Here is a 57,671-nt window from a genome sequence, read left to right as displayed (position 1 = left end):
TACATATGGACAGACCAAGTCCGGTACCACCGAAGTGCGATGCGGTGGTACCGGAAGCTTGTTCATAAGACTCGAAAATTCGCGACAGCGCCTCGGATGCAATTCCAATCCCAGTGTCATGGACTTCGCAACGCAGTGTGAGGCCATCCTCAGTGTGGTCGGACGCTATCAGCCGCACGGTTACGCTCCCGCTCGGCGTGAATTTGACAGCATTGCTCACCAGGTTTGAAAGTACTTGCCGCAAGCGAAGTTCATCAGCAATCAGCCGATCCGGCACAAAAATGGAACGGTCGTAATGGAGGCTAATGCCTTTAGATACAGCATTTCGTTTAGAAAGAGCTAGCACTTCACCAAGGAGGCGATCAACGTCGAATTCAATCTCATTGAGCACCAGTCTTCCAGCTTCAATCTTGGAAAAGTCCAGAATGTCGCTGGTCAATTCAATCAAGGCGTGCGACGACTTCCATGCGATATCAACATATTCCCTTTGTTTTGTTGCCAGAGGCGTCTGCCTAAGCATTTCCAACATGCCGACGACGCCATTGAGCGGCGTACGTACCTCATGGCTCACAGTAGCAGCAAACTGCGACTTAGCGATTGCAGTCTTTGTTGCCTCATCTCGCGAAGACTTCAAGGCAGCCTCGCGCTCCTCCAAGACCTCCATCATTTTGTTGAATGCCGTGCTCATCTCGATAAGGTCCCGCGGTCCGTCTATGTAGGCTCTTATGCCTGAGCGGCCTCTCTGTGCCTCCCTCATGAGTGACGACATCTGAGCGAGAGGCTGAACGATGTACCTCGCAAGTATGGCAATTACCCATAAGAGCACCGCGGCAAACATCAGCGAGATCAGTACATTGAAAATGATGGACTGACGTTTCAATTCATATAATGACTGCTTGCTTACCGCTACCCGGACATGGCCAAGAACTTCCTTCTTTGGTGCCGTCATTTCAAAGGGGCTATCCTCTGCGCCATGCACCACTGGCGCTGTTATATGCCATGCCGCCTGCGTTTCGTACTCAAGCGCAGCTTCGGCGTTTGTAATGCCTATTATCGACGGAGTCTCCGGATCAGAGGGCTGCCCTGCCTTTTTGTATGTCAGCACGGGTTTCCCCGTTAGGTCGACAATGGACACTTCAATAACGCTTGGATGCGAGAGGGTCGCGTTCGCTGCCGCCTTCCCATTATCGGGGGACCTATAAAGAAGAGCTAAGTTACTTTGAGCAGCAAAGCCTTCAGCAATCGACAGGCCCTGCTTGATCACAAATTCCTCATGCCGGCGACCGGCCTCCCATGAATTCGCAACGGCAGATAGAAGTGCCAAGCCGACAATCGATAAAGAGATTATCCAGAATAGCAACTGCCTGACGCGAGTCAGGTGAAGAATCCTTTTAGCCTTTGTGCGTAGTAATTTCTTCATGGATGAATGATTTATCTCGATAATGGCGCCAGGGCGGGGAAAACCGCATCAAACTGACGGCGTAGATCGTCTGAAAGTTTCAGTCCCAGATGCCGTGCGGTTCGTTCATTGACCGCAGCTTGCACCTGTCTGGAGAACACGGCGCCATTTCGGGCACCACCGCCTACTGCATCGATGGCAATTGAACCCAAAGCATTACCTATTTTGCTGTAGTCCGGGTAAAGTGCCAACAGAACTCCACGCTCCATGTGGGAGGGAGTACTTGAAATGACCGGAAAGCTTCTCTTCCAGGACTGCTCCAATATCAGGGGCAGGATTACTGTATCGTCTACAGTTGTTGTATCAGTCGGAAGCCATACGACATCCTTGCTGCCATCGATAGACGAGAAGACAGCCTCGTACATCCATGCCGCGGACCTTCTATCTCTTACTTTGATAACAGTCAGATCAAGCCCTAGCTGACCTGCAGCATCGTTAGCCGCACGGATCACGCCCTCCGACTTATTTGGATCATGGATCACGATGATCCGCTTCGTCGCGGGCGCTACCGATTTCAACCTTCCAAACAATAGCAGTGGATCGGTATTGAGTGTTACCGTAGTATGGAACCTTGCTGTACTAGGCGACGGATGAAGAATAGCCCCTGCGATCACCGGAACGTCTGGATTGCCTGCCGCGACCATTTCAATGCCTTCCCTACCAAGAGGGATGACGACTTTAGGATTATGGCGGCCAAGCTCATGTCTTGCATTATCTGGCTTCACTCCGCGATCAACAACGACCTTCCGTGCTGGCCCCCCTATACGCCCCTCAATTCCTGCAATGATCTGTTCAAACATCTCGCTGTAAGGGCGTTCCATTCTCGGGTAAACGATTAGAACGTCGCCTGCCGCAATTGCGCGCGAGGCAGGCACGGACCTACTGAACTGATTGAGAGGGTTGAATGGTTGCGCGGAAGCCAGAAAGGGCGTGACACTTCCAGCGCTTAGTAACAGCGAAGTGGCTAACAGACTGATGCTAGGAGCGCGCATCATCAGATCGATGCGCGTGAGTGTCGGGCAGCATCAACACTAAACCAATGCAGAGCGTGACTGCGCATCAACACCGCTGGCATCGTCAATCGCGTTAGCACCATGGCTTGATCTCACCCTTCGTCTAGTCGCTTACAGCGATCTTACGAAGCCACGCTTGATAACGCCAAGGACTGGTTTAGCGCAGCGGCGACCAGCATCGGCCGGAATGGCTTCTCATGGGGTATGACTGCGTAATTGCTCACGACACTAGCTAGCTCGGCTTCGTCAGCCATGCCTGTCTCAAGTTGTCCAGTCAGCAAGAGTATGGGCACGGCTTTGCCTCTATTTGCCCTTACCGAACGTATCACCGATTCCGATGTACGCTGGCCAAGGAGCCAATCTACGACGAATGCATCAAACTGTTTCTGCGCCAGCGCTGCTTCAAGTTCCTCAACATCGTAGAATGCTTCAGAGTCAAACCCCATTGCATTCAATACATCAACCATACTGTCGGCTGCGCCTCGATCGTCTTCAAGTACAGCTACGCTGTGCTTCTTCTGCTCTTTGATAAGCAGCTCGATGCCTTTCACCGGCCGCAAGCGAGCATCCGATGGCGCGGCGCTGCATTCGACCAATATCCAGCGGCCGTCATCTAACATCGCGGCAAAGTCAGCCTGTGCCAGCGGCATATGAGCCGGGCCTGGTGTGAATAAACAATCGAACTCCCGGCTCTCGATCTGCAATGTAGCCGGCAGTTTTTCGTTGTCTTCTGCCTCCGTGCTTTCAGGAACCGAATTCTCGGGCGTAGACGCGGCATCGAAGGCAGATACACTCAAAGTGAAAGTCTCACTGAAAAATGCAAACACTTGGTCAAGCTGACCGATGATCCATTCGCTATTTTCCCTCTCCATAATGCGACGCGCTTGGGAGAGACTCAGACCAAGTATCTCGGCAACTTTCCCTGTCTGCTGGCGCGGCCCCACTCCATGGCGAACCATCATTTCACACAATGCTTCGCTGATTGACAAAGGGTTACTGAGGTTAATGGACTTCTGCATACCGGGAGTTACTTGATTGTGCATTTTATGGATGCGCAGATTATATATTCCTGCACAGCAAAAATTTCATATAGTCATTATACGAATATATGTTCATCTTACGAACACATCTGCATAAAAATCTCTTGCCTTCTGGAAACTATTCATAATATGATTCGTTCCATGCTGCTTTTGGCAATCTGAAATGACAAGTGCCTTAAGCCGTCGACAAAACACGCGTCATAAGAAAAAAACTTCATTTGGACAATGCGTGTCAAATTATTATTACTTTTGAATTGCTAAAAAATAGGGGTTTTTATGAAGGCGGTTTTGGGAGCAGAAAACAACAAACAGACGCCAGGCGCGATTGCAATGGGTCTCGACTTTTTGCAATGTGTTGCAGTCGGTGGCTGCGTTACTACTCGGACTGGTGCTCCCCGCCATCAGAAGGTCAAAGCGGCCCTGACGGACTTCGAATCTGAACGCCTTGAAATCCTTCTCTGTGCAATTCACCAGAGCGCCGAAAAGGCGAAGTCGATCGAAGAATTCCGCGCGATGCTTCCGGACTATGAAAAAATCGTCGATCAAGTACTGCATGACTGACAAAGATGCACAGACCCGCCGAGGCGGGTTTTTTTTCGACAGTGATCTAACACGCAATTAGATACAAGCTGTATGCACCAATCTCGATATAGTTTATAGACACTTGTGATCGAGCTAATTTATAATTGGCCATGGATTTGATCCTTATAGCTAATATAAATGAACCTATCTGAAATCGAGGTGCTGGAACGGATCGATACCGACGTCGATCTCACTTCAGGGTCTCAGCCATCCAAATTGGAACTCCTTTGCAAGGAGTATCTGACCTATTCTGATCCATCCAAAGCATTCATCGATCGTTTTGCGAAGACTTTCTATTACGAAGAGCGTGTTCGAAAAATCTGCCGCGTCCTTGCGCTCAAAAACAAGGTAGCGCTGGATGAATTTGATGAGGTTATGCAGAGGGTCTCCTTTGTGTTCTTTGACCGCATGCTGCCGAAATTACGTGAGGCTGACGCGATCTATGCCGTTGTATATGCCATTGCGAATAACATCTGCCGTGAGATCGTGCGGGAAACAATGGAATCCACCATCAATCACGAACCACTTGATGATCTGCTTGCAAGGGGTGAAGATCTGATTGACACCGGGAACTCGGCCCAACTTGATATAGACCGCGATGACGAGATCGATCGGCGGAATGCGAACAAGCGCATGGCGGATGCACTCAACAAACTTATGACGACAGGAGAACTGAAATTGACTAAAGCAGGCGTTTTCAACTTTGACTCGGTGCCTTTCGTGACACTGGTTCCCGTATCACAAAGGGAACTCGACGAGGCTGAGAAAATTGCGTCAGAGCCGCCTGTAAAGAAGGAGCCTGCCGCTCCGAAAGGCCGACGCAAAAAGGGCGAGACGGTTGCACCCGCAGCGGAACTTTCTCGCGATCAGCAAGAGCTCGTCGATATCAAGGCGAAGCTCGGTCTCCGCCATCAAGACTTTGCCGTCATGTTGGGTATTGGCCTGCCCCGTCTCTCGTCCTATACCTACGGACGCACCGCTACGGTCCCCGAAGACGTAATGGTCCGCGCACGCGCGCTCCTCGAGGAAAACGGCAAGTCGACAGCGATGGCTGCCGCCAAATTTGATAAGCCGATGTCAGAAATCCTGTCCGACTGGTGCAGTTTGCTTGGGACCAGTTCGAACGAAGAGATCGCTAACTATGTTGGTGTGACCGGCATGACGATCCATCGTTGGAAAAATAACGAAACAAAGCCGGATCTGACAGCCTTGGGGCGCTACGATCGTATCGTCACAAAGACAGCCAGCCACATCAATCCAACTGGAAATCGCGCAAAGACGAAATAGTCGATCCAAGATACGCAATCTCGGCCTCGCTTAGCGAGGCTTTCTTTTTTTCAGGCGAAGAAAAACCCCAAGAGAAGGACTCTTGGGGTGTGGCTGCAATGCAGCGGGATTAGTAAGCGAAAAGACGCGAGTCTTTGTATTGCCGGTAATTGCGGAGCGCCTTCACGACGGGTACGGAAATGAGCGAGCCTGTAACGATGCAAGCGAAGAGGACTGGTGCCATGGAAAACTCCGAGTTAGAGAGAGGGACGCAAAGACCTTGCGGTTGTCTTTACGTATTGGAGATGGCTCACAGGCATTTATAAGAAGCGTGGAATTACCTGCTCCAAACAGATGGACCCTACTCTCTATATCGGTCTTTGCAGTAATCCCTCCCGGTCGTAAATGAAAAGGAGGCTATGGGTTAGAAGATGGCGGTCTGCCGCAGCTTTGCCAGCAGATCCGGATACCGATCATGAGTGGCGCCGGAGAGAATTTCGTTTGCTTGATCCTTGAAGGCCTTGAACATCTTCTGAACCTCATTCAATGCTCGGCTCTCGCTGCTTTCAATGCACCAGCGCTGAATGAGCGGCACGAATGCCTTGTCTTGAATAAGGTATATTGTCCCGTCGGCTACGCTTCGCAGTTCATTCTCGCGCTCATCGATGGTTGATATAACGAGGTCGAACATCAGAGTGCAGCCATTCTTCATGCCGATATCCCATACGCACATGGAGTCGCCGTTTGCGTTCAAGGCGAACCCAACACGCTGTCGGTACACCTCCATCGTGACCGACACATCGGGGCTGGACATGAATAGTGACGCCTCAATATTCGGTTGCTGCGCGTGGACATAAAAACAGGGAATCCCTGGAAGGGATTTGCGTGATGCAATCGAATGGACAGCCACCTTGCCACCGGTTGCAGCCTCAACGACTGCCTTTATAGCTTGTGCATCCATTTAGAACTCCAATACAGAGAGGTGGTTGGATAAAACGGCCTGTTTGATTTCCAATTCCTTGGGTGGCGTGACTAGCTCAATCCAGACGTTCTCATCGAGGCCAAACTGACTTGTCTTGACGACTTCGGCGAAGCGCTGCTTTTTGCGCATATCGATAAAGACGCTCGATGGGGCTGCCTCATCAGCAATTGCCATAGCCAGTACCACCGGCGTATCTTCGCACTCAAGGGTGATTTGCAGATTCTCCGTCCGTGTCTTGGCAAAGAGATGGGAATTTCCGAGGTGAATACCGAGGTATTCCAGCTCGGCGCCGCGGCCGAAACGCCATACTGTTGTCTGGCCGTTCGACCCAACGATGAGGTCATTACTTTGTAACATGGTGGTTTCTCCTGAGTTTGCTATTGCAGAACAGGTATGACCCACACGCGAGTAGAAGCAAAAAAGGACGGCCTGGTGAACTACCCAGAACCGTCCTTTTTCACTCCCACTAGTACTCCCCATATGCATCGTGGACTGCGACATCGAAATTCGATCCCGCCGCTTGTACCAGCGACTTCAACTGCACTGCTGCTGTGGTGGACCGCCGCTGCAACGCGAGGTCCGCCAATCGTCCTAAAGCCTCGGAAGGAACGAAGTCATGCTCCGCGCCCTTCCTATCCACAAACGTGATCTCCATGTCTTCATCCGTAATCAGCTTGCTGCGTCCGGCCAAATCGAAGAAGACGTCTGGCTGGTCCGCGAGTAAGTGATCGAAGAACTGGATGAATGCACCAACCTTCTGCAGGCAGGTACCCTCGGGGAGGATGATCTGTTTGGGGTCTTGCAAAATTGACTTCATCTGCTGCAGTAGATCCTCTACTGCATCGACTTCGGTCAGGAGTAGTGTCTCAGAAGCGCTGGTAGCTTCATCAACAACATGTCCTGTCGCCTCATCGATGACGCAGGAGACATAAAAGTCTCCCCCGTCTTCAGAATACCGTCGGTCAGCTAACACAGAGATCTTCGCCTCGTGAGGAGAGGCGGCATTTACGGTACCGGAAAATGGAGTTCCGGATGCGTAAAAACCTACAACTGTCAGATCGCGTGCGCTGGATGTGGTTGAAAGTGTTGTCATGTTTATCTCCTGATGTGTAAAGCGGGTGTCGCTTACGACGCCCTTGCCTTACGTGATGGATCACACCGATTTATAAGAACCGGCATTCCGCCATCATGATGCAACAATGACAACTATTACCACATAGGCCGCGAACTGCCGCGCGGACCTTCCCTTCCCAAACGATCAGGCTTGTTCTGCCTCCCCCGACTCTCGCAATGAGGCTTTCTGACGGACGCTCAGTAAAAAAGCTTGCCAGTCGCTCTGCCGGATATAGAGCACGCCATCGACCTCAAGACAGGCACCAGCAGGCACTTGACGGAACATAGCGTCATCATCCGGCACCGGCCGGCAGTACTCAACTTCAGCGACCACGACAGAATTCCTTTTTGTCCAAAAGCGTAGCATTGTGGAACATCTTGGTATTCCATGCAGGGAGAAATGGAATCGGGTGGCGTGGTTGCCACGGGGAGAAAGGAAAACCCCCTGCTTCGAAGCAGGGGGTAAATGGTTGTGGGATTTTAGGGAAAGTACCCTTTTACAGCTTGGGAATCGTCTGGCCCGTACAAACCTACCCAACTATCGCCAATTGCATCTGGAAGCGCCTGTCCACTATTGTCCGTCACATAGATATGCTCTCCATCCGGATTGAAAATGGCATAGGCCAAGGATCCGCCTCCTGTGTCGTAAACGCCTAACCCAAGAGCGTCCAGGAAGTCGGCTGCCGGCAACTGGGGGCTTTCCTTGACCGTTTGCAAAATTTGGTCGTACAACTCAGCCAGGTTCGTCGTCGCCTTGAAAACGGCGGTAACAAATTCCCTGTTATGACGCTCCATCAGGTTAGCATCCTCCTCGGCTAGCCACCATATCTACGGTGGGTCAGCGGCGGTCTGCTTTTCAGCAGATACAACTCGCGGTGGCGTCCATACCGTTCGTATTGAAGCCGCGGCCAAAGCTGGCGGGTCCTTCGACTGGGGCAAGAAGGTCGCCATTCAGCTGTCAAAACGCGAGCTGCCGCTCGTCCTGGCTACCCTACTACTTTGGCTCCCCAAATTTGAAGGCAAGGGGCACGGCGAGAACAACGAAAAATGGTTCACGCTTGAGAAGCAAGCTGGAAAACATTACCTATCAGTGCGGAGCAAGGACAAGCCGTCTTTGAATGTACCAATCCTTCCCGGCGATGGCTATGCACTGACCACTTTGCTGATCCGACAGATGCTCGCCAATGATCCTTTCCTTTCCTCGGACGTCATTCTTGCGATCGTGCGCAAACAGGCCGAACTTGCTGGGACAGTGGAAGGCGGCGCCCATGCCGCTCAACACGGATAACCACAAATGCAAAACCCCCTTATCCGTCATGGATAAGGGGGCGAGTCGATTTATACGAAGTCGAAGTTAGGTGCGGGCATTCCTGCCGTCTGCCTTTGGGATTGGCTTGTATCGGTCTGCTGAGCCGACGTTGTCGATGACGCTGTCTTTGGTTCAATCGATATAGACAGGTACGGCTGAGAGTTGGGGCCTTTGCTCATTTTCTTCCAGGCCGCGAGACGAAGCTCCCGGTTATTGCCAAAGGTACCGGTGTAGTCCGGATGTTCGTCGGATTTCTTGTTTGTCTCCGGGAAGAGCGATGCCGATATACCGCCGGCAGATAAACTGTAGAACTTCTTCCCGTTGTCCTTGACCCACGCTGCCACTTCCAGGCGCAGCTTCTTCTGTCCATCGAGTTCAAATTCAACGAAGCCTGTCAACGTTGGCTTGTTGTCCTCTGCTGGCGCCGGATATAGCGCGCCGGTCGCTTTGGAAAGCACTAATGCGAGTGTCATTGTTTGGTCCTGAATGAGTTATCAAATAGCCAAGCGCTTGCGAAACACTTGACATGGTTGATATGAGGAACATCTTTCTGTAATATTCGCTACCTCAAGCGTACCTATATATTTACTGTATCGATGTGATGTCTTATGGTATCGGCAAAGCGAGACTCGCACAACATGAGCACCCTTACCGATCTTTGCATGTTTGGCTCCAGTCGATAGGCCGCGATTGAAAGCAGGTTGTTGGATGTGCCAAGGCGATGAACCGGAGGACAGGTGGTCGTGGCATGTAACTCAACCGGACGTGCACTTGTACAAAAAAGGGAAACTCAATCAGCGAACGTAATTGATATTAGCCTCAGTCGGACCTGGATCCATCAATGGTGAGTGTTTAGGGGAACGTTCCAGCTTGCTATGGTGAGCTTTTAGGGGAACGCTTCAGCTTCGTCATCTATGGTGAGACTTTAGGGGAACGCTCAAGCAGATTCTCGCCTGAAACGCCCAAATTTGCCCCTTCCTAGGGCCTATGGTGAGTGTTTAGGGGAACGCCTAGACCTGAGTTGGGTGCCTATGGTGAGTATTTGAGGGAACGCTAGGGGCTGCTGATCACCCTATGGTGAGGTTTTAGGGGAACGGTCAGGCCTATTCAGCCACCTATGGTGAGAGTTTAGGGGAACTCTAATAGCTCTAAACCCGTCATGGTGAGACTTTAGGGGAACGTTACGCCTGGAACACCAGCTATGGTGAGACTTTAGGGGAACGCTCTTGGTTGCTACCCCCCTGAATTAGCTACGTAGACGGACGATCCACGTCTGTATCCCCTCCTATGGTGAGTATTTAGGGGAACGCTACCTCCAGAAAAGCGCCTATGGTGAGACTTTAGGGGAACGCTCTTGGTTGCTGCCCCCTGAATTAGCTATGTAGACGGACGATCCACGTCTGTATCCCCTCCTATGGTGAGTATTTAGGGGAACGCTACCTCCAGAAAAGCGCCTATGGTGAGACTTTAGGGGAACGCTCTTGGTTGCTGCCCCCTGAATTAGCTATGTAGACGGACGATCCACGTCTGTATCCCCTCCTATGGTGAGTATTTAGGGGAACGCTACCTCCAGAAAAGCGCCTATGGTGAGACTTTAGGGGAACGCTCTTGGTTGCTGCCCCCTGAATTAGCTATGTAGACGGACGATCCACGTCTGTATCCCCTCCTATGGTGAGTATTTAGGGGAACGCTACCTCCAGAAAAGCGCCTATGGTGAGACTTTAGGGGAACGTTCCCAGTGCTGTCCGTGTTCGCTGAGCAAAAATCACCTTACTCGTTTGGTTATGGTGAGTATTTAGGGGAACTCGCGAGCTCCTTAGGGCTTCTATGGTGAGACTTTAGGGGAACGCTCAACGCATCCTCCCTCTAGCTAGACCAAAATATGCGCACTCTGACGCCTATGGTGAGACTTTAGGGGAACGTGTGATGCTTTTCACTCGTCACGTTGTCATCCATAACAAATTTCATTCAGATCGACGCCTTGTCGAAAACCTCACTTGACCAGATGCTAGCAATTGGCTGGCCGTTGGATTGCCCTTTCGTATAAGGCCCGTTTTGGTTTTCCGATTCTGCCCGGCGTCTATGGTGAGTGTTTGAGGGAACTCGAAATCTTCCGGCCGCCTTCTATGGTGAGACTCTAGGGGAACGCTCCAGTTTGGACGTTACGAACTGTCTGTGATGCTGCATTCTCTCCTTATCACCAAGGTTTTCGTACGGAAAATGAGCTAGGTATGTGTTTATGGTGAGACTTTAGGGGAACGCTCTCGTCAATTTCGATGTGCGCGTATGAAAACCTGCTTTTGAAAGCTATGGTGAGTGTTTGGGGGAACATGCGAACGACATTCATCTGTGGCGGGTGGTTATCCATGTTGAGGCCTACAGCGTTTTGCCGCCCTGTCTTTGCTATTTGCCCCCTAGGACGGTTAGCGCGCTAACTTCTACGGCGCTTCTGAGCAAGTTGGAATGCGTTTTGGTCTTCGGATGAGGCCTGTATGCCCTTCTGCAGATGCACCTAAGGAGCGTAATCTACTTTGCGCACTGCGCATCGAATGTCATCGCATGTATCACTGGATACTACATGTGCCCTTTATGGCCCACCATATACCAGGTAGAGCTGTAGGATTTCGAGTCTTACTCTGGAAGCCTCGGCTTTTTGACTTCGATCCTACTCATTGACGGTGGAAAGTGATATCTCACTCTTTCACAGTTCCTTGAGTGTTTTAGATGTAAACACTTTGTAAACCTTAAACCTGTTAACGAACCCCGGAAGCCTCTGTTTACAAGGGTTTGCTCCGGGTGAGGTGAGTGGATGAGGGAACTCCTGTGAGCATTTGAGGGAACACTGGTGAGTATCTAGGGGAACGTTATGTGTTTATGGTGAGCAATTGGAGGAACACTGGTGAGTGGATAGGGGAATGGTTACCCATTAAGGTGAGTGTTTAGGGGAACGTTCAATTTTTCGTGTTTACCGCCAACAACAATATTGCTTTACGGTGAAGACGATTCAAGTTATTCTCACCATCAGAAATTGCATGGTGAAAATAAAACGTTGCCAAAATCACCTTAGCCTCGAATGCGAGAACCAATTATGGCTGAAAAGAAGTCGACGGAGGGGAAGTCAGCGAAGCGCGCCACTGCGGCTAACATCGTCGATTCTAAGGCCGATGTATCAACGCCCTCCTCTGCTTCAGTCCCGAACAAAAAACAGAAGAGAGTTAGCGGAAAGGGAGCCTCCGAGATACAGGAGTTCCGGAAAGCCAATGACTCAATCGGACTCAGGGTGCAAGAAGGCAAATTCACCCTTTTGTCCAGAAAGATCTATAACGTTTTCATAACGTCCGCTCAGCAGCAGGGGCAGCTGGGCAGCGTAGCTCCGCCAGGAATGGAGGGAGATCGCGACTATTTTTGGATTCGTTTGCGGGAGCTGGTAAAAAGCGCAGATTTCGATAGCAATAACTATGATCTGCTCAAAGAGACCACACAGGAGCTGCAAGACATCAAGGTCGTTAAGGAAACCGATAATACGTGGACTAGCGAACGCCTCCTTGCTGGCGCAAAGATTCACAACACGAAGGGACTCAGAAGCCAAGGCGGCGAAGTTTGGATCGGTTTCGCGTTTCCACCGGAAGTGCGTAATGTAGTTCTCAACCCTGCCACATACACCAAGTTCAGTCTCAAATTCCAAACCGCACTACGGGGAAATGGCAGCCTTGGATTGTATGAGATCACAAGAAGGTTTGCGACTAATCCTTCCCATCTCACTCATCGTGCACCATGGGCGCTGTGGTACCAGTCCATCACCGGAACACCGATCAGCGAAACTATCCCTCAATACAAATACTTCAAGCGGGATATCCTCAAGAAGGCGATCGCGGAAATCAATGCAGTTACCGATATCAAGATCGAACTGATTGAGCACATGGAAGGCCGCAAGATCGTTGATTTGCAATTTCGGGTCGATTTCGCTGAGCAAGCGCCGTTGGATCTTGCTGCGGCGCCGCCGATCAATTTTGGCATCATTGAACGAATCATGCGGTTTGGGCTTTCCAAGGAAGAAGCGCGCGACATCTATCTTCAGTACGATGAGAAGACCGTTATCGACCATGTGACGCTGACTGAAGAACGGATCAGTAACACAAAGCTGCTGGCAATTGACTCCCCCGCGGCATATTTCAAGACTGCTATCAAAGCCGGCTATGCGAAAAATGCCCCTGTAGCCAAACCTTCGAAGACAAAGAGCGTGAAAAAGGAAACGGTCAAGCCTGGGACCCCTTCCGTGCGCGAACGGTACGAGGCCGCGCGTAATGAGGCTGCAATGTCTTTGTTTGCCGAGCTACCTGGTGGAGAGCAGAAGGATGTCTTCGATCGCTATGCCAAGGACGCCGACAAGTCTCTGAAGCCACATATCAAGAAACAGGGGATAGAGTCAGCTTTGGTGAAGGCTAACTTCTCGCAGTGGTTTGCACATTTGACTTGGGGACCCATTACGGACGCACAAATTATTCAATTCTTGGATAGCGGTGAAGTCGCCTAGCCTGTAGTGAATTAGCCTAGTTAAAAGATAATCTCTCGGAGTGGAGGGCGCGGCTTACTTGACCTTGCAAAGAAGGGACGAACGCTAGAAGTACGGCAAGCCTGCGACGCCCTATCCTACCTAATCTTGCTCGGACAGAAACCTAGAGACCAATTTGTTCAATTCATCTTGCAACTGGTCGATATGCTTTTCGTCGGTTACGTCCTTTATCTCAAGGATAAGCCTCCCCTGCCCTGCAAATCGCTTGACGGTCGAAGTGCCGCGGTCAAAGTTCAACGTCTGGGTGTTTCCTCTGACACGTGTAGACGGACCTTTTTGGAAAGCGACGCGCCTTGCATCAACATCGCGTGAACTCAGATCTTTACTTGCGACCTCAACGATGAGTGTTTCAGTATCTGCTTCACCGGCCACGTCAAAGAACCGTTTAATTGCATCGAGCATTCGTAGGTTCATCAACGCCGGCCGCTCCGTAAGCATTGCCATCAACGGTTTGGGCAGATTCGCCAGTCCGAGAATACGGTTCACAACAGTCGGGTCAACGTTCAAACGACGCGACAGTTCTGCTTGGCTTGGGAAGATTTGCCGATCGAGTAGCATCTTCCAGGCTAATGCATCATCAATCGGTGTTTGCGCCTCTCGGTCTATGTTCGCCGCACGTGAGGAGAGATAAAGAGCCTGTTCGTTTTCCGGTTTAGGACGGATCTCGACCCTGAGAGTGGGTATTTCGGCGATACGGCATGCCTCAAGTCGCCGATGGCCATCGATTAAACACACGGTGCCCTGATCATCTAGATAGCCGAGGGCAGCAACCTCCTGCCCTCTCTCTTTCATTCCCTGCGCAAGCTCATCCAATCCCGCAGGTGAGACAACACGTCGTGCGTTGAGTGGATTAATTTTCAGTTCGTGAACCGGGACCTGTGCGACCTGGCCAATACTGTACGTCGTGCGAGAAGCCGTGATGTCTTGAGCCGGCTCAAGGGGACTTCCTGACGGCCGTATAGCCTCCGGTTGCTTGGTGACTTCTGCGATTCTTGCAATCTCAGCCGCGTCCGGGCGTCTGGCAAACTTTCTCATTCAAAACCTCGTATTAAGCGCGTTGTTCAGTTTCAGCGAAGATTGCACGCATTTCTGCGGCTGCTTTCGGATCGGCCTCTCGACCTTTCAGCTCGTGGACGGCTAACCCGGCGCGACGGGAATTTCTCCAGACTGAGCGATAGCGTAGCGCCGCGTCGAACACTGGCAACTCCGATTCCGCAAGGTATTCCCGAAGAGCGCTCTCCTCTTTCGACTTCGCGTTGGTTGGTAATTGGTTCAGGACGACGAATGCTGGCACCCTTCCATTTTTGTGCTTGGCATCCATTTGCCGAAGTTCTTCGAAAGTATTGAATGTAGACTCAACTTCCATTTGATCGGGGCCGGTAGGAACCAGGACCATGTCAGCAACCTTTGCCGAGTTGAGCATCGTGCTGTAACTATTGGCACCGACGTCGACAATAATCAGGTCGTACTTGGAGGCAAGCTGCTTAAGCTCGTTCTGTGGATTCTCGGACACTGTCAGAAGCGGAATATTCGGCTCAACTTTTCCCTCGTTTCGAATTCGCACCCAAGCGCTCGACGAACCGTTTGTGTCCGTGTCCAACAAAAGGACTTCTAGGTTGTCTGCTACCGCCAACGCCGCCAAGTTTGTCGCCAGCGCGGTTTTCCCTACCCCACCCTTTTCTGCTCCGACAACGATTATCATAACGATCCTGTTAATAAGAAATAGTTGCTCAATAATAAAACATAACACGAGAAAATAAAAGCTTTTTAGCTCCTAGAGTAGATAATAGTTTCGGTGTCGTAGCATGCAAGGCACGACACTCTCGTAACCGCAAATTTATGATTGCTAATGATTTATATAGCAGAGTCATGCTACCTAGCCTTCCCTATCCACCCCGGTCTTCCTCTGCCTGTTTAGCTACTGGTCGGTAATCGCAATGGATATTTGCCGCGAAGATGTCGCCAAATTAGCCTTCCTGATGTGAAGATTCGATCGGCTTGAGCCGGCTCAAGATCTGAATGGCACTGGTTGCAGGAGGGCTAGCGTAACCGGTAATGATCTTAGAGCAATTGGCGATACCGTAAACGGGTCGTCACGACCTACGAATTATTGCCAGTTCTGATCCGGCTAGGGATAGTTAGTAAACTTTTAAGCAGGCGAGCATGACCTTGTACATATTCGCTACGATGTCGGAGTGTCAAATTATGAATTCGGTATATTGGATAGCGACTTTCCGTTTGCAAAGGTCTAAGCTATTCCGACGACCTTCTGCGCACCATGAAAAATTATTCGACCGCTCGAACTCAAATGGAATTCGGCTTCATGCAATCTTGAGCCGGCTCAAGATCATAACCTCCACATCTGAGGAGTAAATTGTTAAGTGTAAGGTCTGTACCGGGTTGATTGCGACCACTACGCCTTGAGCCGAAGCAAGAGCACCAAACCTGACCTTAAGAATCGGAATACGCAGAAAATGGGCGCGCGATAGGGCGATGAATCTTGAGCCGGCTCAAGGTAGCCCAACATGACATTGAGAGTTGATAGGCGCTGAAAATGGGTCGAACAAGCGTATAAATGGATCTTGAGCCGGCTCAAGATTGCGTCGGCGAATATGACGGCCCAGCCGACTGACCGGAAGCCGTTTGGCGAAGATAGGAAAGGATAAATGTAAAGGAGTGGTGCCGCTGCACAGGGCAAGACGCTGCGTCTTGAGGCGGCTCAAGACCATAAAGTGCACCCTCCAAAGCGTACAAACGAATATTTACCGATGGAAATAAACTCGATCCCAGTCTTGAACCGGCTCAAGATCGCGCGCATGAACGCAGGTGAAGTAAGGGCCGAATGAAATTCGTGGAGCGAAATAGTGTGCTTGGATTGGGACGGAAGGACCCTTCAGGCACCGCGAGAAACCTTTGCACGGACCTTATTTGGTTTTTTCTCGTGCCACAGAATATCCCCAATCTCTAATAGCACGAGAAGTAGTGTCAGCGACCCTTGCCTGATGGCATAGTTCACATTCGCTCCATGCAGAATAGGGTTGCGATTGAATGAATCTTGTGGCTGCCTACCTTTGAACAGGCTGTTCAGAAACGCATTGAAGTATCTCATGCTGTCACTTACGGATGGCATGAGCCTAGCGTTCCAAATGTTTTTCGGCAGGGTTGGAGAGAGGTTGTCCTTCAAAGGCAAGCTGCCATATTCCCGATTGGGCCCTTTAATCTGCACGAATAGTGACGGGACGGAAAGCGTGAATTTACCCTAGAAGTGAGCCTGAGCCGCATCTTTGAAAATTGTAGCTCTACATCCACGTGCCTGATGCAGCGCCGCAGCCTCATCAATGAGGCCCATTGTCATTTCTTCGGTCAAATATTCTCTCTAGGAATTCAGCCGTTCCTCGATGGTGAGGATGCGTTTCCGAAGCATTTCTGGAAAGCTTAAGAAGTCGGCGAGGCGTAATTTAGAAGCGAACAGACACGAACCATGGTCCTTACAGAAATTCCTTAGAGGCAACATTAAGTTCGCTGCAAAGGCATGGATCGTTGCCTCTATCTGATTTCTATGGGATACCCACATCCCACGCAAACCTCATCTAAATGGGCAAGATGGGGACGTTTCTACTTCGATATGCAGCAGTGTTTATATGGATTGCCGAAGCCACAAGGACAGGGCGTGTTCCCGCCCGGCTTATCTTCCGTCTTTGCCTGTTCATTCATTGTTTTGGCTTCATGTGGCTATGAACCATATGTTCGTGGTTAGCTGCCAAACCAATGCATCGTCACATCGATGCGATCGGTTGTAATTGTAAATATATGGCGAGTCGCATCCAAGGGAGAAGGGTGGCGCCATGCTCGGTAATGCAACTGAGGCTTTCCATTGTAATTACCGTTTCTCGTTCAGCGCGAGACGGACGTCCAGGCGGTAAATTCTGGCACCACCACTGATGCGTCAAACTTTACATATTAGCTAAAGTGGCGGTAGGTTAGCCAAGGTCAGTATTGGAGGCGCATGACCGTCTTCAACCATCGCAACTTGACGAATGATCGCCCATGCCAAACATACTCCTCTGCAGTCGGCGGCCGTATGCCTGCTTTGCGCGCCTCTAGCGGACTGCCACGCTCAGAACTCGATTCACCAATCCGCTCGAGAATAGCCACGTCCACCCTGAACCTTACTGCCGCCGGCGACCTTGCGCCACGTTTGATGCTGCTGGCCGCGGCATGCGTCAATTCAGTAAGGCAGAAGTACGCAGTTGGATACAAAGCTTCTTAACCAGAGTGATGCTGTTTGAAGCGTGCGCAAGGTCGATCGACCAATGGAGTATGGGCAAAAGGTACTGGCGGAGTAGGGTAAGCAGTCCTACGCACCGTGAGCGTTCTAGATGCGGAGCAGGTCATCGAGGCAAGCCCAGTGGAAGTTTGCATAACCTTACTACCCGCTGAATAGGTTCTGCGGTCAATGATTTCGGCATTCCCGAATTCGAATGCGATCGCATGGCCACCGTTCAACAAGGCATCCATAACTCAAGCATTCAAAAATCGGTCGACTCGCTGGTGAGCCTTCGCTTGGGTCGCATAATGCTTTTGCAGTGAGGAAAAATAGCGTCCTTGGTCAAGTACGCCGATGAAGTCAGGATTCGAGATCCTCACAGCTGGTGGTGCATCATAGATCTGGAAGGGACTATTCTTCATTTCGTAGGTCAACGAGACGACATGAAGATTACGCATCATCTGCCTCCAGCACCGGAAGTGAACGCTGATGAAATGAATTGACAGGCCTCAGGCCTGTCGATCGCGGGCAGGGCGCCGAAGGATGAATGTCGCTAACGGTGTAGCCGCTATCGAGGATCATTTGTGCGAACGGAAAAGACAGGGTTGCGCCCCAATCTGAATGCCGTGATATCGTCAAAAGGGCCTCGGTGGGAATCCTTTACTTAATCTAGGATGCTGTCGTTGCCGACGAACTTTGTTTTAACTCCTGCACCGGACCTAAAAGGCGTCTCAGAATATTGCTATAAGTCATTGATTTTGCAGGACTTATAAATGCCACGGTCGCAAAGATGCCTCAGGTGCAAGCTTTTTTGCGATGAATGATAATGACGATGTGTCGGGCCTAGCGTTCGAACACCGAAGTACCTATTGGATCATGGGGAGGGGGTTTTCCTCCACCATGCGGATGCCATACCCTAAAGAGTGACCTAGGGTGCCATTTTGACGGAGGCGTTGGGCAGTAAGGTGAGCTTTTATGGTAACTCTTTCTCTCCCGAGCAGTATGGTGAGGCTCTAGGGGAACTCTCCGCTATTCCACGTCACCTATCGCAATAGGCCCGTAAGAAGTGAAAATCCGCGAAGGCCATTGTCATGTAAGGCCCAAATTCGTCGAGGAAAGTAATTTTGACTACGCTTTTTTCACCGCTTCCCTCTGAGATCCGGAAATTGTAGTCAAATTTACTATCGTAAATTGGAAAGTAATTTTGACGGTTGGCAGCAGAGGGAAGTAATTTTAGCTATTCGTAGCTTTGGTTTTCCCGAACAAGGCGTACGTTGTCGGAATGACGAGACTGACAACAAGCTTCCATGCCCCAGTTTCAATGGTTCGCCCGCGTGGCTCCCGGCGCATTGAGATCTATGGGCTCAAACTCGATCGGCGAGTCCAATGCTTTGGCGAGGCGGCCTATGGTCAGTGGGTCTGCCTGGAAGCTGACCCCTCGATACAGACTTATTGCGAACGCCCAGCTTTCCTTGAGATAGGCAACGAAAAACTGCTCGTTGATTTCTGGATCAAGCAAGATGACCAGGAAACGCTGTTGATTATTGGCGAGGAGTGTTCATTACAGCGCACTATGCTTGGGAATACCGATTACACGGTCAAGACGATTTCGCAGAACGGGCTCGCTTCTGCACAGGTATGGATAGAGAATTGGGAACGCATCCTGCCAGTTATTACTTCCTGTCGGGGACTCGTACCAGATACGCTGTTGAAGACGATACAGAGGTTGGTCGCTGAACCCATGCAGCTCTCGCACATTGAGAGAGAACTGGTCACTTCGGAGCCCACTATCGTACGTGGAGCGATACTCATGTTGCTTCATCGCGGCCAATTGCGAGCGCCGCAACTCCGCACAGAGCCGCTGTCGTTTCTAACCCAGTTCGCACCGGTGGAGGACGAGTCATGAATCGAAGGCGCAACTGTTTCCTCCAAATAGACACAAGCATCTGGCCCGCAGTCGATCACAATGCCATACCGGCGGAGAAACGAAGAGCGTTCATTGCGCGCTCTACGGCGATAGATCTCTATATCGCCGGAACACCGTTACGTGAGATTGGAAAGCGAACCGGAGTGCATAGCCGGCAATTGTATTGGTTGCTGGACCGATGTTTGACGGAAGCGGACGATGGGCAAATTTATGGGTACCGCGCTCTGCAAAAGAGTCGACGTATCGATCCATATACTCGCACCGCGGAGTTCTCGTCGGTGCATACGGGAACCACGGGCGGTTATGCCGGTGCCTTCAAGGTTCTGCTTGAACGCTACCCAGCCTTGGCAACGTGGCTGCATGGGAAACTTGAGCAGCGCGCGGTCGTACTCGATCAAATTAGCACCGACGGGAAACTGAAGTCGCGGCTACGAAATCTTGGCCATTTGCATGCAGGTTTCATTACGCAGTGTCGAAAGCTGGGCATCACGGGAAACGACTATCCGCTCAATACAGATCGGATGGGAATGCGCACCTTGTCGGCATATGTCAAAGGGGAATTGCTGAGCAAGTTCGGTGCCGCAGCACGTGCGGCCGGTGCCATACGGGTGAAAAGGTTGCCTCATCCCGGAATCGCCGTGCGACGAGGAGCAGTGCGTCCCTATCAGGTGGTTGAATTCGATGGGCACCGTGTCGACGTACGATTGAAGATCGTAATACGTGACCCATTGGGATTTGAAGAAGAAGTCGAAATTGAGCGTATCTGGTTACTGGTCATTATTGACGTTTGCACTCGAGCAGTTCTCGGCTATAACCTGGTTCTCTCACGGGAATATAGCCGGTACGATGTCATCCGAACGATCGAAAAAGCGCTGGCTCCTCACATGCCGCGTTCCTTCGCATTGCCCAATGTCGGATATGGTGCCTCCGGAGGCTTTCCATCCAGTCGCCTGCCTGAACTTGGTTATGCGATATGGGAGCGTATGCGCCTTGATAATGCAAAAGCCAACCTTGCTGACGACACCGTACGTGCTCTTTGTGAGTTCATCGGCTGTGCCGTGGATGCCGGGCCCCCCCATCATCCCAATGATCGGCCTTATATCGAGCGCTTCTTTGGAACGATTGGAAGTACGTTGTCGTCCCGCTTGCCGGGCTATACCGGATCGAATCCGCAGGATGTACGTCGGGCGCTCTCCGACCCTAAAGGAAATCTGCGGCTACTCATTGCACTGAGTGAGATGGAAGAACTGATGGAGGCGTCGATTGCCATCTACAACGCTACGCCACATGACGGGCTCAATGGCCGTACCCCAATAGAGGCGATGGAGTACCTCGTAAGAGGGAAGGGCCAGCTGATCTCCTGGTTACCTGAGCCAAAGCGACGCATGCTATGCCTGATGCAGAAGGCTCGCCGATGTCGTGTACGAGGCTATCTGGCAGAAGGTACACGTGCGCATATCAACCTGTTCCAAGTCCGCTATACAAACAGCGTTCTCGCATCCAGTACTGATCTCTTCGGAAGAGATTTGCGGATCTATTACAACAGCGAAGACCTCCGTACTGTACGGGCATTTCTACCAGACGGATCCGAACTTGGAATCCTGAAGGCGCAAGGAATGTGGGGAGAAATGGCTCATGACCTGAAACTGAGGCAAGAAATTCTGAGGAAACGGGCTGGAAACAAGCTCAAGGCTCGAATCGATTATGAGTTCATGGATGACTTCATGCAGGAAAAACGGGCAAAGGCCAGAACAAGCCGGCGAGCAGCAAGTGATCTCGAACGGACCACTAGAATTCTGGCGAGTGCCCCTGTCGCTATTGTCGAGCCGGAATCAAGTATTGGCCTAAGTTCGACCTCCTTGTTGCCAGAGAAGGGCGGTCAACAGCAATACAAAGACGCACAAAAACAAAAGAGAACAGAAAGCGAAAAGATAAAGCCGCAGCCGCTCACTATTCCATCCGGATTCGTTGGCGGTATCTGAATCGTATTGCTAATTAGGGAGGTCAAGGGGTATGAGACACGTTCGTCCAATCGATCCGGACATGCATCCTATCGTAACAGGCAATTATCGAATCGCGACACCCGCGATACAAGCCTTCCTGGAACTGATCAATCGCTGCTTGCGATACAGGACGACAGGCGCCTTGATTTATGGGCCATCACGCATTGGGAAGACTCGCTCAATCGAGTACTTGCGACTCCTGATGGCTGAGACTCATCCCAAAATTACGACTTACCATGTGCAGGCTGAACATAAACCCCGGCATGCGGAAGGGCCCTTCTTTACCAATCTTTTAGATGCTGTAGGTTGCCCCGATCCGGATAGGGGAACCAACCCAAGCAAGCGAATTCGGCTGATCAGCAAGATAAGGGAGGCGTGCACGAAGAATGGCAGTGGAACCGCGATCATGTTCGTTGACGAAGCCCAGCGTCTTGCGGAAAACGAGTACGAATGGCTCCGCGATGTCCAGGATCACCTCGACCGTATGCAAATCAAGCTGTTTATGTTTCTTGTTGGGCAGCAGGAACTGTATTCGATCAAGGTCAATATGCAGCGGGCAGGTCGCACACAGATCGTCGCCAGGTTGATGGTCGATGAACTTGCCTTCTTCGGCATTCGTAACGTTCATGACGTTGCATCATGTTTGAGTGGGTATGGCGAGACCGCGTTTCCGCAAGAGACTGACTGGACATTCACACGGTTCTATCTGCCTGAGGCGGTTGATGATGGGTACGCTCTGATACAGGATGCACAAATATTGTGGGATGAATTTGTAACTCTCCACAATAAGGCGAGTCTGGGCAGCAAGCTGGAGATTCCGATGGAATCCTTTACGAGGGCAGTAGAAATCGTCCTCAAGGAAAGTGAATTGCAAGACCGGCCGGATTTCCGTCCTTCAAGGGAAATGTGGCGACATGCTGTTCGTAATTCAGGTTACGTACAGGCACGTGTAGCGACAGCTCGTATCCTATCTGAACTTGCCAAGCTGGTATAGCGAGGGAGATTAGAATGACACTGCCCATTATGTTGTTCGACGAGGCCAAATTGAAGCCAGCATTCGGCTATGTGTTTGAGCAAACTTGGGTATATCCATATGAATCCATCGTATCCCTTCTATGGAAATTTGCGAGACAGAACCAGTTGCCCGGACATCTGATTGCGGCTCAGGCAGCAAAGAAGATTACTGACCCCTACGAGGGCATAGAGGCATGTGCAAAGAAAGTGGATATCAGTGGATTAGCCAAAGCACTTGGCCTCCCCAGTAAAACAATCCGCGACTCAGTACTACCGGAGGCACTCCAACGATCCAGCAGCCCTTGGCTAAAGTATTGCAAACTATGCCTCAAGGATGGGTACCATAGCGTTGTGCACCAGCTCAACAGAGTAGGAAAATGCCCTTTCCATAGAATCGACGTGTCGGACGTTTGTCCTGAATGCGGTGGGCGCACTCCTTACCGTCTAGATGCACGATTACTGAATACCCCCTATCGATGTGCAAGTTGCCGTGCGCAGTATGCTTGGCTCATTCCTTCTCCATTGCAAATCGTTCCGATGTCAAAGGAAGCGAGAACGGCCTTCACGCGTGTTCGTTTGGGTTCAGGTGCGCGCCAATAAAGGCCTACGATTGCACGAAAAGTGCAGCTAAAATTACTTTCCATTGACCGCAGCATGCGCGGTTCGTGATTTGCTCAATAAGTCCTTGATCTACAAAGAGAATTGGTGGCAGCAGCGACGTGTAGCTAAAATTACTATCGCAATGTAGCTAAAATTACTTTCCTCTACGAGAGCGCCACCGACGAAGCAGACAGGTAACCGTACTGGTGCGTCTCGTTATCCTCTCCTGTCAAAGAGCGGTCTTGAAGGTAGGCTTTAACATGTCGGGATATTGGAGCAACCCTGATGCGGCACCTAGAGTGCATCGGTTCAAAAGAAAGCCCGAACATCTTGCGATAGACGGGCGAAATCCCCTGTGAGGGCAGGGGCTGGAGACATAGGTTCACTCATGTAGCTAACGGTTCTTCTATTGTCCAGATTAGCACGCCTTTTTTCAGATGCCATTTATTCTTCGGTGCAAATAGCCCCCTGCCTACCCGACACGTCTTTTGGTGACTTTTGTTTTAGATTTCCTATCACCGTCATAAGCTGCCTCATGGATGCATTGGAAAACTTAGTGCAGCGAACCCGAGTACTGCCGGTACCATGCTGCGAACTGGTCGCCCACCATGGGCTTACACACATGGTATCCCTGGGCTTGATGACAGCCATGGCGGTGCAGGTACTGCAGGGTCGAGCCTGATTCGATACCCTCTGCGACTATCTCAAGTTGCAGCGTACGGCCCAGTGCAATGATGGCTTCAATGATCGCCCGGCTTGCCGTGTCAAACTGAAGCCGATGCACAAAGGATTTATCGACCTTGATCTTATCAAGCGGTAGGCGGCTCAGATAGCTCAGGCTGGAGTAACCCGTGCCAAAGTCGTCGAGCGACACTTTGATTCCGTAATCGCGCACGGCATTCAACACCGTAATGGCATGATCAATATCTTCCATGACTGCGGTCTCGGTCAACTCAATCTGGACGCCCTTACCTGTGATGGAGTGACTTTCGATAATGCCTTGCAGATTGTCTGCGAAATCCTCCTTCCGAAATTGCAGCGGCGATACATTGACTGCAATCGGAATGGCTGGAAGGCCATCGTCTATCCAGGCTGCATGCTGTTGGCATGCGTGACCAAGCACCCACTCGCCAAGACGGCTGATCAATCCGGTCGCTTCCGCCACACGGATAAAGCGATCTGGTCCCATGCCATTGCCCGGCCAACGAAGCAGCGCTTCCACGCTGACCACCTGACGCGTCTGGATATCGATCACAGGCTGATAGTACAGTGAGAATTCATCACGCTTCAGTGCGCCTTTGATATCCTCTTCAATGAGGGACTGCATATAGAATTTTTCAGCCAGGGCCGCGTTATACAGCTGGATGGCGTTACGCCCTTTCTGCTTGGCAGCATACATTGCTGCATCCGCATGGCCAATCAACGTATCGACATCAACGCCATCGCGAGGATAGATGCTGATGCCGATTGAGCACGATAAGGACGCCTCCACCGAGCCGATATGATAAGGCTGGCTGATGGTCTTGATCAGATGCTGGGCTACTTTCTCCCCCGCGTTTGCTTCCTGATAGTGGGGTATCAGGGCGAGAAACTCGTCGCCCCCAAGCCTGAACACCATGTCCTCGCCGCGCATGTTACTCCTTAGCCGATGTGCGATCTTGCGTAATACGGCATCCCCGACCTCATGCCCATGGATGTCGTTGATTGGCTTGAAGCGGTCGAGGTCGATGAATAATACGGCCACTTCCTGCTGCGTCCTGTTTGCCGAGGCAAAACTATGACGCGCATACTCGTACAGCAGGGAACGATTGGGCAATCCAGTCAGCGGGTCATGCAAGGCTGCCTGCCGGATCTTCTCTTCGGCTTGACGTCGTTCGCTGTAATCATGGCAGATGACCATGACCTCACGCACATGGTGACCGCTTTCGCTAATCGGAACACACGTGACCCGCAGGTTGCGCAGACCGCCCTCTGAAGCGAAGTCGATATCCTCCGCCTGCAGGGCCGCCGAAATAAGTGCTTCACGTAGTAACGGCTGGAATAGCGATAGGATAGAGTTGGGTGGCGTATTCTTCGCATGCTGTCCAATCAAATCTCCATCCTGCTTGCCGAGGTTGCGGACTGCTGCCAGATTGACATACTGGATGCGCTGATCGGGATTGTAGATCACCACCATGTCCGGAATATGGTCAAACGCGAGGCGCAAGCGTTGCTCACTCACCCGTAGCGCTGTCTCCGCCATCAGGCGCTTGGTGACATCCTGCACGGTCAATACTGCAAGCGGTTCACGCGACTGCGGTGTGTAGACCAACTTGCCGGATATGTTTGCAATCCACGACCTGCCGTTATCGGGGCGATGTATAACCAGTTCAGCCTTGGATTCGGCTTCGCCGTGCAATAGTCTGTAGACAGGCCAGTCTTCGACAGGAACGGGCTCGCCATCCAACGTGCTGACCTCAAACGTGTCTGCCAGCAGCTCGGGCGATGAATCAACCTCACTCTGGGTTCTATACCCGAACAGCCGTAAAGAGGCCGGATTGGCTTCCAGCAGCTTGCCTTCACTGGAGAACACGATCACCCCTTCACTCAGGCTGTCAAGGACAGCCTTCAGGCGCGCGCGGCTTTGTTCTCCCTGGTGTTGCGCACGTATGCGGGCATCGATGTTCTTGACGATGGCAATGAAATAGCAAGGCATGCCCCATACGTCGCGCACCAGCGATACGCTCAGATGACCCCAGACCAGCTCTCCATTCTTCTTGATATAGCGCTTCTCAATCGAATAGGAGGTTCGCTTGCCAAGCAACATCTCGTTGACCAGATGGAGGTCTGGGGCCAAGTCTTCTGGATAAGTGAGTTCTTGAAAAGTCTTGGTGTGCAGCTCTTGCTTGGTATAGCCAAGCATCTCGCATAGAAAAGGATTGATGCGCAGCCATCTGCCGTCAAGTGTGACGTGTGCTATACCGACCGCTGCAAGGTCAAAGGTGGTTTGATAGATCTGTGTGACTTCATCTACCTTGGCTTCGGCGTGGGCCAAGGCGTCCTGTGTCAAGCTCAAGGTAGTGACCTTTTCCTCGAGCAAGGCTTCGAGTCTGGCAATCCGCTGCTGCAATTCTCCGACATTGGTACCCATCGTTAGCACCTCTGGAGTCGATACGACGCGATCAAAGCAATCTGACAAGCAACGGTCGCTCTGTGTCTACTAGCATCGGCGTTGACGGAGGAGCGAACGTTCCACTGTCACATTGATTCTCGCACCATATTTGTCACTGTCCCAGCATTTCGGCCACGCGATACGAGCGGCGGCAAATGTGTTCACCTCCGTATATTCTGGAAAAACCGTAGACGCTAGACGGTATGCAGCCAGAGCGGATAGCCGATGGTGTGCGCGTAATCCACTGGCACGTCAGTCTGTAAAAATATTACCGCACCGGCGAAACGGTAAGTGCAATATAGTAATATTGCATTTGAGCATTCTTTTCCAGCCCTTGTTATTTCAGTTATGGGACAGGAGTCAAGATGAAAGCCAAGCCCAGTTTGCTTGTCGCGGTTCGTCCGAAAGGCCTACCCAGATTATGCAAGGCGCTAGAGGCGGAATTTTCTCTGGCGTTTTGTCATACCCTGGCCGATGCACAAGCCATGTTGGATAAAGACATCCAAGGCATCGTCTGCGGTACCAACTTTGACGAGAGTAGGATGTTCGATTTACTTCGCTACGCGAAGTCGAAGGAGCAAGCGAGGAATCTCCCGTCTGTATGCGTAAAGGTTTTCGGTAGCGTGTTGCATGACGGGACATTTGCCGGCGTAGAGAAGGCCGCCAAATTGCTGGGCGCCTCGGCCTATATTGACTTTGCGCAGTGGAGGGTAGAGATGGGTAAGCTTGACGCTGCTATGAAGCTGCGCTCAACGCTTCATGCACTCATCGCTAACCATTAGGAATAGTTTTAACCAGCCGCTCTATATCGCATATGGCTTCTTATGGATACATCTGAACAAGCTACAAAAGCGACAACAACGTACAATCCCAGCCGGTTGCTGGATATCGTCATCGATAGATTGCAGCTAAAGAACGATGCGGCGCTGGCGCGAACACTCGGCGTCCCTGCACCAATGATTAGCAAGATCCGTCACCGTCGGCTTCCCATTGGCGCATCGCTTCTGATTTCAATGCATGAAGAAACTGGATGGAGTATTCGCGAGCTGCGGGATCTGATGGGTGACCGTCGTCAGAAATTTCGCATCAGCCTTGTTCACTTCAAGCCGAAATGAATTGGCATTCCTCGAATGGATTTTCGATCAATGCAAGTGAAGAATAATGAAAATCATCTAGCCGGCTGACCAAATGCCGAGACGGCATTGGCGTAAAGTAAGTGTCCGACTTGCTTTACCTACGGACGGAGGCTCACGATGAAGTACTGTGGCATCGACTTGCATTCGAACAACTGCCTTATCGTGGTCATTGATGACCACGATAAGGTCTTGCTGGAAGTGCGCGTTCAAAATGACTTGGCCGGCATTCTAAAGCTGCTTTGTCCCAACAGGTGCGAGCTGGGCGGGGTGGTCGTTGAAGCAACCTACAACTGGTATTGGCTGGTCGATGGGTTGATGCAGGCCGGTTATGACGTGAAGTTGGCCAACCCCTCCGCCATCAAGAAATACGACGGACTCAAGCATAGGGGCGATCAAGCCGATGCCCGATATCTGGCACACCTACTGCGCCTGGGTATTCTTCCTACCGGAGCTATCCTACCCAAGGAAGCGCGTGCCACACGAGACCTGGCAAGAAAGCGCATGCAGTTAGTGAGGAGCCGCACAGCTCATATTCTGGCAGCAGAGAACATCACGTCGCGTGAATACGGCAGTCGCATCAGCAGTAACCAGGTTAAGCAACTGGAGTCCGAACAGATCGATGCCATGGCGCTCTATGACGATGTGAAGTACGCGCTGAAAGCCAATGTGGCCATTGTTAAAGCCCTCAGCGAACAGATTGAAATGGTCGAAAAGCGCATTCATGAGCAGGTTGCATCAAAATCAGAATATCGCTTGCCCAATAGTGTGCCCGGTATTGGCAGGACTCTTGCGCCAGTCATCCTGCTTGAAACCGGACCTATCGAGCGCTTCAAGGATGTCGGCAACTTCGCCTCCTATGCTCGTTGTGTGAACAGTGAATACACCAGCAACGGCAAGAAGAAAGGCGAAGGCAACATGAAGAACGGGAACAAGTATCTTGCTTGGGCGTTCGTGGAAGCTGCCAACATTGCGCGCGTTATGACGACCAGGCCAGATGCTTTTATGAGCGTAAGAAGGCAAAAACCAACGGAGTAGTGGCGACGAAGGCGCTGGCGCACAAACTGGCCCGGGCGTGCTACCACATCCTTAAGGAAGGCAAGCCGTTTGACGGGGCACGCTGCTTTGCATAGGTTATGGCGGCAGGGATGAGCCAGCAAATTTGACTGGTAAAACCATCAATAATGAATGGACATCTCATGCTGCCACCCAATCGCATTGCGAATCGCCTGCGACATGAGCCATCTTAGGATTGGCGCCGGAAGATCGGCAACGATAGGTAATGCGACGACACATTGGACATAAAGCGGCACCAACGTTCTTCTGGGGCAGAGACTCTGCCAGGGCAAAGATAGGTAGCGGCCTATCAACTGCTTGAACCATATGGGTGTCTGGCGCGATTCGTTTGCAGCCAGCATGGGAAGAAACGGGCGCGATATGCAGGGCGAAGGGGTCGGAAAACGAAGGAATGGCATGGCCTCAGTTGCCAGGGTATCCCATTCCCCCTTGATTTTAGCCGGCTAATGGGTGTCACGTTTTCGTTGGTGGCTTGAATAGTAAAGTGAAAATCGTTTCGGGTAAGAAGAGCTTTGCATCCGATAAGGTACCTATATCTAAGAGTTAAGGAATCTCTGCAAAAGTCGTCCGTTTTATTGTGTCATGCGTTAAGCATACAGGCTTGAAACGGGAGAGGGAAATCTGACGATGAAACAACAAACGCTGGCACAAGGCAGCTTCGAGCTGTACCGCAAACCGACCAAGCGCGAGAAGTTTCTCAACGACATGGAACAAGTCATTCCGTGGCAAGCGCTGCACGACTTGCTGATGCCGTATTACCCAAAGGCGGGCAATGGTCGGCCACCGGTTGGTCTGATGAAGATGCTGCGCTTACACTTTCTGCAGCATTGGTACAACTTGTCCGATCCGGGTCTGGAAGAGGCATTGTACGAATCCGAGAGTGTGCGTCGCTTTGCCGGTAGCGACTTGGGATGCGAGCCAGTGCCCGATGAAACGACCATCCTGCGCTTTCGCCGCATGCTGGAAGAGTATGACCTGGGCCGGCGCCTGTTCGCCGAAGTCGGCCGCATGCTGCAAGAGCGAGGCATCAAAGTGTCGGGCGGAACGATCGTAGATGCCACCATCATTGCTGCGCCGTCGTCGACCAAGAATGCAGATAAGGAGCGCGATCCTGAAATGCGCTCGACGAAGAAAGGAAACCAATGGCATTTCGGGATGAAACTGCACATTGGGGTCGACAGCAAGACGGGCTTGATCCACAGTGCGGCGGCAAGTTCGGCCAACGTGCACGACAGCGAAGTCCTGCCCGATCTGTTGCATGGGAACGAAACGCGTGTGTATGGCGACAGCGCGTACAGGGATCAGGCACAAACGATACGCAGGAAGGCGCCGCGCGCAAAGGACTTCACACAAGCGCGTGCTTACCGCAACCGGCCACTGACCGAGAGTGAGACCACGGCCAACCGTACCAAGTCGACGACGCGTGCGAAGGTTGAGCATCCGTTTCTGGTCATCAAGCGGCTGTGGGGATTTTCGAAGGTGCGCTATCGCGGCATAGCGAAGAACGCCACGCGCACCTATGTCGCCTGTGCGCTGGCGAACCTGTTCCTGGCGCGACGGTGCGCAGCGCTGCAAAGGGTGTAGTCCGCCCGCTGCGCTCCGGGGCGCGCTAAAGCAGCGCATACCGGGGTGTCGAAGGGGGAACTGGCGCTAGATTCTATCGACAGTACGCAATAGCGATCAATGATAGACCCATGACTCCCGATTTTCAGACTAGAGCAGAGGTTCCCTAACCGCTTCCCATCTGGCTGTACATGCTTCAGACGTTTCACCCGATGGGTCAAGGCGGGTGTCATGAGGCAGATACTCGAAGCACTGGCGCGACACCTGGAACAAGCAGGAAAAATTGATCTGTCCGAATGCTTCATCGACGGCACTTTCGTAGTGGCGAAAAAGGGGGATCCAAAGTGGGAAAGACCAAGCGGGGCAAGGGTACGAAGCTCAGGGTCATTACAGACGCTCATGGTCTTCCACTCGCCGTGCACACGGCTTCTGCTAGCCCACATGAAGTCACCCTTGTCGAAGCTACCCTCGATGAAGCCGTCACCCTGGGACGACCCCGACGACTTATTGGGGATCGTGCCTACGACAGTGATCCGCTCGATCAAAGGCTGGCAGAGCGCGGCATTGAATTGATTGCACCGCATCGCAAGGGCCGCCTCCGGCCTGCCACACAGGATGGTCGTCCTCTGCGACGTTACAGAAGCCGATGGAAGGTCGAACGCACCTTTGCCTGGCTTAATAAGTTTAAGCGTGTCATTACACGTTGGGACCGCTGCATCGAACATTACACCGCCTTTGTTCATTTCTCACTTGTCATGATTCTGCTTCGACGCCATTTATGAAATGAGTTCTAATATACTAGGGGGGATTCAAGAGGACCTTCGAATAATATCGTTGAGCTTCATGTGTGAAGCTGTTCATAAGTAACAATCCTTGTCCTGATTGATATACCTATGAGAACGGTGCGACATCTATGGAAAAACTTTCTAACCAAAGAGTAAGGTTTCAAATATAAAACAGAATTTGGGCAATTTCATATAAAAAACATTACCATAGCTTGTTATGCAGTCACTTTCAAAGATTGTGCAGCCTCCTCGAACAAAATATGGGAACCTCTAAGAGCCCGTTTGAAAACGCATCAAAGGAGGAGTAAGTTGGTACTTTGATGTGTTGGGATCGCATGGAGGATTACCATGTGGACAGAGCGGCAGCGAGCCAAACAGATCCGTCAGGAACGCAAGGTCAAGCGTTACCCAAGCGATCTGAGCGATCAGGAATGGCAGGCCATTGAGCCCTTGCTGCCTTCACCGGCCAGAACCGGTCGCCGCCGAATAACAGACTTGCGCGAAGTGCTTAATGCCATTCGGTACCTGGTGCGCTCTGGATGCGAATGGCGCATGCTGCCGGTGCACTTTCCGCCATGGCAAACGGTGTACTGGTGGTTCCGGCGTTTTGTGAGGCGGTTGCTGTTCAAGGTCATTCATGATGTTGCCTTGATGCTGGACCGTCAGAATCAAAATAGACAAGAGTCTCCCAGTGCCGCGGTCATCGACAGTCAAACCATCAAAGCACCGGGCGGCGTGGCAAGGGGCTATGACGCCAACAAGAAGATCAGGGGCCGTAAGCGACATGTTGCAGTCGATAGTGATGGACGGCTGTTGATGGTGAACCTAACGCCGGCAGACATGGCTGATTCGACCGGAGCAGAATGGCTGCTGTTGGCACTGAAGAAGCGATGGCCGTGGGTCAAGCATCTGTTTGCCGATGCAGCGTACGACCGACGCAGATTGCTCGACGAAGCGATGATGCTTGGATTCGTAGTTGAAGTCGTGCGCAAGCTGGAGGATCAGCACACATTTGTTCCGCCGCCGCGTCGCTGGGTTGTCGAGCGTTCCTTTGGGTGGATGGTGCAATGGCGGCGCTTAGTACGTGACTATGAGGGACGCATCGACGTCTCCTGCGAAATGATATATGTCGCTATGGGCAGCTTACTTCTCAAACGTCTATTCGAAAATGAGTAGTTTTCAAACGGGCTCTAAGAGCTGCTGGCGTCTTCGTCAAAGTCAGACGAGTAGTATGAAAAGACAAAGTACGCAGAAGTAGCCTGCAGCGTATGGAGCGTTCCACCACGCCAGGCGAAAGGTCGACGTGTTGGAGATGGTCTGCACCAAGCCCAGTGTGCCGCTGAAGGGGCCAAGCATAAACGTCAGAACGGAACTGCCGACCAGAGTAATTGCAAGCTGTGTCGATGAGATGCCTAGAACTTCGGGACGTAGCGCTTCTCCCAATAAAGCAATACCTACTAGCGGATGCACACCTACGAAGGAAACAGCAAGCGCGATCACAGGCATGAACAAAAGTAGAAGTGGGGCCCCAATCACTTCATTCATCTTTATGAAAAGTTCGTTCACCATATGATTGGTGCCCGATAGCGCAATGGCAGTTGCGAGGAAGCCGGCGCTGAGGAAAACCGCATACTGATCTGCCATGCGCGGAAGACGATCGAAGAATTCGCGACTTCCTTCGGATGCAAAGCGTTTGCCTTTTCCAAGCAGCATGCACCAAATCAATGCTGCTGGTATCGCAAGCAGTGTCACTACAGTCACTAAGCCAACCCTCATCCAGTGTTCGAGCACAACGATGGATAAGAGGAGGATGAAAATCCCGAACACCATCTGCATCAGATCAGAAAGAGAGGAATAATATTCTGAATCCGGTGCGCTCGGTTCTGCTGTAAGTGCTTGGTCTGGGGGACAAGTCTCACTGCCTTCGATTAGGCTAAATATCAGCCAATTTACTCCTAGACAGACCAGACTAAGCAGCAACAATAGTGGGAAAAGCGAAAACCAGTCCATTCGCAGGGATTGCAACACCACGCCGACAATGCCTGATACCGGTGTCCAAAAGAGCGGAAGGACATATCCGGATATGGCAGACACAGTCATGAAACGTTGCTCGCTGCGTAGTGGAAAATTGTCAACGACAGGTCGCATACACGCCATCATGATCGGGATGGCGGCCATACTGACGAATGAACCACATAAGTACGCCATTGATGTCGTGATGCAGTTCAGCGAAAACTTAGTCTTGACACGTCCCAGCATTAGACTTTGGATCGCATGGCTGTAACCACCCAGCCGGATCGGTGCAGCCAGTATGGGAAGTACAGCGAACAAAGCAATAAGGTAAGCCATCTGTCCGTAGGCACCAATGAATTCCCGAAAGCCCAACCCAGCTCGCCAAAGCAGTAACCCGCCTGCAGAAACGAATACCATGGCAATGGTACGCCCCAATGGCGTTGCAACTGGCAACGAGACTACGATGGACAAGAGCGAAGCACCAGACAGAGCCAGCCCAAAGATCGGCAGACTGGTGACCTTGAAGGCCAGAAAGCAAAGGATGACAGTAAGGTAGATTGCAGCGCGCAGATATACGACGGGTGTTGACGCAATGAGATTTTGCGCAGGAGTTGAGGCTTTCATTCCAATGGCGGCCTTCACATAATGTTGGGTCGGATCGACGTGGTCATTTTGTCCTGGGAACGTCTCCGGGTTCGGTGTCGGCCGCTTGGCGAAGATAGCAGGTATGTCTACGTGGCGGCAGTCAGGGCAGGGTGCATGTCAGTAAAGAGCACGCTTTGCTGTCCACTGCAAAGCGTGCAACCTTGAGCTATCAAAAGAAGTGTCGGATTCCGACCTGCAGACTGCTGATGTCTTGTCCGCGTGCCGCAGTCCCATAGGTCTTTGAACTCGGCCACAGGCCGAAGTTTGCGGTTGCACCATTGTTGAGACGGGCATAGCCCGTGTATAGCGTAGTCCGCTTAGATAACTCGTGCGTGTACCCGATAGCAGCTACAGTCGCCTTGGAGCCGGCGACACCATCAACCTCTGCCGCGGCGTAGGAGGTACGGATGGCACCCCGGCCGATCGGGTAGGTCAACCCGAGTAGATATCCCTCAAGGTCACCCGGCGACGCTTCCAGCTTGTTCCTGAGCAAGTAGCCATGAAGCTTAACGAACTTGAAGTCATAGGTTGCGCCAAGAGTATAGGTCTTTTTCGACCGCTCACCGCCTGCCGGCGCAGTCGCAACGCCTTCGTCCTCATAGCTAAGGCCGGCATAAAATGGCCCCTGTGCGTATTCCAGCCCAAATGACTTAAATTCCCCAAGGTCCCGCGGTTCCGATGGGCGTTCGCTCAGTCCATATAGAACCCGACCGGTGAAGCCCGCGAACGTGGGCGATATATACTGGACGGCATTGTCCTGCACCAGGCGATAGCCACGCTGGGCATTGCCGGCATTTGCCTGCAGCAGGTTAAACAACGCGCCGTTGCCCGAGCGCTGGAACGGGTCGACCTTCGCCGTAATCCAGAACGCCGGCCCGTATTGACTTCCCAGCAAAACAGTACCGTATTGACTGTGTCCGACGCCAACCAACGCTTCCCGGTTCCAAAATGCTGTCGCGCTGCCTAACGCACCGGTATCGACGCTGAACCCGTTCTCCAGCTTGAATTGCGCGCGCCAGCCACCGCCGAGGTCTTCGGTGCCGCGTACGCCCCAATACGACGTGTCCGTAGACAAATACCGGGCGTTTGCGGAAGTAGTGGTCGGCGTGGACGAAAAGCGGACGGCATCGACGACCACATCCAACCGGCCGTAGATCGTGACGCCATTGCCTGGAGCCGTTTGTGCCAATGCCGTTCCTTGCGCGAATGCCGCTCCCAATGCGAGCGCTGTCCATGCCGATTTCATTGCGTTCTCTCCTCTTATTGAATGTTATAGAGGGCGGTTGTCACCGCCCGTACTGCATCTTGTATGGCTGATGCTCATTGTCCGAGCGCTTTGCCAGCATACGGCCATATGGTGGTTGATTGTTGCAGACCTTGCTCACGCCGCCTCAGCTATCACTGAAGGTGCCAGTTCCATTGCCGGGATGTAAGCATCGGCAAAGAATGCGTCATGCGCCATCCCGCCGATGTTTTCAAATGCTTCCCTTGCCGCGGTAATCATGCCGGGCGCCCCGCACGCGTACACTTCATGCCCTGCAAGATTAGGGAGGTCTTCGAGCACTGCGTTGTGAACAAGTCCGGAACGCCCATTCCAGTCCTGGAGCGCGTCGGACACCACCGGGATGTAGCTGAAATCGGGAATATCCTGCGCCCATTGATTACACAAATCGTTCATGTACAACAGTTCTGGCGTGCGTGCGCCGAAGTACAGGTGGACGGGCCGTCGCACATTATTTTTCTTCATATCTTCGATTATCGATTTCACCGGAGCAAAGCCCGTGCCGCCAACCACGAACACGATTGGAGCCTCAGTCTTACGCAGGTAAAAGTCGCCGAACGGCAGGCGCACCGTCAACGTATCCCCAGCCTTGACCGAGTTGAACAGAAGCTCGGAAAATAAGCCGCCTTTTAGGTACCGAATATGCAGTTCCACGCCGTCGTTCTGGTGCGGCGGGTTCGCCATCGAGAAGCTGCGCTCCTCACCGTTGTCCAACATCACCTTCAGATACTGGCCAGCCTTGAACTTGACTCGGGTGCCTGCGGGAAAGCGCAGTTTCAGGATCATCACTTCCGACGCTGCCTTGGCGATCTTGTATACCTTTGCCTTGACGGTTTTATGTGCATTGGGATCCAGCTTGCGGACTTCGCGCGGATGCAGAACCATATCTGAGCAGGGCTTTACCCTGCACAGCTTGACGCGCTCGGACGGACCGCAATGACCGCGATCGTCGCCAGTGCGGCCGGCGATGGCATACTCGCCCGCCACAACATCGCCCTCGCAGCTGCCACATACACCGGATCGGCAGGAGTAGGGAAATTCGAGGCCGGCGCGCATCGCGCCGTCAAGAACCGTTTCGTCGTCCTTGCAGTCATAGGACATGCCGCTCTGAGGCAAGTCTATTTTAAACATGATTACTCCTCGTTTATAGCGGTATTGCGAGTAGCGTATCGAAGACCGAGCTGTCGCAGACAACGATACGCTTTGCAATCCTCAGTGTGCCGTCGCTGCCTGTTCTAAATTCATCTTGGTAGAAACCGGTGACGAACAGGGAAGTACGTCCGTCACGCATGATCCGATACACCGCGAACGGGGTTTCCGATTTCGCGACGCCGTCGACGGCTTCCGCACGCGTGGGCATCATGACGAGATGCCTATAACGGTGCTCCTCGTAAATATTGGCCTCGCGCAGGCCTGATACACGGTCTTTAAGCATGCCTTTGGAATCGCAGTAGACAATGCCCGTCTCCAAGCCCTTGGCGTGGTTATCAAAGGATGTGATGGTGTAGAGACAGTCATCAGTAAAGTAATCCGGCCATTCTTCGAGGTGGTCAGTATCGATGGTGTGTGCGTACTGAGAGTTGAGCAGGCTGATTGAAAACAACAGGTCGGACGGCTTCATGTCAGATCCCCATGTGGTTGCGATAGGTCTTCCAGAACCCGCGTACAGCGGCCTCGGTGGCTCGGGTATCCTGCGATGAGGTGGAGTCGCCGCCCATTTCCAGAATTGCCGACTCGTCACCCGCGCTGACGACGCCACGCTGCACGAAGCCGCCGACGCAACCGTCTTCCATGGATACCAGTCCAGCAGGGCCGACCAGATTGGACTGCTTGATGCGATTGCGGATCATTTCCGGCGTATCGTCTTCGAAGCCGATATAGGTCCAGTTGAGCGTGGTCGCATCCACATCGGTGGGCAGCACTTGCCTTACCACCACGCTGTTCCAGATCTGCCCCATGACAAAGCCCGGAAATACGGTCAGGATCTGCAGCGTAATACCGTCGCCGAATTCATCGGTGCCTGTGAGAAAACCCGGATCGTGCAGTTGGTACTTGTCACTCTCCGAACGGATGCCCTGTTCACGATACTCGGTATCGGCCTGCCAGCCTTCTTCGATCATCGAATAGCTGACGTGATTGCCCCCATCCTCGGATACGATCAAGCCGCCTTTCTGGGTCAGGCGGTTGACGTTGAACGTCGTCAGGAATAGGTGAAGCAGGCTGGCGTGGTACGAATCCTTAACATTTTCGTAATACAGCTTCCAGTTATTGGGGAGAGCTTGGGAGAAGCGGCCGAGGACTTTGACCGGCTTGTTCATGATGCGTCGGATGCGTGCAAGGACGGGCTCGCCGATATAATCCTCGATGTCAGGAACGTCGTCGCTGAAGCTGCCGAATACCAGACCGCAGGTCGTCGCAATGCGCATCTTGCGCGGAGAATGCTCTTCCTTGCAGAAGCTGGCGGGCATCCCGCCTTTCCCGTTGACGCCTTTTTCAAAGGCGATGCCTTTCAGGTTGCCCTGCAGGTCATACGACCAGGCGTGATAGACGCAATTGAAGTTTTGCGCATTGCCAGCGTTCTCCAAGCAAATCAGCGCACCGCGATGGGAGCAACGGTTCTCGAAGCCATATATCTCGCCGTCATTGTCACGGGAGACAACGACCGGTGTTTCGCCCACGAACGTGCTCACAAAATCCCCAGCATTTTTCAGATCGGCTTCGAGGCATAGATAATTCCACACCGCACCCTGATAAATGTTGCGCTGTTCCTTCTGATACACCGATTTGTCTTGGTAGATCCAGAAGGGCACACGTGTAAGCTGGCCTTCAGGCCAATCCTCGCGCTTTTGCAATGCAGATGTATCGATTACCTTGGTATCCATAATGCTCTCTCTAAAAAACTTACTGCTTTATTGACCGCAGACGAGCAGGTGCTGTGTTCCCCGCAACAACTGCGCCTGCATCCAGTTGTGTTGTTCGATCCGTTTTCGAACCTCAGCGTTATCAATGCACAGGAACGTTGATGGCAGTGGCCTGCATGTACGCCTTCAACCCGTCGACTCCGTATTCGCAGCCGATACCGGATTCCTTGGCGCCGCCGAATGGAATACAGGCGTCCAGTCCGACATGCTGATTGACCCACGTTGTGCCGGCTTCCAATCGGTTTGCCAGTGCTTCCCCACGTTTGAGATCTTTGGTCCAAACCGATCCCGTCAGGCCGTAACGGGTATTGTTGGCACGGACGATCGCGTCGTCGACATTGTCGAACGGCAGGATCGGCAGTACAGGACCGAAGGGCTCTTCATCGACCAGGCGCATGCCTTCAGCGACATTGGTAACGATGGTCGGGGCGATGAAATATCCTGGGCCATTGAGGGCATGGCCGCCCGCTAGGAATTGGGCGCCCTGTTTCCGGGCATCGTCCAGCATGTCTAGCACGATGCGGTACTGTGCTGCGTTCTGCACCGGTCCAAGTTGTACCGTGGGATCGAAACCGTCGCCGACAATGGTGTTTTTCGCAATCCTTGCCATGGCTTCGCACAGGCTGGGGTAGATCGATCTTTGCACGAAGAGCCGCTTGATCGCCATACAGATCTGGCCGCTGTTACCGAATGCGGCGGCGTATAGTTTTGGCGCGACGGCGTCGACGTCGACGTCATCAAGGACGATGGCAGCATCGTTGCCACCCAGCTCCAAGGTCACCCGCTTGAGCGTGGCCGACGCGCTGGCCATGACGCGCTTGCCGGTCGCCACGGAACCGGTAAAGGAAATCTTGTCGATTCCGGAGTGCTCGGTCAGCCAGCGCCCCAGATCATTGCCACCCGCTAGCATGTTGAGTACGCCGGCCGGAAACAGATCGCAGGCGATCTCGCCGAGCCGAAGCGCAGACATCGGGGTGTAGGGCGACGGCTTCACTATGACGGTGTTGCCTGTATATAAAGCATGTGCAATCTTCGGTACACAGAGCACCAGCGGCATGTTCCAGGGGGTGATCGCGCCGACAACTCCTAGTGGGCGGTGGCGCATCGTGATGCGGCCTTGTGCATCGTCGCGCAGCACGACATCTTCCACCTGCAGCGTCACGAGTCTCTCCATCTGAGAGGCAGAGCGCTCGACCTCGTCGCGGGCACGTGCGATCGGCTTTCCGTTTTCGGATGTGATGAGCCGTGCTAGTTCCTCTCGATGGTCTCTGATTGCGGCGGCAAGGCCCAGCAGATGCCGCCGGCGCTCCTCCCAAGACAAAGTCGCCCAAGAGTAGCACGCACCACGTGCGGCCTCTACCGCTTGTTGCAGATTTTCCTGCGTCGCATCCGGGCAGCGCGCGAATGCCTGCGCCGTCGATGGATTGATGACTTCAAAGAATGCGGAACCCGCTACCGGTTTGCCGTTGATGGTATGTGGAAAGGTCAGTAGCGTGTCATGCGACTGTCCCCGGTTGTCCGCTAGTCCGGCTTCGGCGGTTGCTGCTGTATTCATGATTTCGACGCTCATAGCAGTTCCTTCTGACTCAGACGCCCATTACATTCAGCAATGCCTGCCGCTTTTCATGTCGAACGGCATGGAGAGCGCGCAGCAGCGCTGGAATTAATTGGTCTCTCTCGGTGACGCGCTCGCCATAGCCGCCGGATGCTTCGACGTACTTCTCGAAATCCGGCAACGGCTTCAACGAAGAGATCGGCGCGTGACCTCGCTTTTTGAGTTGTTGGTCAGCGTGTCCGTTGGCATACATACCCTGCGCGGCTTTCTGAACGGCGTCCCAAGACTCGTTATTGAAGATGACGGTCAGCAGTGGCAGCCTCAGCATGTCGGCTGCCTGGTGACACGCGGCCGGATTGGCAAAGAGATAGGCCCCGTCTCCCAGCACGGCAATGACAACCTTGTCTGGCGCAGCCTGTTGCACGCCGAGCGCCGCGGGCATTCCCCAGCCGAGTCCGCCGGAAGAGGGGAGCTGAAAGAAGGTGCCGGGTTGATTGAACGCCATCTGTTCCCGCATCGCGGGATATTCATTGACGATGATGGCATCTTCCGACTTGACCTCTTGCAAACAGCGCGACAGGAAAAGCTTGGTGATCGGGCCGCCTTTGGCGCGGTCTCCCTGCTCCCGCAATGCAACCGCCTGGCGCATATGCCTGCTTTGCGACGCTGCGGCAGCATGTCGTACCGATTGTCGAGGTTCACCGCCCGCCTCGGCCAAGGCAGGGATGAGCGCTTCCAGGAAGGACTGCGAGCTTGCGGTAATGGCCACATCGGACCGGAAGCTGCGGACCGGGTAGTTGCCGAAAAGCGGATCCGGACCGACCTGCGCGATGAAGGTATCCTCGTTCGGTTGGAAGAGTGCAGGAATCCAGGGAACATCGCAGTCGAGAAAAACAAGGGCGTCGGCTTCGCGGAAAACGCTGGCCATGTCGAATCCGAGATGCAGCGGATGGTCAGACGGAAAGCACATATAGCGCGGCTTGTTTTCCGCCACGCCTATGCCGAAGCGATTGGCGATCTCCTGCAGCAGCGCGACCGTGGCTGGATTGGCACCGGTATTGGTGCAGACGAACACAGGCATCTTCGCCTCAATCAAGGCGCGCGCTACAGCTGTAACGGCATGAGGGGCTGGATGCGGGCTCGTGGCGGCGAGGTAGGAGCCTCTCAGGCGACAGCCTTTCTTTTCCTGAGCAAGCACTTCGCGCGGCAGGGTGAGATAGACAGGGCCTCGTGGTTCGGTCATGCTGATGCCAAGAGCGCGATCGATGATTTGCTCGACATTTGTGCCGTCGCGTAGTTCGTAATCCCACTTCACCAGTTCGCGCAGCATGCCGCCCTGGTCATACATTTCCTGGGCCCAGTGGACCTCATGGCTTCGGGCACCGAGGCGGCCCTCCTCCAGCAATGGCGTGCGCCCTGCGGTAAACAGCACGGGGATCTGCGCCCTGGCGGCATTCATGATTGCGCAGACTGCGTTGGCGGCCCCCACGGTCACATGCAGCATAACGGCCTGAGGGCGCCCGGTCAGCATGGTGTAACCGTGGGCCATGCCTACCGCGAGATTCTCGTGAACGGCCAGAATCGGTGCAGGAAAGCGCAGCCCTGCTTCTTCCGCACGCGAATAGGCTTCGATCACGGGAGCAGTATCGGTGCCGGCACCGACGTACAGGAAATCGATACCTCGGTCGTGTAGAAGGGAAAGGTAGGCCTCGGCAACCGAAATGGTGTTCGCTGAAGTGAGCGCGCCGGTTTCTGTCATCTGGTTCACGGTCTTGTCTCCGACTGCATGCAGGATCTGAATCTAGCGTTATTCGCCCGTGATCTTTGCGGTCTCGATCACCTTCTGCCACTTGGCGGTCTCGCTTTTGAGGAAAGCCGCCATTTGTGCCGGCGTGCCTCCGGTGGTTTGAGCGCCAAGGTCTGCAAACTGCCTCTGAACGTCGGGTTCCTTGAGACTTTCGTTGACGCCCTTATTGATCTTGTCAACAACTGCGGCCGGTGTGCCGGGCGGAGCGACGAAAGCGACCCAGGTTGCGGATTCGAAGTTCTTGAGTCCTGCTTCGGCCGCCGTTGGCACGTTCGGCAAGGTTGCGAGGCGTTCCTTGGATGCGACGGCGAGAATGTTGACCCGCTTCTGGTTATAGAAGGGCAGGGACGTCGTGATGTTGTCGAAAATGAGATCCACCTGACCGCCGATCAAATCCGTTAATGCAGGCGTCGAACCTTTATAAGGAACATGCAGCATCTTTGTGCCAGTCATTGACTGAAATAATTCAGCGGTCAAATGCGATGTGGTGGCATTGCCTTGAGTCGCATACGTTACCTTTCCGGGATTCTGCTTCAACTGCGTCAGCAGTTCTTCCAGGGTTCGCACCTTGATGGTCGGACCGACAGTGAGCACGTTCGGCATGTCGGCGACCATGGCCACAGGCACAAGCCTTCGGGCGTCAAAATTCAGGTTTTTAAAGATATTGAAATTGATGGTGAGCGGTCCAGGAGCGCTGGACAATAGCGTGTAGCCATCCGGACTGGCGTTGACCACTGTTTGCGCAGCAATGTTGCCACCAGCGCCTGGCCGATTTTCCACAATAACGGGCTGACCCCATTTTGTGCTGAGCTTGCCTGCAATGATGCGGGTAATCGAGTCAGTGGTTCCGCCGGGTGGAAACGAAACAATGATCCTTACCGGCTTGGTTGGGTAGGCAGCCTCTTGCGCGACAGCTTGTTGTGTAGAGGCAAGCATAAGAACTGCAACACAGCCAGCGCTCTTGAACATGGTTTTCCACATGAAAGTCTCCTTCATCTCGTAATTGCTGCGGTGTGCTTTTGGTGAGGACCAGCAATGAAGAGGATGGTAATCTTCATTGATAAGGTGGGGAATAAGCCAGTTTGCGCGAGGACTTTTTCCAAAATGAGGGAAATAGCTGGGCATTCCGTTATATGATTTCGCTAAGCAGGCAAGACCGTTGGATCTTAGAAATGCTTGGTTGGAGCATGGATGGATACTTTGTTGAATCTGAAAGCGTTTCTGGAAACCGCTAGGACGGGAAACTTTACAGCGGCAGGACGGGCAATCGGTGTGGCACCATCGGTAGTGACAAAACGTGTCGATCAGCTCGAATGGCGGCTGAAGACTACGCTTCTCACGCGGACGACACGGAGAGTGGAGTTGACGGACGCCGGTAAGCTGTTTCTCCCGAAAGCCCGGACTTTGGTGAACGAGCTGGATGATTTAATGCGAGGGGTATCTACTTCGAACTCCGAATTGATCGGCAGCATCCGCATGAAAGTACCAACGACCCTGGGAGCGAATTATCTCGCCAAGATACTGATCACATTTCAGGAAGAGCATCCAGGTGTGAGCCTGAATGTGCAGACGCTCGACAGATCAGTCAATCCTGCCGATGAAGGTTTTGATATCGCGATCGGTGCCTTGCCAGAGGTGTACACGGGGGTCGTTGAGGAGCCATTGTGCATTTATCCGCGGTTGGCCTGCGCGTCGCCATCGTATTTGTCGGCGCGCGGGACGCCTTGTCATCCGAATGACTTAGCACACCATGATTGCCTTATTTTCGGACCGTCGGGAGCGGCATGGACTTTTGAAAGTGGCGAGAAACGTCTCGTCGTGGAAGGAAAGTCCAAGTTCTCCTCCAACAACAGCCATATGCTGTTGGCCGCCGCGCGCGAAGGCAAGGGAGTGGCCATACTCGCGAAAGTGATTCTTGCCCCTGCACTTGAAGCAGGACATCTCGTACCGATTCTCACCGAATATCCTGTACCGGATCTCTGGCTACGGGCATGGATTCCAAAGGCGAGAGCACATGTGCCGCATGTGCGTGCCTTGCTGGACTTTTTAAAGTGCGAGTTATTGAATCTGAATGAAAGCGGCTGGTAATGCGCATCAAATGAGGAAACCGAGCATCCGCCGTACGCTCTCCAGTTCGGGCAGCAGCGTATCGATCATGTTGTCGGCGGTTCGCCGCGACGCCGCCGTAGCGAGGCTGACCGACGCAAGCGTCTTGCCTGCAGCATTGCGGATGGGTACGGCAATGGATCGAACGCCGAGTTCCAACTCTTCATTGTTCAACGCATAGCCTTTTGCACGGACGCGGGCAAGTTCTTCCATCAGAGCGGGAATTTCAGTCTGCGTATTCGGCGTGAGTTTTTGACGCATCATCCGCTGCAGTCTCTGCAGTGCCTCGCCTTCCGGCAACGCAGCGAGCAGTACCCGCCCTGTCGCAGTGCAGTAAGCCGGCAGGCGCGATCCGATCCAGAGCCCGCCGGACAGGCTCCGCCTTGCGGCCGCACGCGCTACGAACACAGCATCGGAGCCGTCAAGAACCGCGAAGGAACTCGGCTCCTGAGTACGTTCGCTCAGGGCTTCCAGAGAAGGCTGAACCAGTTTTGCCAATGGCGACGCAGCGACATACGCATGCGCCAGGCGCAACAAGCGCGGCGCCGGCCGGAACTGCTTGCCGTCCGTTTCAAGGTAACCCAAGCGCTCCAGGGTAATGAGGGAACGACGCGCAGAAGAGCGTGAATGGCCGGTAATTTTTGCGGCCTCGCTGATGGTGAGAGGACCATTGTTCAATGCAAAAGCCTCGATGATCATCAAGCCCTTTTCCAGCCCGGCCACAAATTCTTTATCAAGATCAAGTTCAATGTCCGTCATGCGATAAATTCGTGTGGATTGTTCGATATGCGAACATTATATCCAAAATAACCCCCGTTTTGATCGACGTGTGGTAAATTCTGCGTCATTGAGATTGACCGAAGCGCAAATGCAAGGGTTGCCAAGACATGGAGGAGACATGAAGCACGCAATATCCAAATTAATGACCGGCGTTGTTCTTGCCGCCGGCGCTGCAGCCTCATTCGCCAACCCGGCCGAAGGCTATCCGAAAGCGACGATCAAGATTATCGTCAACTTCCCGGCGGGCGGTACTGCCGATATTCTGCCGCGCATCATCGCCCAGAAATTGAGCGACAAATGGGGACAGCCTGTGATCGTTGAAAACCGCACGGGCGCCGGCGGAAACATCGGCGCGGAAGCCGTTGCGAAGGCGGCGCCGGACGGCTATACCCTGCTTGCAACGCCGCCGGCGCCGCTGGCGATCAATCAGTACCTGTACAAGTCTCTGCCCTTCGACCCCGCGCGCTTCGAGCCGGTCACGGTGCTTGCGACCGTACCCAATGTGCTGGCCGTACGCGCCAATCTTCCGGTGAAGACGGCGAAAGATTTCATCGCTTACGCTAAGAAGGAGGACGGAATGGTCACGGTGGCCACGCAGGGAAACGGTACGACATCGCATCTGACGGCTTCGATGTTCGCGACGCAGTCGGGAACGAAGTACACCTTCGTGCCATACAAAGGCACGGCGCCGGCGTTGACCGATCTGATGGGGGGACAGGTCGACGTCTTCTTCGACAATATCGCATCGATGTCAAAACTGCATGAAACCGGCAAGGCCAGAATCCTGGCGGTGGCCAGCGCCAATCGCAGCCCCTTGCTTCCCAATATGCCGACCTTGTCAGAGTCGGTGCTTCCGGGATTCAACGCGTCAACCTTCTTTGCTATGGCTGCGCCGCCCGGCACGCCAGCTGAAATCACACAGAAGCTCAACGGCGCCATCAAGGACATCCTGAAGCAGAAGGACGTACAGCAGAAATTTCTTGAGCAGGGCGCGGAAATCGTCGGAAACTCGCCGGCTGAAATGAAGGACTTCGTGATGAACGAGCGCGTGCGCTGGAAAAAAGTGATCGACAGCGCCGGCGTGACGATGAATTGATGGTTCGGCAGACGTTAGACAATCGACGAGGATGAACGAGATGGAAGTGAAACTGCATGACATGCGCACAAGCAGCGCGACCTGGGAACCCGGTCTGACGGAAGTCCCGTACTGGGTGTATCAGGACGAGCGCGTCTATCGTCAGGAACAGGAACGCGTGTTTGGCGGCTCGACATGGAATTATCTTTGCCTTGAGGCCGAGATCCAGAGCAACGGCGATTACCGCACCACCTTCGTCGGCGAAGTGCCCGTCATCGTCGTGCGCGACGAGGAGGGCGACGTCTATGCGTTCGAGAACCGCTGCGCGCATCGCGGCGCGCTAATCGCATTGAAGGACAGCGGTAATGAAAAAGACTTCACCTGCGTCTACCATGCGTGGCGCTACGACCTGCAAGGCAATCTCAAGGGCGTCGCATTCGAACAGGGCGTCAACGGCAAGGGCGGCATGCCTCCGGACTTCTGCAAGGAAGAACACGCGCCGCGCAAGCTTCGCACCGCCGTCGTGGCCGGCCTGGTGTTCGGCAGCTTCGATGACGATGTGCCTCCGATCGAGGAATATCTCGGCGACGAGATCCTGCAGAAGATCGAACGCGTGATGCACAAGCCGGTGGAAATCCTGGGCCGCTTCAAGCAGACCATCCCGAACAACTGGAAGCTGTATATCGAGAACGTGAAGGATTCCTATCATGCCAGCCTGCTGCATGTCTTCTTCACCACCTTCAAGCTGAACCGCCTGTCGCAGAAGGGTGGCGTGGTGATCAGCGAAACCGGCGCGCACCATATCAGCTGGTCGAAGATCGATCACAAGCCGCAGACCGATAGCGAGTATGCGGCCGAAAAGCTGCGTTCGGACATGGAGAGCCTGAAGCTGGCCGACCCGACCATGCTGGAAGGCTGCGACGAGTTCGGCGACGGCGTCACGCTGCAGATCCTGTCGGTATTCCCCGGCTTCGTGCTGGCGCAGATCCAGAATACGCTCGCGATCCGGCAGATCCTGCCGACCGGCATCGACAAGACCGTGTTGAACTGGACTTACTTCGGCTTCGAGGACGATACGCCCGAACTGCGCCGCATGCGCCTCAAGCAATTGAACCTGACCGGTTCTGCCGGTTTCGTCTCGATGGAGGACGGCGCAGTCGGCGGTTTCGTGCAGCGAGGGATTGCAGGCGCGAGCCGGGAGAAGGCGATCCTGAAGATGGGAGGCGATAGCATCGAAACTCAAGAAAACCGAACCACCGAAGCCTCGGTGCGAGGTTTCTGGAACGCCTACCGCAGCTACATGGAGATCTGAGCGCATGAGCACGATCACGCAAGAAAAGCTTTCCGCACTCAATGCCGCCTATGCCCGCTGCATCGATAACGACCAGCTTGAGCAATGGCCCGATTATTTCCAGGAAAAATGCCTTTACCTCATCACCACCGCGGACAATCACGACGCCGGCATGCAGGCCGGCATGGTATATGCGGATACGCGCGGCATGCTGCAAGACCGCATTGTGGCGATGCGGGAAGCCAACATCTATGAGGAGCAGCGCTACCGCCATATCATCGGCATTCCGTTCATCGTCGAAAACGATGACAGGCTGGCTTCGGTGGAAACTCCGTTCATCGTGATGCGGATCATGCGCGGCGGCGAGACCATGGTCTTCGCGACAGGACGTTACCTTGATCGTGTTATTGTCGATGGAAATGGCAGTCTCAAGTTCGCCGAGCGTGTCGTAGTGTGTGACAGCACCAACATCGACACGCTACTCGTGATCCCTCTGTAAAGGAGCTGCGATGAAGCGTATTGCGATTGCGTTTGGCGAACCCAACGGCATCGGCCCGGAAATCGCCGTCAAGGCGGCGGCCGAATTGCAGGGCGCGGTGGAATTGGTGCTGGTCGGCGACGAGTATCTGGTGCGCCATCATGCCGAGCGGTATGCGCCGCAGCTGCGTCCGGTCAGGTTCGAGCCAGGTGCAGCGCATAGCGGTCCGGTGCTGCCTTTCGTCGATGTTCCGGCGCTCCCGCAGACGGCATTCTGCCCGGGCGAGACGCTTGCCGAGGCCGGCACGGCCATCGTCAGCTATGTCCGCGAGGCTGTCGGACTCGCACGGCAGGGCGCAGTCGATGCGGTGATCGGCTGTCCGCATTCGGAAACGGCCATCCACCGCGCCGGCATCCGTTTCTCGGGCTATCCCGGTCTCATCGCGGAATTGACCCGCACGCCGGAAGAGCACGTTTTCCTGCTGCTCGTATCGCCCGAATTGAGAATCGGGCACGTCACGCTGCATGAGCGCCTTCACGGCGCGCTCGACCGGATCAATACCCAGCTGGTGGTCAATGCCGCCGTTGCGGTCATTGAAGCCACCAGGGCGCTCGGCATCGCGCAACCGAAGCTCGGCGTGTTCGGCATCAATCCGCACGCGAGCGAAGACGGCTTGTTCGGCAGCGACGATCAATTGATCAATGTTCCGGCAGTTCAACGCCTGCGTGAGATGGGTTATTCGGTCGACGGCCCGGCCGGTGCGGACCTGATGCTGTCGCAGCGCAGGCATGATGTGTACTTGGCGATGTACCACGACCAGGGACATATTCCCATCAAGCTCCTGAGCCCGCTGACTGCCAGCGCCTTGTCGGTCGGTGCCGGCATTCTGTTCAGCAGCGTCGGCCACGGCTGCGCATATGACATTGCGGGGAAGGGCATTGCCGATCCCAAGGCGACGATCCGCACCGCGCGCATGCTTGCCGGTATGCCGCACTAGGGCGGACAAGCAGGCAACTCAATCACCAGAAATGAAAGGTCAGCGTCATGTCTCATACGATCCAGCTTGAGGGCCATGGCATCGAGTTCTCGTGCGAGCCGGCCACATCCGTGCTCGACGGCGCGCTCGCCGCAGGCTATGAAATACCTTATTCCTGCCGCAGCGGCATCTGCGGCAGCTGCCGCGGACGTGTCGTTTCGGGCAAGGTGCAGGGGGGGCTTGGAGGTGGCCTAACCGCGGAAGAGGAAAAGAGCGGCCATGTGCTGCTTTGCCAGGCGCATCCATGCTCCGATGTCTCGGTGGAAGTGCGCGAAGTGCGCAAGATCGACAAGAATGCGATCAAGACCATCAAGGCCAAGGTATATCGGATGACCCGTGCGGCGCCCGACGTCACCATTCTGCAACTGCGCTTTCCAGCGGGTACGCGCGTCAAATTCAAGGCGGGCCAGTACCTGAGCGTCAAGCTCGAAGACGGCAGTTTCCGGCATTACTCGATGGCCAATCCTCCGCACCAGAACGACAGCGTCGAGCTGCATATACGCCATGTGCCCGGTGGCAGATTTTCGCAGAGGATGGAGCAGGGCCTTGCTGCCGGCGAGCAGCTTGAACTGTCGATTCCTTACGGCGACTTCTTCCTACGCGGGAATGAAGACGGAAGCGAAAGCGGCAAACCCATTGTGCTGCTGGCCAGCGGCACCGGCTTCGCTCCGATCAAGTCCATTATCGAGGACGCGATCAAGGCCAAGAGCGAACGCAGCATGGTGCTCTACTGGGGAGCGCGGCGTCCGCAGGATCTCTACAAGATGAATCTTGCGCGCAAATGGGAAAGCCAGCTGTCCTGGTTCCGCTTCGTGCCCGTGCTGTCTGATGCGCAACCATCGGACGACTGGACCGGCAGAACCGGCCTTGTGCATCAGGCCGTGATGGCCGATATCCCCTCACTGAGCAGTCACGAAGTCTATGCCTGCGGCGCTCCGGCGATGATCAACGCGGCGCGCCATGAATTCGTTCATGCGGGCGGCTTGGATCCTGATGCGTTCTACTGCGATGCCTTCGTTCCGACCACCACGTCGGCCAACGAAACCGTGCAGGCGCAAGCCGCTGCAGCGGGCGGATAGTGGCCTAACTTGAATATTTCACTCTTTGATAACCTATTCCAAAAAGGTGAGCGGATGGTCCTTAATAGACGCAGAACATTTATCAAATCGAGCACGGCCACTGCCGCAGCGCTGGCTTTGGGTGGGTGTACAACGGCGAGTATTGGGCAGTCGCATTCAGGTGTCCGAAGCAAGCGTAATTACTTGCTTGTTCACGGCGCTTGGCTCGGTGGCTGGTGTTGGAAAAAAGTGATACCACTGTTATATGCTGAGGGACATAATGTTCACGTCATAACATTAACAGGATTGGGTGATCGTGCTCATTTACACAACCGCGGCATTGATCTTGATACTCACATACAGGATGTAGTTGCGTATTTGGACATGGAGGATCTTAATGACGTGGTACTCGTAGGCCATAGCTACGCTGGGATGGTGATCACCGGTGTATCCGAACGTGTTTCGCATCGGTTGAGGAGTATCGTCTACCTTGATGCCTTCTTGCCAGAGGATGGTAAGAGACTGCTGGATTACCAGTCCTCCGATCGACGCGAGGCGTCTCTGAAATTAGGTCTGGAAACTGGCATTGCCGCACCATTACCTATTCACCTGCTCGGTTTAGAAAAGGAGGAAGACATTGAATGGGTTAAGGCACGCCTTAGTCAACAGTCATTCCAGACCTTTGCCCAGCCGGTACGGCTGACAAAGAACGCACACCTAAAAATGCCGCGTACCTACGTACTTTGCACTGGTAGGTCTACGGGATCGTTCGGCCAGTTTGCGGAAAAGGTGCGAAAAGATCCAGGCTGGAATTACATTGAGCTCAAAACCGGTCATAATCTTATGATTACTGCCCCATACGAGACATCGCGAATTCTTCTTGAGGCGCCGTAACGATGCCTTGGTGACAGGGTTTGATCGAATTGAAGTAGTTGCTAGCCGACCTGTCACTGAATAAGGCCATGCTCAAGGAAGTCGCTTCGGGAAACTGGTAAGTCCCGAGCGACTCCGTCGTGCCGTGTGCATGCCGCAGGAACGCTTTGCTGTCTCAGAGCGTTGTGTCTTTCGCGTGGTGGGTCAGCCTCGTGCCGTGCAGCGTTATGTGCCGATGGTGCGCAGGGCTATTGGCATTTTCGCGCTGGCGATAGCTATTGATGAGAAACTATTCTCTTGGTCTTTACCTGCACCCGCCAAACCACGTCCGTCAGTGACTCGGTAACATACAAATTCGTCGTTAAATGTCATGTTTGTCGTTCCAAGGCCCGCGTCTTTGGGCAATGGGATCGCGCCATAAGAAAAGCCATGTTTGTCAAAGATTGCAATCTCGCCCGCTCCGTGCTGCGCATTATAGACGTTACCGTCGGTATCGTAGAGGAAAGTAATTTTGACTGCACTTTTTTCGCCGCTTCCCTCTGAGATCCAGAATTTGTAGTCAAATTTACTAGCGTACTTTGGAAAGTAATTTTGACGCTTGGTAGCAGAGGGAAGTAATTTTGGCTATTCGTAGCTTTGGTTTTTCCAACCAAGGCGTACGTTGTCGGAATGACGAGACTGACAACAAGCTTCCATGCCCCAGTTTCAATGGCTCGCCCGCGTGGCTCACGGCGTATTGAGATCTATGGGCTCAAACTCGATCGGCGAGTCCAATGCTTTGGCGAGGCGGCCTATGGTCAGTGGGTCTGCCTGGAAGCCGACCCGTCGATACAGACTTACTGCGAACGCCCAGCATTCCTCGAAATAGACAACGAAAAACTGCTCGTTGATTTCTGGATCAAGCAAGGTGACCAGGAGACGCTATTAATCATAGGCGAGGAGTGTTCGGTACAGAACACCACGCTTGCCAAGGCCTATTACGCGGTCAAGACGATTTCGCAGAACGAGCTCGCTGCTGCACAGGTTTGGATAGAGAATTGGGAACGCATCCTTCCCATCATTACTTCCTGCCGGGGACTCGTAGCAGATACGCTGTTGAAGTCGATAGAAAAGCTGATCACAGAGCCAATGCAGCTCTCGCACATTGAAAGAGAATTGGCCACTTCGGAGCCCACTATCGTACGTGGAGCGATATTCACGTTGCTTCATCGAGGCCAATTGCGAGCACCACAACTCCTCACCGAGCCGCTGTCGTTTCTAACCCGGTTCGAACCGGTGAAGGACAAGTCATGAATCGAAGGCGAAACTGTTTCCTCGAAATAGACACAAGCATCTGGCCCGCGGTCGACCACCATGCAATACCGGCAGAGAAAAGAATAGTGTTCGTTGCGCGCTCCACGGCGATAGAGCTCTATATCGCCGGAACACCGTTACGTGAGATTGGAAAGCGAACCGGAGTGCATAGCCGGCAATTGTATTGGTTGCTGGACCGATGTTTGACGGAAGCGGAGGATGGGCAAATTTATGGGTACCGTGCTCTGCTAAAGAGCCGGCGTATCGATCCTTATACTCGTACCGCAGAGTTCTTGTCGGTGCATGCGGGAACCAAGGGCGGTTATGCCGGCGCCTTCAAAGTTCTGCTTGAACGCTATCCAACGCTGGCAACGTGGCTGAATGGGAAACTTGAGCAACGCGCAGTCGTACTCGATCAAATTGGCACCGACGGGAAACTGAAGTTACGGCTAAGAAATCTTGGCCATCTGCATGCAGGTTTCATTACGCAGTGTCGAAAGCTGGGCATTACGGGGAACGACTATCCGCTCAATACAGACCGCATGGGAATGCGTACCTTGTCGGCATATGTCAAAGGGGAATTGCTGAGCAAGTTCGGTGCAGCTGCACGCGCAGCCGGTGCCATGCGGGTGAAAAGGTTGCCTCATCCCGGAATCGCCGTGCGACGAGGACCAGTGCGTCCCTACCAGGTGGTCGAGTTCGATGGGCACCGTGTCGACGTACGACTGAAGATCGTAATACGTGATCCATTGGGATTTGAAGAGGAAGTCGAAATTGAGCGTATCTGGTTACTGGCCATTATTGACGTTTGCACTCGAGCAGTTCTCGGTTATAACCTGGTTCTCTCGCGGGAATATGGCCGCTACGATGTCATCCGAACGATTGAAAAAGCGCTGACCCCTCACATGCCGCGTTCCTTTGCATTACCCAATGTCGGATATGGTGCGTCGGGAGGCTTTCCATCCAGTCGCCTGCCTGAACTTGGTTATGCGATATGGGAGCGTATGCGTCTTGATAATGCAAAGGCCAACCTTGCTGACGACACCGTACGTGCTCTTTGTGAGTTCATCGGCTGTGCCGTAGATGCTGGTCCACCCCATCATCCCAATGATCGGCCTTATATCGAGCGATTCTTTGGAACGATTGGAAGTACGTTATCGTCCCGCCTGCCGGGCTATACTGGATCCAATCCGCAGGATGTACGTCGGGCGCTCTCCGATCCTAAAGGAAATCTGCGGCTACTCATTGCTCTGAGTGAGATGGAAGAGCTGATGGAGGCGTCGATTGCCATCTACAACGCTACGCCGCATGACGGGCTCAATGGCCGTACTCCAATAGAGGCGATGGAGTACCTCGTAAGAGGGAAGGGCCAGCTAATCTCCTGGTTACCAGAGCCAAAGCGTCGCATGCTTTGCTTGATGCAAAAGGCTCGCAGATGCCGGGTACGAGGCTATCTGGCAGAAGGTACACGTGCGCATATCAACCTGTTCCAAGTCCGCTATACAAACAGCGTACTCGCATCCAGTACGGATCTCTTCGGAAGAGATTTGCGGATCTATTACAACAGCGAGGACCTCCGTACCGTACGGGCATTTCTACCAGATGGATCCGAACTTGGAATCCTGAAGGCGCAAGGAATGTGGGGAGAAATGGCCCATGACCTGAAACTGAGGCGGGAAATTCTGAGGAAACGGGCAGGAAACAAGCTCAAGTCTCGAATAGATTATGAGTTCATGGATGACTTTATGCAGGAAAAGCGGGCGAAGGCCAGAACAAGCCGGCGAGCAGCAAGTGATCTCGAACGGACCACTAGAATTCTGGCGAGTGCTCCTGCCGCTATTGTCGAGCCGGATTCAGGTATTGGCCTAAGTTCGACCTCCTTGTTGCCAGAGAAGGGCGGTCAACAGCAATACAAAGACGCACAAAAAGAAAAGAGACCAGAAAACGAAACGATAAAACCGCAGCCGCTCACTATTCCATCCGGATTCGTTGGCGGTATCTGAACCGTATTGCTAATTAGGGAGGTCAAGGGGTATGAGACACGTTCGTCCAATCGATCCGGACATGCATCCTATCGTAACAGGCAATTATCGGATCGCGACACCCGCCATACAAGCCTTCCTGGAACTGATCAATCGCTGCTTGCGATACAGGACGACAGGCGCCTTGATCTATGGGCCATCGCGCATTGGGAAGACTCGCTCGATCGAGTACTTGCGACTTCTGATGGCTGAGACTCATCCCAAAATTACGACTTACCATGTGCAGGCTGAACATAAACCCCGGCATGCGGAAGGGCCCTTCTTTACCAATCTTTTAGATGCTGTAGGTTGCCCCGATCCGGATAGGGGAACTAACCCAAGCAAGCGAATTCGGCTGATCAGCAAGATAAGGGAGGCGTGCACGAAGAATGGCAGTGGAACCGCCATCATGTTCGTCGACGAAGCTCAGCGTCTTGCGGAAAACGAGTACGAATGGCTCCGCGATGTTCAGGATCACCTCGACCGTCTGCAAATCAAGCTGTTCATGTTTCTTGTTGGGCAGCAGGAACTATACTCAATCAAGGTTAATATGCAGCGGGCAGGTCGCACTCAGATCGTCGCCAGGTTGATGGTTGATGAACTTGCCTTCTTCGGCATTCGTAACGTTCATGACGTTGCATCATGTTTGAGTGGATATGGCGAAACCGCGTTTCCGCAAAAGACTGACTGGACATTCACACGGTTCTATCTGCCTGAGGCGGTTGATGATGGGTACGCTCTGATACAGGATGCCCAAATATTATGGGATGAATTTGTAACTCTCCACAATAAGGCGAGTCTGGGCAGCAAGCTGGAGATTCCGATGGAATCCTTTACGAGGGCAGTAGAAATCGTCCTCAAGGAAAGTGAACTGCAAGACCGGCCGGATTTCCGTCCTTCAAGGGAAATGTGGCGACATGCTGTTCGTAACTCTGGTTACGTCCAGGCACGTGTAGCGACCGCTCGTATCCTAACTGAACTGGCCAAGCTGGTATAGCGAGGGAGATTAGAATGACACTGCCCATTATGTTGTTCGACGAGGCCAAATTGAAGCCAGCATTCGGCTATGTGTTTGAGCAAACTTGGGTATATCCATATGAATCCATCGTATCCCTTCTATGGAAATTTGCGAGACAGAACCAGTTACCCGGACATCTGATTGCGGCTCAGGCAGCAAAGAAGATTACTGACCCTTACGAGGGCATAGAGGCATGTGCAAAGAAAGTGGATATCAGTGGATTAGCCAAAGCACTTGGCCTCCCCAGTAAAACAATCCGCGAGTCAGTACTACCGGAGTCACTCCAACGATCCAGCAGCCCTTGGCTAAAGTATTGCAAACTATGCCTCAAGGATGGGTACCATAGCGTTGTGCACCAGCTCAACAGAGTAGGAAAATGCCCTTTCCATAGAATCGACGTGTCGGACGTTTGTCCTGAATGCGGTGGGCGCACTCCGTACCGTCTAAATGCACGATTACTGAATACCCCCTATCGATGTGCAAGTTGCCGTGCGCAGTATGCATGGCTCATTCCTTCTCCATTGCGAATCGTTCCGATGTCAAAGGAAGCGAGAACGGCCTTCACGCGTGTTCGCTTGGGTTCAGGTGCGCGGCAATAAAGGCCTACGGTTGCACGAAAAGTGCAGCTAAAATTACTTTCCGTCATTTGAAGAATGCTCGGTTTCTGGTTTATTCAGTAAGTCATTGATTTATGGAGAGAATCCATGACAGCAGTGACATGTAGCTAAAATTACTAGCGCAATGTAGCTAAAATTACTTTCCTCTACGACAAGATCAACGGCACTTCCCCTGACCTGGTGCGTGCCTTGGTGCAAGGCGGTGCGAGTCGTCTGGGTGAAGTCCTGGCGCCCATGCTGGGTGGTAAGCCGCCCATGGTACCCGGATATAAGCTGCGCATTGTCGATGGTAATCATCTACCCGCCAGCGAGAAACGCCTCAAGCCCTTGCGCGGCTTTCGTGGCGTCCATGAGCAAGCGGTATCGATCGAGGATGATCAGGGTAAGCTCATACGATTGCGGCGGGTGGAACTGTACCTGGCGCATCCCACCGAGGACGGTGACACGGTGATTCGGCTGCTGACCAATCTGCCGGCATGGGAGTTCAGCGCACGCAGCGTGGCCCGCGTGTATCGATTTCGCTGGAAAATCGAATCGCTGTTCCAGCGGCTCGAAGCGGTGCTGCACAGCGAGGTGTAGACGCTGGGTCATCCACGTGCAGCGCTGTTTGCATTTGGTGTGGCGGTGATGGCGTACAACGTGCTGGCGGTATTGCAATCGGCGGTGTGGGCTGCGCACGAGTTGCAGCATGATGAGATAGAATTATCGTCTTATTGCTTTGCTGATGAAATCCGGGCGCACTATGCCGGCATGATAATGGCTGTGATACCGACAGCATGGAAGCCTTACGACCGCATGAGCGCGGCTCGACTGGCGGAGGTATTGCTGCAAATAGCACTGCATGCCTATCCTAACAGGCTGTTGAAATTCATCCGCATGTAAACGGGCTTTGCAGGGTAGTCGTTAAGGATATTGTGTTGACGACGAAGGGAGAAGGCGATGCGTGGACTCGATGAGATGCAAGAGAGTTTGTTCACCATGAGCAAGCTGGAGGACTTTGTGCCGGCGGATCACCCGTTGCGGCCCATCCGTTTTTTGGTCAACGATGCGCTCAAGCGCTTGAATGGCTTGTTCAGTCTGATCTATGCCGATACAGGTCGCGCTTCGATCGCGCCCGAGAAGCTGATGCGAGCATTGCTGCTGCAAGTGTTCTATTCAGTGCGTAGCGAACGCATGCTCATGGAACAGATGCGCTACAACATGCTGTTTCGCTGGTTTGTCGGACTGGCCATGGATGATGCAGTCTGGGACCACTCGGTGTTTTCGAAGAACCGTGACCGGTTGCTCGCGCATGAGGTGGTGGAGGCGTTCTTCACACAAGTCATGACGACGGCGGATAAGCAAGGACTGCTGTCAAAGGAACACTTCTCGGTCGACGGCACGCTGATCCAGGCCTGGGCCAGTCACAAGAGCTTTGTCGCCAAGGATGGTTCGGATGATCAGCCACCCGGCGGTAGCGGCCGCAATCGGCAAGCCAACTGGAAAGGCAAGCCGCGCAGCAATGACACTCATGCCTCGACCACGGACCCTGATGCGAGGTTATACAAGAAGAGCGACAAGACGCCGGCGGTATTGTGCTACCAGGGTCATGTGCTCATGGAGAACCGCTCAGGCCTGGTGGTGGGTGCCGTCGTCAGTCACGCCGACGGCATGAACGAGCGTATCCATGCCCTGCGCCTGCTCGATTGTCTTCCCGGGCGCCATGCGAAGACGGTCGGCGCCGACAAGGCCTACGATACACGCGATTTCGTGGCCCATTGCCGTGCCCGCAATGTCACACCGCATGTGGCTCGGCATGAGCGGCGCTGGGGCGGCAGCGCCATTGACGGACGTACCACCCGGCATGGCGGCTATGGGGTCAGCCAGACCATCCGGGCGCGCATTGAAGAGCATTTCGGCTGGGCCAAGACGGTCGGCCATCTTAGGCAAACGATGTATCGTGGACTACGGCGGGTCGATCACCAGTTCAAGCTGACGATGGCAGCCAGCAATCTATGCCGGATGGCGCGAATACTGTTCGCGGTGCCGGAGGGAGGCGCATGATGAGGCGCATCACTATGGGAAACAGCATAGGCCTTGCCACAGCGGGCCAAGCAAGCTACCGCCCATCGGTCTGCATGGCGCACAGATTTGCTTCAAAAAATCTCTGCGATCACCTCGCGACAGATGCTTCGAGGTGAATTTCAACAACCTGCTAAGTCACTGCGACAGCATACGCGTGGCGCGAAGCCATCGGCAAAGAATGGCTATGTCTCAGGCGCTGTCGCACGCCGCCATGTCGCCACCGCACGAGTCCTCAAGAATGGCCTCGTTAAGTAAGACCTTGAAAGGGGTGGCTCTAAGAGGAGCGCTCAGAGGTGGCTTCGCGCTAGATTGCTTTCGGCTTGACTGTACTGTCGATGCTGGGCGATTTGTCAGCAGTACAGCGCTGTGACTCCTTGCCATGGGCCAGGGGCGCCGAGCCCGCAATGTCGCGTCGCCACGCCTTGTGCCGCAGGCAAATCGCCTCGGCCTCGCCAAGTCCAGTCAAGCCGAAAGCGCTCTAGCAAAGAACAATGCGGGCCTATCGTAGTGGCTACCGCTCCGTGGGACTGTTTCAACATATTCAGGTTGGGATGAGCTCTAACGATTGAGTTCTTGGCACTATGGCGTAAACATTCTATGCCGGTCATGCAGATGAAGGTTTCATGTCAATCGAGCTTGATCCCAGCCTGTTTAATTACTCTTGCGTATTTTTGACTATCAGCCTTAATCAATGCAGCGAGTTCTTCTGCACTACTACCCTTCGCATCAATGCCGACTGCTGAAAGTTTGTCTACGACGTCGGGCATTACCAAAATTTTGTTGACCTCCATATTCAGTTTCTTAAGGAATCTCTGCAAAAGTCGTCCGTTTTATTGTGTCATGCGTTAAGCATGTAGGCTTGAAACGGAAGAGGGAAATCT

48 protein-coding genes, 1 pseudogene and 1 CRISPR repeat array (1 of these 50 running past the window's edge) are annotated in these 57,671 nt (G+C 53.4%); of the genes and pseudogenes, 26 read left to right on the top strand and 23 right to left on the bottom strand.

The window, feature by feature from the left end:
- The 3 genes from RY831_RS14645 to RY831_RS14635 form a co-directional block, all read right to left on the bottom strand.
- A protein-coding gene (locus RY831_RS14645; protein ID WP_326507106.1) for an EAL domain-containing protein crosses the window boundary here: on the bottom strand, window positions 1-1,420 show its start. 3,035 nt of this gene lie to the left of the window's left edge; only the first 1,420 of its 4,455 coding nucleotides appear in the window; it begins with the start codon at window positions 1,418-1,420; the stop codon falls past the left edge of the window.
- Window positions 1,421-1,431: 11 nt separating this feature from the next.
- Entirely contained in the window at window positions 1,432-2,280 is an 849-nt protein-coding gene (locus RY831_RS14640; protein ID WP_326507105.1) for an ABC transporter substrate binding protein, read from the bottom strand.
- Window positions 2,281-2,594: 314 nt separating this feature from the next.
- Window positions 2,595-3,515 (bottom strand): helix-turn-helix domain-containing protein, encoded by a 921-nt coding sequence (locus RY831_RS14635; RefSeq protein ID WP_326507104.1) that lies wholly within the window; start codon window positions 3,513-3,515, stop codon window positions 2,595-2,597.
- A gap of 273 nt (window positions 3,516-3,788) precedes the next feature.
- Here RY831_RS14635 and RY831_RS14630 point away from each other — a divergent pair, with 273 nt between their 5' ends.
- A complete protein-coding gene (locus RY831_RS14630) occupies window positions 3,789-4,073 on the top strand; it encodes a hypothetical protein (RefSeq protein WP_326507103.1) in 285 nt (94 codons plus the stop codon).
- Between the two features lie 159 nt (window positions 4,074-4,232).
- Window positions 4,233-5,381 carry a hypothetical protein gene (locus RY831_RS14625; RefSeq protein ID WP_326507102.1) on the top strand — a complete coding sequence of 383 codons (1,149 nt, stop codon included), beginning with the start codon at window positions 4,233-4,235 and terminating at the stop codon, window positions 5,379-5,381.
- Window positions 5,382-5,784: 403 nt separating this feature from the next.
- Here RY831_RS14625 and RY831_RS14620 read toward each other — a convergent pair whose 3' ends face one another.
- The 5 genes from RY831_RS14620 to RY831_RS14600 all read right to left on the bottom strand — a co-directional run bounded on the left by RY831_RS14620 (window position 5,785) and on the right by RY831_RS14600 (window position 8,250).
- Window positions 5,785-6,321, bottom strand: a complete 537-nt coding sequence (locus RY831_RS14620; protein ID WP_326507101.1) for a hypothetical protein — start codon at window positions 6,319-6,321, stop codon at window positions 5,785-5,787.
- A complete protein-coding gene (locus RY831_RS14615; RefSeq protein WP_326507100.1) occupies window positions 6,322-6,699 on the bottom strand; it encodes a hypothetical protein in 378 nt (125 codons plus the stop codon).
- Window positions 6,700-6,808: 109 nt separating this feature from the next.
- Window positions 6,809-7,435: a hypothetical protein gene (locus tag RY831_RS14610; RefSeq protein ID WP_326507099.1), complete on the bottom strand. Its 627-nt coding sequence runs from the start codon at window positions 7,433-7,435 to the stop codon at window positions 6,809-6,811.
- Window positions 7,436-7,600: 165 nt separating this feature from the next.
- Window positions 7,601-7,789 carry a hypothetical protein gene (locus tag RY831_RS14605; RefSeq protein ID WP_326507098.1) on the bottom strand — a complete coding sequence of 63 codons (189 nt, stop codon included), beginning with the start codon at window positions 7,787-7,789 and terminating at the stop codon, window positions 7,601-7,603.
- Between the two features lie 146 nt (window positions 7,790-7,935).
- The gene (locus tag RY831_RS14600; RefSeq protein ID WP_326507097.1) at window positions 7,936-8,250 is read right to left on the bottom strand and encodes a hypothetical protein; all 315 of its coding nucleotides are present in this window, start codon (window positions 8,248-8,250) and stop codon (window positions 7,936-7,938) included.
- 319 nt (window positions 8,251-8,569) lie between these two features.
- Here RY831_RS14600 and RY831_RS14595 point away from each other — a divergent pair, with 319 nt between their 5' ends.
- A complete protein-coding gene (locus RY831_RS14595; protein ID WP_326507096.1) occupies window positions 8,570-8,743 on the top strand; it encodes a hypothetical protein in 174 nt (57 codons plus the stop codon).
- A 50-nt stretch (window positions 8,744-8,793) separates the two neighbouring features.
- Here the strand turns inward: RY831_RS14595 and RY831_RS14590 are convergent, their stop codons facing one another.
- A complete protein-coding gene (locus RY831_RS14590; RefSeq protein ID WP_326507095.1) occupies window positions 8,794-9,237 on the bottom strand; it encodes a hypothetical protein in 444 nt (147 codons plus the stop codon).
- 1,192 nt (window positions 9,238-10,429) lie between these two features.
- A CRISPR array of direct repeats spans window positions 10,430-10,686; the repeat unit is 24 nt; unit sequence CTATGGTGAGACTTTAGGGGAACG.
- A gap of 1,166 nt (window positions 10,687-11,852) precedes the next feature.
- Between RY831_RS14590 and RY831_RS14585 the strand changes: the two genes are divergently transcribed.
- On the top strand, window positions 11,853-13,298 hold the full coding sequence (locus RY831_RS14585; RefSeq protein WP_326507094.1) for a RepB family plasmid replication initiator protein: 1,446 nt from the start codon (window positions 11,853-11,855) through the stop codon (window positions 13,296-13,298).
- 120 nt (window positions 13,299-13,418) lie between these two features.
- Here RY831_RS14585 and RY831_RS14580 read toward each other — a convergent pair whose 3' ends face one another.
- Together RY831_RS14580 and RY831_RS14575 are read right to left on the bottom strand one after the other, a co-directional pair.
- Window positions 13,419-14,372 carry a ParB/RepB/Spo0J family partition protein gene (locus tag RY831_RS14580; RefSeq protein WP_326507093.1) on the bottom strand — a complete coding sequence of 318 codons (954 nt, stop codon included), beginning with the start codon at window positions 14,370-14,372 and terminating at the stop codon, window positions 13,419-13,421.
- 13 nt (window positions 14,373-14,385) lie between these two features.
- Complete coding sequence (locus RY831_RS14575) at window positions 14,386-15,039, bottom strand: nucleotide-binding protein (protein ID WP_326507092.1); 654 nt, start codon at window positions 15,037-15,039, stop codon at window positions 14,386-14,388.
- Window positions 15,040-18,886: 3,847 nt separating this feature from the next.
- Between RY831_RS14575 and RY831_RS14570 the strand changes: the two genes are divergently transcribed.
- The 3 genes from RY831_RS14570 to RY831_RS14560 all read left to right on the top strand — a co-directional run bounded on the left by RY831_RS14570 (window position 18,887) and on the right by RY831_RS14560 (window position 22,528).
- Entirely contained in the window at window positions 18,887-19,510 is a 624-nt protein-coding gene (locus RY831_RS14570; RefSeq protein WP_326507091.1) for a hypothetical protein, read from the top strand.
- A 203-nt stretch (window positions 19,511-19,713) separates the two neighbouring features.
- Window positions 19,714-21,513, top strand: a complete 1,800-nt coding sequence (locus RY831_RS14565; protein ID WP_326507090.1) for a TnsB C-terminal domain-containing protein — start codon at window positions 19,714-19,716, stop codon at window positions 21,511-21,513.
- Between the two features lie 61 nt (window positions 21,514-21,574).
- Complete coding sequence (locus tag RY831_RS14560) at window positions 21,575-22,528, top strand: AAA family ATPase (protein ID WP_326507089.1); 954 nt, start codon at window positions 21,575-21,577, stop codon at window positions 22,526-22,528.
- Between the two features lie 1,173 nt (window positions 22,529-23,701).
- Here RY831_RS14560 and RY831_RS14555 read toward each other — a convergent pair.
- Window positions 23,702-26,278 (bottom strand): sensor domain-containing protein, encoded by a 2,577-nt coding sequence (locus RY831_RS14555; RefSeq protein ID WP_326507088.1) that lies wholly within the window; start codon window positions 26,276-26,278, stop codon window positions 23,702-23,704.
- 386 nt (window positions 26,279-26,664) lie between these two features.
- Here RY831_RS14555 and RY831_RS14550 point away from each other — a divergent pair, with 386 nt between their 5' ends.
- From RY831_RS14550 to RY831_RS14525, 6 genes and pseudogenes are all read left to right on the top strand, one after another.
- The gene (locus RY831_RS14550; protein ID WP_326507087.1) at window positions 26,665-27,081 is read left to right on the top strand and encodes a hypothetical protein; all 417 of its coding nucleotides are present in this window, start codon (window positions 26,665-26,667) and stop codon (window positions 27,079-27,081) included.
- 42 nt (window positions 27,082-27,123) lie between these two features.
- Window positions 27,124-27,414, top strand: coding sequence for a hypothetical protein (locus RY831_RS14545; protein WP_326507086.1), 291 nt, complete (start codon window positions 27,124-27,126; stop codon window positions 27,412-27,414).
- A gap of 138 nt (window positions 27,415-27,552) precedes the next feature.
- Window positions 27,553-28,565, top strand: a pseudogene (locus RY831_RS14540) (IS110 family RNA-guided transposase).
- A gap of 571 nt (window positions 28,566-29,136) precedes the next feature.
- Complete coding sequence (locus RY831_RS14535) at window positions 29,137-30,093, top strand: IS5 family transposase (RefSeq protein WP_326507084.1); 957 nt, start codon at window positions 29,137-29,139, stop codon at window positions 30,091-30,093.
- 275 nt (window positions 30,094-30,368) lie between these two features.
- On the top strand, window positions 30,369-30,854 hold the full coding sequence (locus RY831_RS14530; protein WP_326507083.1) for an IS5 family transposase: 486 nt from the start codon (window positions 30,369-30,371) through the stop codon (window positions 30,852-30,854).
- Window positions 30,855-31,205: 351 nt separating this feature from the next.
- Window positions 31,206-32,033, top strand: a complete 828-nt coding sequence (locus tag RY831_RS14525; protein WP_326507082.1) for an IS5 family transposase — start codon at window positions 31,206-31,208, stop codon at window positions 32,031-32,033.
- A 42-nt stretch (window positions 32,034-32,075) separates the two neighbouring features.
- Here the strand turns inward: RY831_RS14525 and RY831_RS14520 are convergent, their stop codons facing one another.
- The 8 genes from RY831_RS14520 to RY831_RS14485 form a co-directional block, all read right to left on the bottom strand.
- Window positions 32,076-33,494: a hypothetical protein gene (locus RY831_RS14520; protein WP_326507081.1), complete on the bottom strand. Its 1,419-nt coding sequence runs from the start codon at window positions 33,492-33,494 to the stop codon at window positions 32,076-32,078.
- 190 nt (window positions 33,495-33,684) lie between these two features.
- The gene (locus RY831_RS14515) at window positions 33,685-34,761 is read right to left on the bottom strand and encodes a porin (RefSeq protein ID WP_326507080.1); all 1,077 of its coding nucleotides are present in this window, start codon (window positions 34,759-34,761) and stop codon (window positions 33,685-33,687) included.
- Between the two features lie 135 nt (window positions 34,762-34,896).
- Window positions 34,897-35,928, bottom strand: coding sequence for a 2Fe-2S iron-sulfur cluster-binding protein (locus RY831_RS14510; RefSeq protein ID WP_326507079.1), 1,032 nt, complete (start codon window positions 35,926-35,928; stop codon window positions 34,897-34,899).
- 13 nt (window positions 35,929-35,941) lie between these two features.
- Window positions 35,942-36,418, bottom strand: coding sequence for an aromatic-ring-hydroxylating dioxygenase subunit beta (locus tag RY831_RS14505; RefSeq protein WP_326507078.1), 477 nt, complete (start codon window positions 36,416-36,418; stop codon window positions 35,942-35,944).
- A 1-nt stretch (window position 36,419) separates the two neighbouring features.
- A complete protein-coding gene (locus RY831_RS14500; RefSeq protein WP_326507077.1) occupies window positions 36,420-37,679 on the bottom strand; it encodes an aromatic ring-hydroxylating dioxygenase subunit alpha in 1,260 nt (419 codons plus the stop codon).
- Between the two features lie 121 nt (window positions 37,680-37,800).
- Window positions 37,801-39,288, bottom strand: a complete 1,488-nt coding sequence (locus tag RY831_RS14495) for an aldehyde dehydrogenase family protein (protein WP_326507076.1) — start codon at window positions 39,286-39,288, stop codon at window positions 37,801-37,803.
- A 16-nt stretch (window positions 39,289-39,304) separates the two neighbouring features.
- Window positions 39,305-41,032, bottom strand: coding sequence for a thiamine pyrophosphate-requiring protein (locus tag RY831_RS14490; protein WP_326507075.1), 1,728 nt, complete (start codon window positions 41,030-41,032; stop codon window positions 39,305-39,307).
- 48 nt (window positions 41,033-41,080) lie between these two features.
- Window positions 41,081-42,061, bottom strand: a complete 981-nt coding sequence (locus RY831_RS14485) for a Bug family tripartite tricarboxylate transporter substrate binding protein (RefSeq protein WP_326507074.1) — start codon at window positions 42,059-42,061, stop codon at window positions 41,081-41,083.
- A gap of 210 nt (window positions 42,062-42,271) precedes the next feature.
- On the opposite strand from RY831_RS14485, the gene RY831_RS14480 reads away from it, so the two are divergent.
- Window positions 42,272-43,168, top strand: a complete 897-nt coding sequence (locus RY831_RS14480; RefSeq protein WP_326507073.1) for a LysR family transcriptional regulator — start codon at window positions 42,272-42,274, stop codon at window positions 43,166-43,168.
- Between the two features lie 6 nt (window positions 43,169-43,174).
- On the opposite strand, the gene RY831_RS14475 is transcribed toward RY831_RS14480, so the two are convergent.
- Complete coding sequence (locus tag RY831_RS14475) at window positions 43,175-43,945, bottom strand: IclR family transcriptional regulator domain-containing protein (protein WP_326507072.1); 771 nt, start codon at window positions 43,943-43,945, stop codon at window positions 43,175-43,177.
- 139 nt (window positions 43,946-44,084) lie between these two features.
- On the opposite strand from RY831_RS14475, the gene RY831_RS14470 reads away from it, so the two are divergent.
- From RY831_RS14470 to RY831_RS14445, 6 genes are all read left to right on the top strand, one after another.
- Window positions 44,085-45,062, top strand: coding sequence for a Bug family tripartite tricarboxylate transporter substrate binding protein (locus RY831_RS14470; RefSeq protein WP_326507071.1), 978 nt, complete (start codon window positions 44,085-44,087; stop codon window positions 45,060-45,062).
- Between the two features lie 61 nt (window positions 45,063-45,123).
- Complete coding sequence (locus RY831_RS14465) at window positions 45,124-46,353, top strand: aromatic ring-hydroxylating oxygenase subunit alpha (protein ID WP_437126275.1); 1,230 nt, start codon at window positions 45,124-45,126, stop codon at window positions 46,351-46,353.
- Between the two features lie 4 nt (window positions 46,354-46,357).
- Window positions 46,358-46,831: an aromatic-ring-hydroxylating dioxygenase subunit beta gene (locus RY831_RS14460; protein ID WP_326507069.1), complete on the top strand. Its 474-nt coding sequence runs from the start codon at window positions 46,358-46,360 to the stop codon at window positions 46,829-46,831.
- 10 nt (window positions 46,832-46,841) lie between these two features.
- Window positions 46,842-47,807, top strand: a complete 966-nt coding sequence (locus RY831_RS14455; protein ID WP_326507068.1) for a PdxA family dehydrogenase — start codon at window positions 46,842-46,844, stop codon at window positions 47,805-47,807.
- A 47-nt stretch (window positions 47,808-47,854) separates the two neighbouring features.
- Window positions 47,855-48,925, top strand: a complete 1,071-nt coding sequence (locus tag RY831_RS14450) for a CDP-6-deoxy-delta-3,4-glucoseen reductase (RefSeq protein WP_326507067.1) — start codon at window positions 47,855-47,857, stop codon at window positions 48,923-48,925.
- Between the two features lie 9 nt (window positions 48,926-48,934).
- On the top strand, window positions 48,935-49,798 hold the full coding sequence (locus RY831_RS14445; RefSeq protein WP_326507066.1) for an alpha/beta fold hydrolase: 864 nt from the start codon (window positions 48,935-48,937) through the stop codon (window positions 49,796-49,798).
- Window positions 49,799-50,002: 204 nt separating this feature from the next.
- Here the strand turns inward: RY831_RS14445 and RY831_RS14440 are convergent, their stop codons facing one another.
- Window positions 50,003-50,149 (bottom strand): hypothetical protein, encoded by a 147-nt coding sequence (locus RY831_RS14440; RefSeq protein WP_326507065.1) that lies wholly within the window; start codon window positions 50,147-50,149, stop codon window positions 50,003-50,005.
- 297 nt (window positions 50,150-50,446) lie between these two features.
- On the opposite strand from RY831_RS14440, the gene RY831_RS14435 reads away from it, so the two are divergent.
- The 6 genes from RY831_RS14435 to RY831_RS14410 all read left to right on the top strand — a co-directional run bounded on the left by RY831_RS14435 (window position 50,447) and on the right by RY831_RS14410 (window position 56,769).
- Complete coding sequence (locus RY831_RS14435; protein ID WP_326507064.1) at window positions 50,447-51,070, top strand: hypothetical protein; 624 nt, start codon at window positions 50,447-50,449, stop codon at window positions 51,068-51,070.
- Entirely contained in the window at window positions 51,067-53,073 is a 2,007-nt protein-coding gene (locus RY831_RS14430; RefSeq protein WP_326507063.1) for a TnsB C-terminal domain-containing protein, read from the top strand. The genes RY831_RS14435 and RY831_RS14430 overlap by 4 nt, the downstream gene beginning before the upstream one ends.
- Before the next feature lie 61 nt (window positions 53,074-53,134).
- The gene (locus RY831_RS14425; RefSeq protein ID WP_326507062.1) at window positions 53,135-54,088 is read left to right on the top strand and encodes an AAA family ATPase; all 954 of its coding nucleotides are present in this window, start codon (window positions 53,135-53,137) and stop codon (window positions 54,086-54,088) included.
- A gap of 893 nt (window positions 54,089-54,981) precedes the next feature.
- Window positions 54,982-55,305, top strand: coding sequence for a hypothetical protein (locus tag RY831_RS14420; RefSeq protein ID WP_326507061.1), 324 nt, complete (start codon window positions 54,982-54,984; stop codon window positions 55,303-55,305).
- Between the two features lie 48 nt (window positions 55,306-55,353).
- Window positions 55,354-55,608: a hypothetical protein gene (locus tag RY831_RS14415; RefSeq protein ID WP_326507060.1), complete on the top strand. Its 255-nt coding sequence runs from the start codon at window positions 55,354-55,356 to the stop codon at window positions 55,606-55,608.
- A 57-nt stretch (window positions 55,609-55,665) separates the two neighbouring features.
- Window positions 55,666-56,769, top strand: a complete 1,104-nt coding sequence (locus tag RY831_RS14410; protein ID WP_326507059.1) for an IS5 family transposase — start codon at window positions 55,666-55,668, stop codon at window positions 56,767-56,769.
- Window positions 56,770-57,416: 647 nt separating this feature from the next.
- Here the strand turns inward: RY831_RS14410 and RY831_RS14405 are convergent.
- Window positions 57,417-57,581, bottom strand: a complete 165-nt coding sequence (locus tag RY831_RS14405) for a hypothetical protein (RefSeq protein ID WP_437126272.1) — start codon at window positions 57,579-57,581, stop codon at window positions 57,417-57,419.
- Window positions 57,582-57,671 lie beyond the last annotated feature (90 nt).

This window comes from Noviherbaspirillum album, from assembly GCF_035916955.1.
Taxonomy (GTDB): domain Bacteria; phylum Pseudomonadota; class Gammaproteobacteria; order Burkholderiales; family Burkholderiaceae_D; genus Noviherbaspirillum; species Noviherbaspirillum album.
This window is presented reverse-complemented; position numbering and strand designations above follow the sequence as displayed.

What these genes read in the sequence shown, in the direction of transcription:
- RY831_RS14640 (WP_326507105.1), bottom strand. Translation starts at nt 2,280, where the DNA reads ATGGAACGCCCTTACAGCGAGATGTTTGAACAGATCATTGCAGGAATT.
- RY831_RS14635 (WP_326507104.1), bottom strand. Translation starts at nt 3,515, where the DNA reads ATGCACAATCAAGTAACTCCCGGTATGCAGAAGTCCATTAACCTCAGT.
- RY831_RS14630 (WP_326507103.1), top strand. Translation starts at nt 3,789, where the DNA reads ATGAAGGCGGTTTTGGGAGCAGAAAACAACAAACAGACGCCAGGCGCG.
- RY831_RS14625 (WP_326507102.1), top strand. Translation starts at nt 4,233, where the DNA reads ATGAACCTATCTGAAATCGAGGTGCTGGAACGGATCGATACCGACGTC.
- RY831_RS14620 (WP_326507101.1), bottom strand. Translation starts at nt 6,321, where the DNA reads ATGGATGCACAAGCTATAAAGGCAGTCGTTGAGGCTGCAACCGGTGGC.
- RY831_RS14615 (WP_326507100.1), bottom strand. Translation starts at nt 6,699, where the DNA reads ATGTTACAAAGTAATGACCTCATCGTTGGGTCGAACGGCCAGACAACA.
- RY831_RS14610 (WP_326507099.1), bottom strand. Translation starts at nt 7,435, where the DNA reads ATGACAACACTTTCAACCACATCCAGCGCACGCGATCTGACAGTTGTA.
- RY831_RS14600 (WP_326507097.1), bottom strand. Translation starts at nt 8,250, where the DNA reads ATGGAGCGTCATAACAGGGAATTTGTTACCGCCGTTTTCAAGGCGACG.
- RY831_RS14590 (WP_326507095.1), bottom strand. Translation starts at nt 9,237, where the DNA reads ATGACACTCGCATTAGTGCTTTCCAAAGCGACCGGCGCGCTATATCCG.
- RY831_RS14585 (WP_326507094.1), top strand. Translation starts at nt 11,853, where the DNA reads ATGGCTGAAAAGAAGTCGACGGAGGGGAAGTCAGCGAAGCGCGCCACT.
- RY831_RS14580 (WP_326507093.1), bottom strand. Translation starts at nt 14,372, where the DNA reads ATGAGAAAGTTTGCCAGACGCCCGGACGCGGCTGAGATTGCAAGAATC.
- RY831_RS14575 (WP_326507092.1), bottom strand. Translation starts at nt 15,039, where the DNA reads ATGATAATCGTTGTCGGAGCAGAAAAGGGTGGGGTAGGGAAAACCGCG.
- RY831_RS14570 (WP_326507091.1), top strand. Translation starts at nt 18,887, where the DNA reads ATGACGAGACTGACAACAAGCTTCCATGCCCCAGTTTCAATGGTTCGC.
- RY831_RS14560 (WP_326507089.1), top strand. Translation starts at nt 21,575, where the DNA reads ATGCATCCTATCGTAACAGGCAATTATCGAATCGCGACACCCGCGATA.
- RY831_RS14555 (WP_326507088.1), bottom strand. Translation starts at nt 26,278, where the DNA reads ATGGGTACCAATGTCGGAGAATTGCAGCAGCGGATTGCCAGACTCGAA.
- RY831_RS14550 (WP_326507087.1), top strand. Translation starts at nt 26,665, where the DNA reads ATGAAAGCCAAGCCCAGTTTGCTTGTCGCGGTTCGTCCGAAAGGCCTA.
- RY831_RS14545 (WP_326507086.1), top strand. Translation starts at nt 27,124, where the DNA reads ATGGATACATCTGAACAAGCTACAAAAGCGACAACAACGTACAATCCC.
- RY831_RS14535 (WP_326507084.1), top strand. Translation starts at nt 29,137, where the DNA reads ATGAAACAACAAACGCTGGCACAAGGCAGCTTCGAGCTGTACCGCAAA.
- RY831_RS14530 (WP_326507083.1), top strand. Translation starts at nt 30,369, where the DNA reads ATGCTTCATCGACGGCACTTTCGTAGTGGCGAAAAAGGGGGATCCAAA.
- RY831_RS14525 (WP_326507082.1), top strand. Translation starts at nt 31,206, where the DNA reads ATGTGGACAGAGCGGCAGCGAGCCAAACAGATCCGTCAGGAACGCAAG.
- RY831_RS14520 (WP_326507081.1), bottom strand. Translation starts at nt 33,494, where the DNA reads ATGAAAGCCTCAACTCCTGCGCAAAATCTCATTGCGTCAACACCCGTC.
- RY831_RS14515 (WP_326507080.1), bottom strand. Translation starts at nt 34,761, where the DNA reads ATGAAATCGGCATGGACAGCGCTCGCATTGGGAGCGGCATTCGCGCAA.
- RY831_RS14510 (WP_326507079.1), bottom strand. Translation starts at nt 35,928, where the DNA reads ATGTTTAAAATAGACTTGCCTCAGAGCGGCATGTCCTATGACTGCAAG.
- RY831_RS14505 (WP_326507078.1), bottom strand. Translation starts at nt 36,418, where the DNA reads ATGAAGCCGTCCGACCTGTTGTTTTCAATCAGCCTGCTCAACTCTCAG.
- RY831_RS14500 (WP_326507077.1), bottom strand. Translation starts at nt 37,679, where the DNA reads ATGGATACCAAGGTAATCGATACATCTGCATTGCAAAAGCGCGAGGAT.
- RY831_RS14495 (WP_326507076.1), bottom strand. Translation starts at nt 39,288, where the DNA reads ATGAGCGTCGAAATCATGAATACAGCAGCAACCGCCGAAGCCGGACTA.
- RY831_RS14490 (WP_326507075.1), bottom strand. Translation starts at nt 41,032, where the DNA reads ATGACAGAAACCGGCGCGCTCACTTCAGCGAACACCATTTCGGTTGCC.
- RY831_RS14485 (WP_326507074.1), bottom strand. Translation starts at nt 42,061, where the DNA reads ATGTGGAAAACCATGTTCAAGAGCGCTGGCTGTGTTGCAGTTCTTATG.
- RY831_RS14480 (WP_326507073.1), top strand. Translation starts at nt 42,272, where the DNA reads ATGGATACTTTGTTGAATCTGAAAGCGTTTCTGGAAACCGCTAGGACG.
- RY831_RS14475 (WP_326507072.1), bottom strand. Translation starts at nt 43,945, where the DNA reads ATGACGGACATTGAACTTGATCTTGATAAAGAATTTGTGGCCGGGCTG.
- RY831_RS14470 (WP_326507071.1), top strand. Translation starts at nt 44,085, where the DNA reads ATGAAGCACGCAATATCCAAATTAATGACCGGCGTTGTTCTTGCCGCC.
- RY831_RS14465 (WP_437126275.1), top strand. Translation starts at nt 45,124, where the DNA reads ATGCGCACAAGCAGCGCGACCTGGGAACCCGGTCTGACGGAAGTCCCG.
- RY831_RS14460 (WP_326507069.1), top strand. Translation starts at nt 46,358, where the DNA reads ATGAGCACGATCACGCAAGAAAAGCTTTCCGCACTCAATGCCGCCTAT.
- RY831_RS14455 (WP_326507068.1), top strand. Translation starts at nt 46,842, where the DNA reads ATGAAGCGTATTGCGATTGCGTTTGGCGAACCCAACGGCATCGGCCCG.
- RY831_RS14450 (WP_326507067.1), top strand. Translation starts at nt 47,855, where the DNA reads ATGTCTCATACGATCCAGCTTGAGGGCCATGGCATCGAGTTCTCGTGC.
- RY831_RS14440 (WP_326507065.1), bottom strand. Translation starts at nt 50,149, where the DNA reads ATGACATTTAACGACGAATTTGTATGTTACCGAGTCACTGACGGACGT.
- RY831_RS14435 (WP_326507064.1), top strand. Translation starts at nt 50,447, where the DNA reads ATGACGAGACTGACAACAAGCTTCCATGCCCCAGTTTCAATGGCTCGC.
- RY831_RS14430 (WP_326507063.1), top strand. Translation starts at nt 51,067, where the DNA reads ATGAATCGAAGGCGAAACTGTTTCCTCGAAATAGACACAAGCATCTGG.
- RY831_RS14425 (WP_326507062.1), top strand. Translation starts at nt 53,135, where the DNA reads ATGCATCCTATCGTAACAGGCAATTATCGGATCGCGACACCCGCCATA.
- RY831_RS14420 (WP_326507061.1), top strand. Translation starts at nt 54,982, where the DNA reads ATGGTACCCGGATATAAGCTGCGCATTGTCGATGGTAATCATCTACCC.
- RY831_RS14415 (WP_326507060.1), top strand. Translation starts at nt 55,354, where the DNA reads ATGGCGTACAACGTGCTGGCGGTATTGCAATCGGCGGTGTGGGCTGCG.
- RY831_RS14410 (WP_326507059.1), top strand. Translation starts at nt 55,666, where the DNA reads ATGCGTGGACTCGATGAGATGCAAGAGAGTTTGTTCACCATGAGCAAG.
- RY831_RS14405 (WP_437126272.1), bottom strand. Translation starts at nt 57,581, where the DNA reads ATGGAGGTCAACAAAATTTTGGTAATGCCCGACGTCGTAGACAAACTT.